General features: G+C 66.1%; 41 protein-coding genes and 1 tRNA gene (1 of these 42 only partly in view). 27 read left to right on the top strand and 15 right to left on the bottom strand.

The window, feature by feature from the left end:
• Positions 1 to 443 (bottom strand): MFS transporter (locus NCR37_RS03855; RefSeq protein ID WP_250471835.1); only part of this gene is annotated, 443 nt, incomplete at its 3' end.
• Positions 444 to 602: 159 nt separating this feature from the next.
• Here NCR37_RS03855 and NCR37_RS03850 point away from each other — a divergent pair.
• From NCR37_RS03850 to NCR37_RS03805, 10 genes are all read left to right on the top strand, one after another.
• Positions 603 to 1,163 (top strand): hypothetical protein, encoded by a 561-nt coding sequence (locus tag NCR37_RS03850; protein WP_250471834.1) that lies wholly within the window; start codon positions 603 to 605, stop codon positions 1,161 to 1,163.
• 152 nt (positions 1,164 to 1,315) lie between these two features.
• On the top strand, positions 1,316 to 2,599 hold the full coding sequence (hemL, locus tag NCR37_RS03845; protein ID WP_250471833.1) for a glutamate-1-semialdehyde 2,1-aminomutase: 1,284 nt from the start codon (positions 1,316 to 1,318) through the stop codon (positions 2,597 to 2,599).
• A gap of 27 nt (positions 2,600 to 2,626) precedes the next feature.
• Positions 2,627 to 3,748, top strand: coding sequence for a bifunctional diaminohydroxyphosphoribosylaminopyrimidine deaminase/5-amino-6-(5-phosphoribosylamino)uracil reductase RibD (gene ribD / locus NCR37_RS03840; RefSeq protein ID WP_250471832.1), 1,122 nt, complete (start codon positions 2,627 to 2,629; stop codon positions 3,746 to 3,748).
• A gap of 27 nt (positions 3,749 to 3,775) precedes the next feature.
• The gene (locus NCR37_RS03835; RefSeq protein ID WP_250471831.1) at positions 3,776 to 4,408 is read left to right on the top strand and encodes a riboflavin synthase; all 633 of its coding nucleotides are present in this window, start codon (positions 3,776 to 3,778) and stop codon (positions 4,406 to 4,408) included.
• A gap of 75 nt (positions 4,409 to 4,483) precedes the next feature.
• A complete protein-coding gene (locus NCR37_RS03830) occupies positions 4,484 to 4,729 on the top strand; it encodes a type II toxin-antitoxin system CcdA family antitoxin (RefSeq protein WP_250471830.1) in 246 nt (81 codons plus the stop codon).
• On the top strand, positions 4,729 to 4,965 hold the full coding sequence (locus NCR37_RS03825; protein WP_250471829.1) for a CcdB family protein: 237 nt from the start codon (positions 4,729 to 4,731) through the stop codon (positions 4,963 to 4,965). Before NCR37_RS03830 ends, NCR37_RS03825 begins: the two co-directional genes overlap by 1 nt.
• Before the next feature lie 362 nt (positions 4,966 to 5,327).
• The gene (gene ribBA / locus NCR37_RS03820) at positions 5,328 to 6,494 is read left to right on the top strand and encodes a bifunctional 3,4-dihydroxy-2-butanone-4-phosphate synthase/GTP cyclohydrolase II (protein ID WP_250471828.1); all 1,167 of its coding nucleotides are present in this window, start codon (positions 5,328 to 5,330) and stop codon (positions 6,492 to 6,494) included.
• Positions 6,495 to 6,530: 36 nt separating this feature from the next.
• Entirely contained in the window at positions 6,531 to 7,040 is a 510-nt protein-coding gene (ribH, locus tag NCR37_RS03815) for a 6,7-dimethyl-8-ribityllumazine synthase (protein WP_175939795.1), read from the top strand.
• Positions 7,037 to 7,471, top strand: coding sequence for a transcription antitermination factor NusB (nusB, locus tag NCR37_RS03810; protein WP_175939794.1), 435 nt, complete (start codon positions 7,037 to 7,039; stop codon positions 7,469 to 7,471). The genes ribH and nusB overlap by 4 nt, the downstream gene beginning before the upstream one ends.
• A gap of 13 nt (positions 7,472 to 7,484) precedes the next feature.
• The gene (locus tag NCR37_RS03805; RefSeq protein WP_250471827.1) at positions 7,485 to 8,678 is read left to right on the top strand and encodes a pyridoxal phosphate-dependent aminotransferase; all 1,194 of its coding nucleotides are present in this window, start codon (positions 7,485 to 7,487) and stop codon (positions 8,676 to 8,678) included.
• 76 nt (positions 8,679 to 8,754) lie between these two features.
• Here the strand turns inward: NCR37_RS03805 and NCR37_RS03800 are convergent, their stop codons facing one another.
• Positions 8,755 to 9,903 carry a lytic transglycosylase domain-containing protein gene (locus tag NCR37_RS03800; protein ID WP_250471826.1) on the bottom strand — a complete coding sequence of 383 codons (1,149 nt, stop codon included), beginning with the start codon at positions 9,901 to 9,903 and terminating at the stop codon, positions 8,755 to 8,757.
• A gap of 589 nt (positions 9,904 to 10,492) precedes the next feature.
• Between NCR37_RS03800 and NCR37_RS03795 the strand changes: the two genes are divergently transcribed.
• The 3 genes from NCR37_RS03795 to NCR37_RS03785 are packed head-to-tail and all read left to right on the top strand — an operon-like array spanning position 10,493 to position 13,763.
• A complete protein-coding gene (locus NCR37_RS03795; protein ID WP_250471825.1) occupies positions 10,493 to 12,103 on the top strand; it encodes a UbiD family decarboxylase in 1,611 nt (536 codons plus the stop codon).
• Positions 12,100 to 13,095 carry an asparaginase gene (locus NCR37_RS03790; protein ID WP_250471815.1) on the top strand — a complete coding sequence of 332 codons (996 nt, stop codon included), beginning with the start codon at positions 12,100 to 12,102 and terminating at the stop codon, positions 13,093 to 13,095. Before NCR37_RS03795 ends, NCR37_RS03790 begins: the two co-directional genes overlap by 4 nt.
• Complete coding sequence (locus NCR37_RS03785) at positions 13,092 to 13,763, top strand: LysE family translocator (RefSeq protein ID WP_250471813.1); 672 nt, start codon at positions 13,092 to 13,094, stop codon at positions 13,761 to 13,763. Before NCR37_RS03790 ends, NCR37_RS03785 begins: the two co-directional genes overlap by 4 nt.
• A 9-nt stretch (positions 13,764 to 13,772) precedes the next feature.
• Here NCR37_RS03785 and NCR37_RS03780 read toward each other — a convergent pair whose 3' ends face one another.
• A complete protein-coding gene (locus NCR37_RS03780) occupies positions 13,773 to 14,738 on the bottom strand; it encodes a threo-3-hydroxy-L-aspartate ammonia-lyase (RefSeq protein ID WP_250471812.1) in 966 nt (321 codons plus the stop codon).
• A gap of 131 nt (positions 14,739 to 14,869) precedes the next feature.
• A complete protein-coding gene (locus NCR37_RS03775) occupies positions 14,870 to 15,190 on the bottom strand; it encodes a hypothetical protein (RefSeq protein ID WP_175939787.1) in 321 nt (106 codons plus the stop codon).
• Between the two features lie 1,230 nt (positions 15,191 to 16,420).
• Between NCR37_RS03775 and NCR37_RS03770 the strand changes: the two genes are divergently transcribed.
• From NCR37_RS03770 to trmB, 3 genes are all read left to right on the top strand, one after another.
• Complete coding sequence (locus tag NCR37_RS03770; protein ID WP_250471809.1) at positions 16,421 to 16,981, top strand: YggT family protein; 561 nt, start codon at positions 16,421 to 16,423, stop codon at positions 16,979 to 16,981.
• Between the two features lie 62 nt (positions 16,982 to 17,043).
• Positions 17,044 to 17,118 (top strand) — tRNA-Gly (locus NCR37_RS03765).
• A gap of 105 nt (positions 17,119 to 17,223) precedes the next feature.
• The gene (gene trmB, locus NCR37_RS03760) at positions 17,224 to 17,973 is read left to right on the top strand and encodes a tRNA (guanosine(46)-N7)-methyltransferase TrmB (RefSeq protein ID WP_250471808.1); all 750 of its coding nucleotides are present in this window, start codon (positions 17,224 to 17,226) and stop codon (positions 17,971 to 17,973) included.
• A 66-nt stretch (positions 17,974 to 18,039) separates the two neighbouring features.
• Here trmB and NCR37_RS03755 read toward each other — a convergent pair whose 3' ends face one another.
• The 3 genes from NCR37_RS03755 to NCR37_RS03745 form a co-directional block, all read right to left on the bottom strand.
• Positions 18,040 to 18,873, bottom strand: coding sequence for an undecaprenyl-diphosphate phosphatase (locus NCR37_RS03755; RefSeq protein ID WP_250471800.1), 834 nt, complete (start codon positions 18,871 to 18,873; stop codon positions 18,040 to 18,042).
• A 61-nt stretch (positions 18,874 to 18,934) separates the two neighbouring features.
• On the bottom strand, positions 18,935 to 19,522 hold the full coding sequence (locus NCR37_RS03750; protein WP_250471798.1) for a DUF1439 domain-containing protein: 588 nt from the start codon (positions 19,520 to 19,522) through the stop codon (positions 18,935 to 18,937).
• A 50-nt stretch (positions 19,523 to 19,572) separates the two neighbouring features.
• Positions 19,573 to 19,854 carry a YkgJ family cysteine cluster protein gene (locus NCR37_RS03745; RefSeq protein ID WP_250471796.1) on the bottom strand — a complete coding sequence of 94 codons (282 nt, stop codon included), beginning with the start codon at positions 19,852 to 19,854 and terminating at the stop codon, positions 19,573 to 19,575.
• 139 nt (positions 19,855 to 19,993) lie between these two features.
• On the opposite strand from NCR37_RS03745, the gene hemN reads away from it, so the two are divergent.
• From hemN to NCR37_RS03695, 10 genes are all read left to right on the top strand, one after another.
• Positions 19,994 to 21,376, top strand: a complete 1,383-nt coding sequence (hemN, locus tag NCR37_RS03740; protein ID WP_250471794.1) for an oxygen-independent coproporphyrinogen III oxidase — start codon at positions 19,994 to 19,996, stop codon at positions 21,374 to 21,376.
• Between the two features lie 247 nt (positions 21,377 to 21,623).
• Complete coding sequence (locus tag NCR37_RS03735; protein WP_250471793.1) at positions 21,624 to 23,003, top strand: amidase; 1,380 nt, start codon at positions 21,624 to 21,626, stop codon at positions 23,001 to 23,003.
• A gap of 140 nt (positions 23,004 to 23,143) precedes the next feature.
• Positions 23,144 to 23,662, top strand: coding sequence for a disulfide bond formation protein B (locus NCR37_RS03730; protein ID WP_250471854.1), 519 nt, complete (start codon positions 23,144 to 23,146; stop codon positions 23,660 to 23,662).
• A gap of 243 nt (positions 23,663 to 23,905) precedes the next feature.
• Positions 23,906 to 25,432 carry a xanthine dehydrogenase small subunit gene (xdhA, locus tag NCR37_RS03725; protein WP_250471792.1) on the top strand — a complete coding sequence of 509 codons (1,527 nt, stop codon included), beginning with the start codon at positions 23,906 to 23,908 and terminating at the stop codon, positions 25,430 to 25,432.
• On the top strand, positions 25,429 to 27,801 hold the full coding sequence (gene xdhB / locus NCR37_RS03720; RefSeq protein ID WP_250471789.1) for a xanthine dehydrogenase molybdopterin binding subunit: 2,373 nt from the start codon (positions 25,429 to 25,431) through the stop codon (positions 27,799 to 27,801). The genes xdhA and xdhB overlap by 4 nt, the downstream gene beginning before the upstream one ends.
• 46 nt (positions 27,802 to 27,847) lie before the next feature.
• Entirely contained in the window at positions 27,848 to 28,864 is a 1,017-nt protein-coding gene (xdhC, locus tag NCR37_RS03715; RefSeq protein ID WP_250471788.1) for a xanthine dehydrogenase accessory protein XdhC, read from the top strand.
• Between the two features lie 44 nt (positions 28,865 to 28,908).
• Positions 28,909 to 29,931, top strand: coding sequence for an adenosine deaminase (locus NCR37_RS03710; RefSeq protein ID WP_250471786.1), 1,023 nt, complete (start codon positions 28,909 to 28,911; stop codon positions 29,929 to 29,931).
• 46 nt (positions 29,932 to 29,977) lie between these two features.
• On the top strand, positions 29,978 to 31,348 hold the full coding sequence (locus tag NCR37_RS03705) for an NCS2 family permease (protein ID WP_250471784.1): 1,371 nt from the start codon (positions 29,978 to 29,980) through the stop codon (positions 31,346 to 31,348).
• Between the two features lie 29 nt (positions 31,349 to 31,377).
• Entirely contained in the window at positions 31,378 to 32,706 is a 1,329-nt protein-coding gene (gene guaD / locus NCR37_RS03700) for a guanine deaminase (protein ID WP_250471783.1), read from the top strand.
• A gap of 128 nt (positions 32,707 to 32,834) precedes the next feature.
• Positions 32,835 to 33,275 carry a hypothetical protein gene (locus NCR37_RS03695; RefSeq protein ID WP_250471773.1) on the top strand — a complete coding sequence of 147 codons (441 nt, stop codon included), beginning with the start codon at positions 32,835 to 32,837 and terminating at the stop codon, positions 33,273 to 33,275.
• 3 nt (positions 33,276 to 33,278) lie between these two features.
• On the opposite strand, the gene NCR37_RS03690 is transcribed toward NCR37_RS03695, so the two are convergent.
• The 8 genes from NCR37_RS03690 to NCR37_RS03655 form a co-directional block, all read right to left on the bottom strand.
• Positions 33,279 to 34,343: a 2-aminoethylphosphonate aminotransferase gene (locus NCR37_RS03690; RefSeq protein WP_250471771.1), complete on the bottom strand. Its 1,065-nt coding sequence runs from the start codon at positions 34,341 to 34,343 to the stop codon at positions 33,279 to 33,281.
• Complete coding sequence (aepY, locus tag NCR37_RS03685) at positions 34,343 to 35,509, bottom strand: phosphonopyruvate decarboxylase (RefSeq protein WP_250471764.1); 1,167 nt, start codon at positions 35,507 to 35,509, stop codon at positions 34,343 to 34,345. Before aepY ends, NCR37_RS03690 begins: the two co-directional genes overlap by 1 nt.
• Complete coding sequence (aepX, locus tag NCR37_RS03680) at positions 35,502 to 37,199, bottom strand: phosphoenolpyruvate mutase (protein WP_250471756.1); 1,698 nt, start codon at positions 37,197 to 37,199, stop codon at positions 35,502 to 35,504. Before aepX ends, aepY begins: the two co-directional genes overlap by 8 nt.
• A complete protein-coding gene (locus NCR37_RS03675; protein ID WP_250471747.1) occupies positions 37,196 to 37,972 on the bottom strand; it encodes a phosphocholine cytidylyltransferase family protein in 777 nt (258 codons plus the stop codon). The genes aepX and NCR37_RS03675 overlap by 4 nt, the downstream gene beginning before the upstream one ends.
• A 25-nt stretch (positions 37,973 to 37,997) precedes the next feature.
• The gene (locus NCR37_RS03670; RefSeq protein WP_250471745.1) at positions 37,998 to 39,014 is read right to left on the bottom strand and encodes a flippase-like domain-containing protein; all 1,017 of its coding nucleotides are present in this window, start codon (positions 39,012 to 39,014) and stop codon (positions 37,998 to 38,000) included.
• Positions 39,011 to 39,823, bottom strand: coding sequence for a HalD/BesD family halogenase (locus NCR37_RS03665; RefSeq protein WP_250471743.1), 813 nt, complete (start codon positions 39,821 to 39,823; stop codon positions 39,011 to 39,013). Before NCR37_RS03665 ends, NCR37_RS03670 begins: the two co-directional genes overlap by 4 nt.
• A complete protein-coding gene (locus NCR37_RS03660) occupies positions 39,820 to 40,542 on the bottom strand; it encodes a CDP-alcohol phosphatidyltransferase family protein (protein ID WP_250471741.1) in 723 nt (240 codons plus the stop codon). Before NCR37_RS03660 ends, NCR37_RS03665 begins: the two co-directional genes overlap by 4 nt.
• Positions 40,543 to 40,648: 106 nt before the next feature.
• Positions 40,649 to 41,368, bottom strand: coding sequence for a DUF4136 domain-containing protein (locus NCR37_RS03655; protein WP_250471739.1), 720 nt, complete (start codon positions 41,366 to 41,368; stop codon positions 40,649 to 40,651).
• 189 nt (positions 41,369 to 41,557) lie between these two features.
• Between NCR37_RS03655 and pepN the strand changes: the two genes are divergently transcribed.
• On the top strand, positions 41,558 to 42,777 hold the 5' portion of the coding sequence (gene pepN, locus NCR37_RS03650; protein WP_250471737.1) for an aminopeptidase N. 1,507 nt of this gene lie beyond the right edge of the window; only the first 1,220 of its 2,727 coding nucleotides appear in the window; it begins with the start codon at positions 41,558 to 41,560; the stop codon falls past the right edge of the window.

Below are 42,777 nucleotides of genomic sequence, written 5' to 3'. Positions count from 1 at the left end.
CCGTGGCGGGTGCCGAGGCACCCCAGCGCCGGGGGGGGGGGGGGGGGGGGGGGGGGGGGGGGGGGGGGGGGGGGGGCCCCCCCCCCCCCCCCCCCCGCGCCCGCGCCGAGGGCCTGCAGGAAGCGCACGAACACGAGCGCGTCGATGGAGAACGCCGTCGCGCAGCCGATGCTCGCGAGCGCGTACAGCGCGATGCCTCCCAGAAGAATCGGCCGCCTGCCGTAGGCATCGGACAGCGGGCCGTACAGCAGCATGCCGAACGAGAAGCCGAACATGAAGCTCGTCAGCGTGCTTTGCGCGGCGGCCGGGCTTGTCGCGAACGCGGCGGCGAGCGACGGCAGGCTCGGCAAGTACATGTCGATGGACAGCGGACCGCATGCGGCGAGCGCGCCGAGCAACAGGATCAGCCGGCCATCGGGCCGGCGGCGGGTGGTGTCTGACATCGAGTGTGCAAGGAAGAGGACGGGCGCTGCGTGGCCCGTCGTGGTGGTTGCAGCTATCGGGGCGAAGCGTTCGAAGCGAGCGGCCATTGTACGCGAGGCCCCCATTTGGCCGGGTACGCTAAGCTCACCGCTCCTCCCCTTCCCCTCTTGCCTGACACGATGACCGCCTTTCTGCTGATCTGGAGCCCGAAGAAGTGGCCGTGGCCCGAGTTACCCGAGATCGCGCGCCGCGTGGCGACAGGCGAAGCCGTCGCCGATGTCTGGGGCTGCGGCACGGCGCGCGGCCTCATGCCGGGCGACCGCGTGTTCGTGCATCGCGTGGCGCAGGCGCCGAAGGGGGTGTTCGCCTCGGGCTACGTGACGCGCGCGCCGTACGAGGTGCCCGATCCTCGGTCGAAGCGCGGGTATCGGCTATGCATCGACTTCGTGTACGACTGGCTCGTCGATGCGCACGATGAAGTCGTCGTCACGCGCGACGAGTTGCGCGCGCATCCGTTCTCCGTGCAGACGTGGGATGCGCAAAGCTCCGGCACGCTCATCAAGCCGATGGCCGAGGGCGCGCTCGAAAAGCTCTGGACCGAGCGCACCGGCCGGCGCGGACGTCCGCCTGCGTTGAGCCATCCCACCGTTCCCGCGATGCCGAGCAAAGCGAGCGCGCGCCAAGCCCGTGCAGCCGACGACGCGCCGCCGCGCAAGCCCGCGCGAACGCGCCAGCCGTAACCGGCTTCCCGTCAACGAGTCCGGTACAATTTCAGGCAACACTTGTCGCACCGGACGCGCATCGGCGCCGTGCTTTCATCGCGCCGGGCGGCGTCTTTCGCCGCGTAAGCCGGTCGCGTGTCTTGCATCCACTTTCAGCGCAGGCCTTCTCCATGTCCAAGAACCAAGCCCTCTTCGAACGCGCTCAGCGAACCATTCCCGGCGGCGTGAATTCGCCGGTGCGCGCGTTTCGCTCGGTCGGCGGCACGCCCCGCTTCATCGAGCGCGCGCAAGGCGCGTACTTCTGGGATGCCGAAGGCAAACGCTATATCGACTACATCGGCTCGTGGGGACCGATGATCGTCGGCCACGTGCACCCGGAAGTGCTCGAAGCGGTGCAGCGCGTGCTCGCCGACGGCTTTTCGTTCGGCGCGCCGACCGAAGCGGAGATCGAGATCGCGGAGGAAATCTGCAAGCTCGTGCCGTCGATCGAACAGGTGCGCATGGTGTCCTCCGGCACCGAAGCGACCATGAGCGCGCTGCGTCTTGCGCGCGGCTTCACGAACCGCAGCCGCATCGTGAAGTTCGAGGGTTGCTATCACGGCCACGCGGACAGCCTGCTCGTGAAAGCGGGCTCGGGCCTGCTTACCTTCGGCAATCCGACGTCAGCGGGCGTGCCTGCGGATATCGCGAAGCACACGACGGTGCTCGAATACAACAATGTCGAGCAGCTTAACGAAGCCTTCGCGGCGTTCGGCGCGGAAATCGCGTCGGTGATCGTGGAGCCGGTCGCGGGCAACATGAACCTCGTGCGCGCGACGCCGGAATTTCTCAACGCACTGAGGGAACGCTGCGACGAATACGGCGCGGTGCTGATCTTCGACGAAGTGATGTGCGGGTTTCGCGTGGCGCTCGGCGGCGCGCAGCAGGTGTACGGCATCAAGCCGGACCTCACGTGCCTCGGCAAGGTGATCGGCGGCGGCATGCCGGCGGCGGCGTTCGGCGGACGACGCGACATCATGGCGCATCTCGCGCCGCTCGGCGGCGTCTATCAGGCGGGCACGCTTTCGGGAAATCCGATTGCGGTCGCGGCGGGCCTGAAGACGTTGCAGATCATCCAGCGCGATGGCTTCTACGACGACCTCGCGAAGAAGACGCGCAAGCTCGTCGACGGACTTACCGCCGCCGCCCGCGAGGCGAAAGTGCCGTTCTGCGCCGATTCGATCGGCGGCATGTTCGGCCTGTACTTCATGGATCAGGTGCCGGGCAGCTTCGCGCAGATCGCGAAGGGCGACACGAAACGCTTCAACGCGTTCTTCCACGCGATGCTCGATGCCGGCGTCTACTTCGCGCCGTCCGCGTTCGAAGCGGGCTTCGTCTCCAGCGCCCACGACGACGCCGTGATCGACGCGACGCTCGACGCCGCGCGCGGCGCGTTCGCGTCGCTCGCGGTTTAAGGCCGCGTCGCGCAACGGGCCGCCGCGATGTTCTCGCAAACCGATTTCACCTACATGGAGCGCGCGCTCGCGCTCGCCTCGCGCGGCATGTACACGACGACGCCGAATCCGCGCGTCGGCTGCGTGCTCGTCAAGAACGGCGAAGTGATCGGCATGGGCTTCACGCAGCCGGCCGGCCAGGACCATGCCGAAGTGCGCGCGCTGAAAGACGCCCGCTCGCGCGGCAAGGACCCGCGCGGCGCGACCGCGTACGTGACGCTCGAACCGTGCAGCCACTTCGGGCGCACGCCGCCCTGCGCGCACGCGCTGATCGACGCGCGCGTCGAGAAAGTCATCGCCGCGATGGAAGACCCGAACCCGACTGTTTCCGGCCGTGGACTCGCGATGCTGCGCGACGCGGGCATCGACGTGCGCTGCGGACTGCTCGCGAACGAGGCGCACGAAATGAATATCGGCTTCGTCTCGCGGATGACGCGCCGTCGCCCGTGGGTGCGCATGAAAGTGGCGGCGACGCTCGACGGACGCACGGGCCTGCCATCGGGCGAAAGCCAGTGGATCACCGGCGAAGACGCGCGCGCCGACGGCCACGCGTGGCGCGCCCGCGCCTGCGCGATCCTGACCGGCATCGGCACCGTGCGCGAGGACGATCCGCAACTCACCGTGCGCGCGGTCGACACGCCGCGCCAGCCGCAGCGCGTTCTGGTCGACAGCCGGCTCGACGTGCCGCTGGACGCGCGCATTCTCGACGGCGCGCCGCCTTGGATCTTCCATTCCGCGCATGCCGACGCCCAACGCGCCGAGTTGCTGCGCGACAAAGGCGCGCAATTGATCGAATTGTCGAACGAACTCGGCAAGGTGGATCTTCCCGCTATGCTCACGGCGCTCGCGGATCGCGGCATCAACGAGTTGCATGTCGAGGCGGGCCACAAGCTGAACGGCTCGCTGCTGCGCGAAGGCTGCGTCGATGAACTGCTGGTGTATCTCGCGCCGAGCCTTCTCGGCAGCGCGCCCGGCATGTTCGACTTCGCGCCGCCCGCCACGCTCGATGCGCGGCCGCATCTCAAGTTTCATCGCATCGACCGGCTCGGCGACGATCTGCGCATTCTGGCGCGCTTCGCCGATGCGCACGTCGCCGGTCCCTTGGTCTAAACACGCTTCGATAAAGGAACGCGCTTCATGTTTACAGGAATCGTCGCGGCGGTAGGCCGCATCGAAAAAGTCACGCCGCTCGGCGCAGAGCCGCAAGCCGGCGTGCGTCTGCGGGTGGCGGCGGGCGGCCTCGATCTCGCGGACGTCGAACTGGGCGACAGCATTGCGATTCAGGGCGCGTGCATGACGGTGATCGAGAAGTCGCCGGATGCGTTCGATGTCGACGTCTCGCGCGAAAGCCTGAACAAGACGGTCGGCCTGGGCGATGCGGGCGCGGCGGTCAATCTGGAGAAGGCGCTGCGCGCGCACGACCGGCTGGGCGGGCATCTGGTGTCCGGCCACGTCGACGGGCTCGGCACGGTGTCGCGCTTCGAGCGCGTGGGCGAATCGCATGAATTGCGGATCGTCGCGCCGAAGGACATCGGCAAGTATCTGGCTTACAAGGGCTCGGTGACCGTGAACGGCGTGAGCTTGACGGTGAACGCCGTGGCGGATCGCGCAGACGGCTGCGAGTTTTCCATCAACCTGATTCCGCACACGGTGGAAGTGACGACGCTGAAGGCGCTTCACGCGGGCGCGAAGGTGAATCTGGAGATCGACCTGATCGCGCGGTATGTGGAGAGGATGATGTCGGCGGCGTCGCCCGCGAACGGCGCATAGTGCGAGGGCCGCGCCGCGACGCAATAGCCTCATGTGGATTGGAGTGCGCATGAATCCCACATTAAGAGAGCCATCGTGCAGCACACGACGGCCGACACCGTTCCGCGCCGGGCAACCAACATTAGCCTGCCCCAGGACGTCTACAAGGACGCGAAGGAGCTCGGCATCAACTTCTCGCAGACGTGCGAGCGCGCGATACGACAGGCAGTACAGTTGGAGAAATATCGCCAGTGGGCGATCAAACATGCGGATTGCATTCAGGCGTACAACGACATGATCGAGCGCGATGGCTTGCCGCTCGGACAGTATCGGACCTTTTGATGGCCCGGTTCGACATTTTCGCCGGTCCAAGCGGACACGCCAGCACGCCTTACGTTGTTGAGGTCCAGGGACATCATCTATCGGGGCTGGCAACGCGCGTGGTCATTCCACTGCGCCGATTGGACCGGCTCGCGCCCGTACCGCTTCTGCCTGACCTGATTCCCGTGTTCGTCATCGAGGGAATCGAGTGCATGCTCGATACCCCGACGCTTGCCGCCGTCCGCGCAGCGCACTGACCAAGCCAGTCAGCTCGCTCGTACATCGACAGGACCAAATCTGTCGGCGCTAGACCGATTGTTTGGCGGTTGGTGAGCGTCTCGGCACTCGCATCTGTCTGCGTAGCGCTTGGGAAGGCGCGCCACCACGGTCTTTCCGACGGCATACGCAAACGCCGCTGTAGCGCGCGCGTTGCCGGACATCGCGCATTCGTGCGGGCCGGCGCCTCCCGTGGCCCCACCTCTACCATAGCCGACGCAGCGCTCGATAGCGTTGCAAGCAGCACGACACGCCGCCCCGCCCCCGCGTTTTCCCGACAACTGTCCATCGGCCGTGGCGTAAAATACAGGCCTTTCCCAAACAGACCTGCCGGGACGCCACCATGTCGATCGCTTCCACTCCAGAAATCATCGCCGAGCTTAAGGCCGGCCGCATGGTGATCCTCGTCGACGAAGAAGATCGCGAGAACGAAGGCGATCTGATTGTCGCCGCCGACTTCATCACGCCCGAAGCGATCAACTTCATGGCGCGCTACGGCCGCGGCCTGATCTGCCTCACGCTCACGCAGGAACGCTGCAAGCTGCTCAACCTGCCGCTCATGACCCAGCGCAACGGCACGCAGTACGGCACCGCGTTCACCGTCAGCATCGAAGCCGCCGAGGGCGTGACGACCGGCATTTCCGCCGCCGACCGCTCGCGCACCATCGCCGCGGCGGTCGCGGCCACTGCGCGCGCCGAGGACATCGTCCAGCCCGGCCACGTGTTCCCGATCATGGCGCAGCCGGGCGGCGTGCTCGTGCGCGCGGGCCATACGGAGGCCGGCTGCGACTTGACCGCCCTCGCGGGCCTCACGCCTGCCGCCGTGATCTGCGAAGTGATCCGCGACGACGGCGAGATGGCGCGTCTGCCCGACCTCATCGAGTTCGGCGAGCAGCACGGCATCAAGATCGGCACCATCGCGGACCTGATCCACTATCGCAGCCGCACGGAATCCATCATCGAGAAGGTCAGCGAGCGCACCATGCAGACCGCGCACGGCACGTTCCGCGCGGTGCTGTATCGCGACGAACCGACCGGCTCGCCGCATATCGCGCTGGTGCGCGGCACGCCGTCGCCGGATCGCGAAACGCCGGTGCGCGTGCACGAACCGCTGTCGGTGCTGGATCTGCTCGAAATCGACGCGTCCACGCACTCGTGGACCATCGACGCCGCCATGAAGGAAATCGCCGCGCGCGATCTCGGCGCCATCGTCATGCTCAATTGCGGCGACAGCCGCGAGCATCTGGTCGAAACCTTCCGCGCGCTCGACGAAAGCGACAAAGCGGCCAAGCCCCAGCGCCGCCCGATCGACTTCAAGACCTACGGCATCGGCGCGCAGATTCTGCGCGATCTCGGCGTCGGCAAAATGCAGGTACTCGCCAATCCGCGGCGCCTCGGCAGCATGTCGGGTTACGGGCTCGAAGTGACCGGCTTCATTCCGATGCCCGGCTGCCCCGCGACGGCGGCGAGCGCCACGGACGGCACGGTCGCGCATCTGCGTTCGGCCTGAGCGCATCCAATTTATTCCAAACCAACGGATCTCTACATGGAAATCGGACAATACCAGCCGAACCTCGACGGTGACGGCCTGCGCATCGGCATCGTGCAGTCGCGCTTCAACGAACCGGTGTGCAACGGCCTCGCGGATGCATGCATCGAGGAGCTGGAGCGCCTCGGCGTGATCGGCGAGGACGTGCTGCTCGTGACCGTGCCGGGCGCGCTCGAGATTCCGCTCGCGCTGCAAAAGCTCGCCGAATCCGGCCAGTTCGACGCCCTGATCGCGCTCGGCGCGGTCGTGCGCGGCGAGACGTACCACTTCGAGCTCGTGTCGAACGAGAGCGGCTCGGGCATTTCGCGCATCGCGCTCGATTTCGGGATTCCGGTGGCGAACGCGGTACTCACGACCGAAAACGACGAACAAGCCGTCGCGCGCATGACCGAAAAAGGCCGCGACGCTGCGCGCGTGGCGGTCGAAATGGCGAACCTGTCGGTCGCGCTGGAACAACTCGGCGGCGACGAAGAAGATGACGAAGACGAAGACGAGGACCGCGCATGAAGAGCGCACGACGCCGCTCGCGTGAACTCGCGACGCAAGGGCTTTATCAATGGCTGCTGTCGGGCGCGCCCGGCGGCGAGATCGACGCCCAACTGCGCAACGCGCAGGGCTTCGACAAGGCCGACCACGAACATCTGGACGCGATCCTGCACGGCGTCATCAAGGAAGCCGATGCGCTTTCCGCCGAACTGCAACCGTGTCTCGACCGCCCGATCGACCAGTTGTCGCCGGTCGAGCGCGCGGTGCTGCTCGTGGCCGCGTTCGAGTTCAAGCATCACATCGACATTCCGTATCGCGTGGTCATCAACGAGGCTGTCGAGCTGACGAAAACCTTCGGCGGCTCGGACGGCTACAAGTACGTGAACGGCGTGCTGGACAAGCTCGCTGTCGCCATGCGCCCTGCCGAAGCGCAAGCGCGCGGGCGCGGCTAACGGGATCGACGGCATGAATACCGCCTCCGAGCCGCTCATGCGACTCGCCTCCCGCGTCGACGCCATCGAGCCGTTCTACGTGATGGAGTTGATGAAAGACGCCCAGGCGCTGGAGCGCGCGGGGCGCGACATCATTCACATGGGCATCGGCGAGCCAGACTTCACGGCGCCCGCGCCCGTCACGCGCGCCGCCGCCGACGCGCTGACCCGCGGCGTCACGCAGTACACGAACGCGCTGGGCGTCACGGCGCTGCGCGAGGCGATCGCCGCGCACTACCGCGACGCGTTCGGCCTGACCGTCGACCCGGCGCGCATCGTGGTCACGGCGGGCGCGTCGGCGGCGCTTTTGCTCGCGTGCATGGCGCTCGTCGACAACGGCGACGAAGTGTTGATGCCCGACCCGTGCTATCCGTGCAACCGGCACTTCGTGTCGGCGGCGGACGGCAAGCCGGTGCTGATCGCAAGCGGCCCGGCCGAACGCTTCCAGCTCACCGCCGATCAGGTCGAAGCGCACTGGACGCCCGCGACGCGCGGCGTGCTGCTCGCGTCGCCGTCGAATCCGACGGGAACCTCCATCGAGCCGGACGAATTGCGGCGCATCGTCGGGAAGGTGCGGGAACGCGGCGGCTTCACCATCGTCGACGAGATTTATCAGGGCTTGAGCTACGACGCGAAGCCCGTGTCGGCGCTCTCGTTCGGCGACGACGTGGTGACGGTCAACAGCTTCTCGAAGTACTTCAACATGACCGGCTGGCGGCTCGGCTGGCTCGTGGTGCCGCACGCGATGGTCGGCGCGGTCGAGAAGCTCTCGCAGAATCTGTTCATTTGCGCTTCGGCGCTGGCGCAGCACGCGGCGCTCGCGTGCTTCGAGCCGGAGACGCTCGCGATCTACGAAGCGCGCCGGCTGGAGTTCAAGCGGCGGCGCGACTACATCGTGCCGGCGCTGCGTTCGCTCGGTTTCAGCGTGCCGGTGGTGCCGGACGGCGCGTTTTACGTCTACGCCGATACGACGAGCGTGCCGCATCCGGCGGCCGGCGACAGCGAAAGGCTCACGCGTTCCATGCTGCACGACGCGGGCGTCGTGCTTGTGCCGGGCGCGGATTTCGGCTTTCACGCGCCGGACCGTTATATCCGGCTCTCGTATGCGACGGCTTATTCGAAGCTCGAAGAAGCCGTGGCGCGGCTCGGAGACTTGTTTCGTCGTTGAGCGCCATCTGGCCGACCAACAAAAAGGGCACCCGCATGAGGTGCCCTTTTCTTTTGTCCGACTGTTCGACCGACGATCAGGCGCCCAGTTCGGCCGAAGCGCCATGCTTCGAATCGCCGGAATCGCTCTCGTCCTGCGCGTCGGCCTTCTTCGCGCCGTCGATCGTCACGTGCACGCGCTTGGCCGTATCCGCCGACGCGGACGCCAGCACCTGCTTCGGCGCGGCCTGAACCGGCGCCTGCGGCGCATTGATCGGCACATTGCGGCCACGCGCGACATCGCGCAGACGCGCACGCTCGGCGAGCACTTTCGCGCCATAGCCGCCGTCGTCCTGCGAGGTCGAGCCGACGTAGTAGCGCAGGCCGCCCGCCACCGAGCCGCCCCGCGCGATGCAGTCCTTCAGCACCAACGCGCCGACCTTGATGTTCGCGAGGGGATCGAGCGCCGCGTGGCTGCCGCCGAAGTACTCGAACTTGTCCGAATGGACCTTCGACATGACCTGCATCAGCCCTTTCGCGCCGACGCCGCTTTCGGCATACGGATTGAAGCCCGATTCAATGGCCATCACCGACAGCAGCAGCAACGGATCGAGACCGACTTCGCGGCCGGTGTCGAACGCGGCGCGCACGAGGTCGCTCACCGGCTCCTCCGCCACGCGATACCGCCGCGCGATGAAGTTCGCGACGAGCTTCTGCTCGCGCGTGGAGACGAGCACGCGGTCGTCGCGCGCGTCGGCTACGATGCGCTGCGCCGGAATCGCGCTCGCCAGCAAGCCGACCGAAGGCATGGTGCGCGGATCGAGCCCGTTGGGCGACACCGCGAGACTGATGCCGCCGGTCAGTTGACGGGTGCTCTCGTCGTCGGTGGCTGCGGCGCCGAGCGACGGCACTTGCGCCGCCGGCGCGGCGGTCCGGTCGGGGTTCGCGGCGAGGCTGATCGGCGCGGCGTCTGCCGGCTGGCGATGCACGGCCGAGAACGGCGGAAGCGGCTGGCCGGCCAGAAGCCGCGCAGGGCCCGCCTGGACCGCGGCGGACACGAACGGCATGATCCGTGCGGCGAAGGTGGTGCGCCAGGACGGCAGGAGCCACAGCGCGAGCGCCGTGACGATGGCCGCGCAACCGACCAGGCTGAAGAGATAGTGACTCATACGGCTTCCACGACGCAGCGCGGTGCGCAGACTTTGCGCGACGCGAGTGTCGGGACGCCACGATAACCAAGCGTTCATCGATGCTCCCAATGTTGCATGATTTAGGCTGATGAATACCGATAAACCGGTGTTCGAAAGCGCAAATCAGACACCGCTCGCTCTTGGCAAGGCGTAAGCGGCATCGGGGAAACGGCATGCGCCGTCTGGAAAGCCGAACCGGCAAAAGCGGCCGGAGTGCGCGGCACGAACAGCATGCCCTTGATGCGCAGATGGCTTCCCACGCGAAAAACCGGCGTTCGATAACGCCGGCCGTGACAACCAACAGCCATGAGTCGCCGGGCAGGTGCGGCGCAGGCGACGCATAGCGTCTGAGAAAAGACCTGAGGCTAAGGTAAAAAGTTTCAAAGCCTGCAATGGATGCGAAGGAATTCTAGCAGGGTTTAATGATCCGTCAATGCTAAACCTTTCCGTTTCAATTACTTACAGTAATAATGAACACCGTTTAGGAGCGCCAGCGCACGTCGCCAAGGCGGTTTCCAGCGGAATTTCCTAAATGTCTCCCAGCGCACGGACTGACACGCAGGTAAAATCGACAATCGCCTAGCGCGCAGCCGTCCCACCCATCCCGCTCCCATGTAGCGGGCCTCGAGTCCTCGTCCGACCATCGATGAAATATAAAGATCTGCGCGACTTCACCGCCCGCCTCGAAGCGCTCGGTGAACTGCGCCGCATCCGGCAGCCTGTCTCCCCCGTCCTGGAAATCACCGAACTGTCTGACCGCGTATTGCGCGCAGGCGGCCCGGCGCTGCTTTTCGAAGCGCCGACCGGTCACACCATGCCAGTGCTGGCTAACCTCTTCGGCACGACGCGGCGCGTGGCGCTCGGCATGGGCATCGAAACCGAGGCGCAGACAGGCGCCGATGCGAGCCTCGGCAGCGACACCGCCGCGCTGAGTTCGCTGCGCGACATCGGCCGGCTGCTGTCCGCGCTCAAGGAGCCGGAGCCGCCGCGCGGCCTGAAGGACGCCGGCAAGCTGCTCTCTCTCGCCAAGGCCGTGTGGGACATGGCGCCCAAGTCGGTGAGCGCGCCGCCTTGCCAGGAGATCGTGTGGGAAGGCAACGACGTGGACCTCGCGCGCCTGCCGATCCAAACCTGCTGGCCGGGCGACGCCGGACCGCTGCTCACGTGGGGTCTCACCGTCACGCGCGGTCCGAACAAGACGCGGCAGAACCTCGGCATCTATCGGCAGCAACTCATCGGGCGCAACAAGCTCATCATGCGCTGGCTCGCGCATCGCGGCGGCGCGCTCGACTTCCGCGAGTTCGCGCTCGCCAATCCGGGCAAGCCGTATCCGGTGGCGGTCGTGCTGGGCGCGGACCCGGCCACCATTCTCGGCGCGGTCACGCCGGTTCCCGACACGCTCTCGGAATATCAGTTCGCGGGCCTCCTGCGCGGTTCGCGCACCGAGCTGGCGAAGTGCCTGACGCCGGGCGTCGATACGTTGCAGGTCCCGGCGCGTGCCGAAATCGTGCTCGAAGGCTTCATCTATCCGCAGGAAGGCGCGGCGCCGCCCGCACCGGAAGGCGCGCCGCCGCGTCCGTCGACAGGCGCCGCCGCGCGTTACGAACACGCGCTCGAAGGCCCGTACGGCGATCACACCGGCTACTACAACGAGCAGGAGTGGTTTCCGGTCTTCACCGTCGAGAAAATCACGCTGCGTCGCGACGCCCTCTTCCACTCGACCTACACCGGCAAGCCGCCTGACGAACCCGCGGTGCTCGGCGTGGCGCTCAATGAAGTCTTCGTGCCGCTCTTGCAGAAGCAGTTTCCCGAAATCACGGACTTTTATCTGCCGCCCGAAGGGTGCAGCTACCGCATGGCCATCGTGCAGATGAAGAAGAGCTACGCCGGTCACGCCAAGCGCGTAATGCTCGGCGTCTGGAGCTTTCTGCGGCAGTTCATGTATACGAAGTTCATCGTCGTGGTGGATGAAGACGTCAACGTGCGCGACTGGAAGGAAGTGATCTGGGCGATCACGACGCGCGTCGATCCCACGCGCGACACCGTCATGATCGACAACACGCCGATCGACTATCTCGACTTCGCGTCGCCGGTCGCGGGCCTCGGCTCGAAAATGGGACTCGACGCGACCAACAAGTGGCCGGGCGAGACCAACCGCGAATGGGGCCGCCCGATCACGATGGATGCAGCCGTCAAGCGGCGCGTCGATGCGCTGTGGACCGAAATCGGACTGGACAACGCGGGGAAAAACGCATGATCGCAGCGACCTTGTATCGCGGGAACGCAATCGAGAACACGCACGTGGCGCATGTCGCGGTGGTCGATGCCAACGGCCGTCTGCGCTATTCGTTCGGCGATCCGCGCCGCGTGACGCTGCCGCGCTCGGCCGCGAAGCCGGCGCAAGCGCTTGCCGTCATCGAAACGGGCGCGCTGGAACAGTTCGGCTTCGACGAAGCCGATCTCGCGCTGATGTGCGGCTCGCACAGCAGCGAGCCGCGCCACATCGAACGCGCCCGCGCGATGCTGGCGAAGTCCGGCGCGAGCGAGAGCGATCTGCGATGCGGCGGCCATCCGCCGATATCGGATGCCGTCTACAAAAACTGGATTCGCCGCGATTTCACGCCGACGCCCGTGTGCAGCAACTGTTCCGGCAAGCACGCCGGCATGTTGGCCGGCGCGCGGGCCATGAACGCGGCGCTCGACGGCTATCACCTGCCGGAGCATCCGTTGCAGGCGCGGGTTAAGCAGGCGACGGCGCAGGCGGTCGATCTGCCGTTCGGCGACGTGCTCTGGGCCATCGACGGATGCAATCTGCCGACGCCCGCCTTCCCGCTCGACCGCCTCGCGCGGCTTTACATGAAGATCGCCGGCGCGCCGGACGGCTCGCCGCTCGGGCGCATTTATCGCGCGATGACGTCGCATCCCGAACTCGTCGCGGGCGAAGGACGCTTCTGCACGCGATTGATGCGGGCGTACGGCGGCGCGCTCGTCGGCAAGACCGGCGCGGACGCGAGCTATGCGATCGGCGTGAAGCGTCCGGAAGGCGCGCTCGGCATTGCGGTGAAGGTCGAGGACGGCAACACGAACGTGCTCCACGCGATCGTCGCGCACGTGCTGGAGTTGCTCGACATCGGCACGCGCGAGCGACGCGCCGCGCTCGACGATTTCCGTCACCCGCCGATGGTGAACACGATGGGCGTGCCGACCGGCCATCTCGACGTGACGCTCGCGCTCGCGGAGCACGCATGACGCATTCGTGGTCGTTGATGTCGGACGGCTTCTTTTTGTCGCTGTCGCTGTGTCTGGATATCGGGATCGCCAACGTCGCGATCATTTCGCTCGCGCTGTCGCACGGGTTCAAGCCGGGGCTCGTGCTCGGCCTCGGGACGTGTTTCGGCGACCTGTTCTACGCCGCGCTCGCGCTGGCCGGCATGTCCGCGCTGCTGCAATTCTCCGCCGTGCGCTGGGTCGTGTGGATCGGCGGGGCCATCGTGCTGCTGTTTCTCACGTGGAAGATGGCGCGCGAGGCGCTGAATCCCGCGTCCGCGCCACCCGTCGAGGGCGAGGCGGATACACGCGCGCCGCGCCAAAGCCATCTCAAGAGCTTCGTGCGCGGATGCCTGCTCGCGGTTTCATCGCCGAGCGCGATTCTGTGGTTCGCGGCGGTCGGCGGCGCGCTGATCGCGAAAGCCGGCGCGACGAGCCCGATGAGCGCGTCGGTGTTTCTGCTCGGCTTCTTTTGCGGCGGCCTCGGCTGGACGCTCTTCGTCTGCACGCTCGCCGCCCACGGCCGCAAACGCGCCGGCACGCGCCTTCTGCGCGCGTGCCATGTGATGTCCGCCGTGCTGTTCGCCTATTTCGCGTACAGCGTGATCGTCAACGGCTACCGCGATCTGATCGTTCACACGGCGTCTTGACGGCCCGCTTCACGCGATGAACTGCGCGAAGCGCGCCAAGTCGACGTTGCCGCCGCTCACGATCACGCCCACGCGCTTGCCCTCCACCGGCACGACCTTCTGAAGCACAGCCGCTGCCGCCAGGCAGCCGGTCGGCTCGACGACCATCTTCATGCGCTCGGCGAAGAAGCGCAGGGTATCGACGAGCTGTGCGTCGCTCACCGTGACGATGCGGTCCACATGCTTGCGGATGATCGGAAAGTTGTATTCGCCGACGTGCGTGGACGCCGCGCCGTCCGCGATGGTGCGCGGCACCTCGATATGCACGATCTCGCCGCGCGCGAGGGACTGCTGCGCGTCGTTCCCCGCTTCCGGCTCGACGCCGATGACCTTGCACGAAGGCGAGAGCGCCGCCGCCGCAAGCGCGCAGCCCGCGATCAGCCCGCCGCCGCCGAGACACACGAAGAGATAATCGAGCGGCCCGGTTTCCTCGATCAATTCCTTCGCCGCCGTGCCCTGCCCCGCGATCACATGCGGATGGTCATACGGCGGAATCAGCGTCATGCCGCGCTCTTCGGCCAGCACGCGGCCGATCTCTTCGCGATTCTGCGTGTAGCGGTCATAGGTGATGACTTCGCCGCCGTAGCCGCGCGTCGCCGCGATTTTCGCCGCCGGCGCGTCCTCCGGCATGATGATCGTCGCGCGAATGCCGGCGAGCTGGGCGGAAAGCGCGATCGCCTGCGCGTGATTGCCGGACGAATACGTGATGACGCCGGCCGCGCGCTGAGCGTCGTCGAAATGCGAAAGCGCGTTGAACGCGCCGCGGAACTTGAAAGCGCCCATGCGCTGGAAGTTCTCGCACTTGAAAAAGAGCGACGCGCCGGCGATTGCGTCCGCCGTGCGTGACGTGAGAACCGGCGTGCGATGCGCGACGCCGTCTATTCGGCGGGCGGCATCGGCGACGTCATCGAAAGTCGGGGCAGGAAGTGGAAGCATCGGATATGAAGTCGCGTCGGAAAACGCCATTCTCGCCAGTTCCGAAGCGAATCGGAATAGCCAGCTTCATCGGTGCTCGAAAAAAAAAGCCCCTTGCGGGGCTCGTGCGGTCGATCGCGGAAAAGCGATTATCAGTGCCAGTGGCCGCGACCGTAGCCGTAACCGTGACCATAGGGGTGGCCATAATATCCGTGCCGCCAATAAGGACGGCCGTAATATCCGTATCCATAGCCGCCCACGACGACTGCCGGCGGCGGCCCATAGACGACAGGCGGAGGCGGCGCGACATAAACCGGCTGCGGCGGAGCGACATAAACCGGCGCGGGCGGCGCCTGATACACCGGATACGCCGGCACGCTGATACCGACCCCGACCGACACATGCGCTTGCGCCAGACTCGCGACACCCAGGCCGAGGGCGCCGGCGACCAATAAACTACCGAGCTTTTTCACTTTGGTTCTCCTCGCCGCTTAAGCCGACCGGTCCATCCGATCGCGCGGCTGCGTACTCTGAATTTAGCGAAAAACGCGCTCGGGCGCTCGGGCCATTTGTTGCAAATTGCAAGGTCTGCGACTGCCATTCGGGCGGGTCAGCGGTGTCCCGGGTTAGGAGCAGGCCGAACGGCAAGGTGTACGGCGCGGTGAGGTTTTGTTTGCGTCGAGACAGCGTGCCGCTGGCGTAACGCATCTTTACAATCAAAGCAAAAGCCCCGCCGGACGGACCGTCCGGCGGGGCTGTGTATTGAGTCTCGGCTCCTTTTGAGGCGATCAGCCTACTTTCACATAAGCGAATTCGCGCGTGACATTAGGCGGGACATACGCGCCACCGATTACGACACGCGGCGTCAATCGCTTCTTCTGATCCCACCAGCGACGCCTTTGCGCCTGGCTCAAGAAACGCAGATGCTTTCGATAAGAGAAAATGCTCATGCGACCTCCGAACGTAGCGTTTTGAAAACGTCGAGAAAAGCACCGCTTAAAAGCGGACGATGCGTTTCCGTTAATCACTCTTGTCTTTAGTATTCGCGCCCGGTTCGTTCATCAATGTTCGCAAAAGAACCAAACCACGCAAGCCGCGTGCGGTGAACCACATAACCAGCAGAAAACATGCCATGGATTAAACGGCGCAATGCTGCTAGATCCGTAACGGCGTCTGATTCAATCGTTTTCTGTCATCCTATGCTGCCATCTTTGCGTGAAACGCGCTCGCGCAAAGCGTCGTGCGGCGGCAACATCAGGGTTTGCGGCAGTGCGCGCGCCCATGCGCTATGCTTGCGATCCGCTTTCAACCGACTGTGAGAGGAAACGCTCGTCGTTGTTCGACAACGCGCCCAAGCCGCCCCGCAGCCATGTTATGGTGACGTCCGGCGCCCCACCGGCATTGACGGTGGGCGGGGAATGCAAGGCGCCTTTCGCTCGCAAGAGAAAGAAATCGCGGCGCTCGCGGGCATCGGCCCGGGCGCGACGACTTCACATGACATCCAGTCCAGAGAACGAACAATGATCAAGGTCACTCACTACGACTCGCGCGACGCAGCGTGCGCGTTCGCCGCGCCAAGCCAGCGTCTATCCTGGCGTCAGTCCCGGCGGCCGTCCTAGCGGCTGCCAAGCGTCATCCGTTCCTTCGCTTTTCCCGACCCAGGCGCGGCCTTCTTGCCGCGCACGTTTTCCAGAGGACCCGAGATGTTCGGCGATATCGCCCGTTTTCTGCTCAATACCGTTTTCACTCTGTTCGGCGCGGCGCTGCTCCTGCGCGCGTGGATGCAGGTCGTGCGCATGCCGCCGTACAACCCGGTGTCGAATGCCGTCATGCAGGCGACCAACTGGATCGTGCTGCCGCTGCGCAAGATTCTGCCGGGCGGCAAGATCGATTGGGCCAGCATTGTCGCCGCCTATATCGCGGCGCTGGTCTATGTGACGTTGATGGTCTATCTCGCCGGCGTCGATCCGACGGTCATGCTGCCGATGCTCCTGCTCGTCGCGGCGCTGACGGTCGTGAAGTGGGCGCTCAACCTCATCATCTGGATGACGATTCTGATGGCGCTGCTTTCGTGGCTCAATCCGCAGTCGCCGGCCATGCCGCTGCTCTATCAGATCACCGCGCCGTTTCTCGATCCGCTGCGCCGCATCGTGCCGCGCTTAGGCGGCATCGATTTGTCGCCGATCCTGCTCTTCGTGATCGTGCAGGTGCTGCTGATGGTGGTGACGCGCGTCGCAGTCTCGATGACGCTCTTCGGCATCTGAACCGGGCCGCGCCGCCCGCGATTGCGCGGCGGCGCGCCTTGCGCTTACAATAGTCGGCTCACGCGGGCGTCGTATAATGGCTATTACCGTAGCTTCCCAAGCTACTGACGTGGGTTCGATTCCCATCGCCCGCTCCAGATTCACGAGCAACAGATAAGCAGCAAATAAGCGAAAGCCGCCTTCCATACAGCGAGGCGGCTTTTTAGTTTCCGCGCGACGCTTCTTCGCATTCCGATCCCGCCATGAACGACCAATCCCACGATTCCCACGACGACGACGCGCAAGCCGCCGGTGAGCGTATCGAAACTGCGGCATCGCAGCCGCTGCATCATCGGCGTATTCGCAGTTTCGTGACGCGCGCGGGCCGCGTTTCGCCGGGACAGCAACGCGCGATGGACGAACTGGGTCCGCGTTTCGTCGTGCCGTACGCGCCGGAACTCGCGGACTGGGACGCCCTCTTCGGCCGGCAGGCGCCGCGCGTGCTGGAAATCGGTTTCGGCATGGGCGCGACGACGGCGGAAATCGCGGCCGCGCGCCCCGGCGACAACTTCATCGGCGTGGAAGTGCACGAGCCGGGCGTCGGCGCGCTGTTGAAGCTGATCGGCGAGCAGCAGCTCGGCAACATCCGCATCCTTCAGCACGACGCGGTCGAGGTGCTCGAACACATGATCGCGCCCGCGAGTCTCGACGGCGTGCACATCTACTTTCCCGATCCGTGGCACAAGGCGCGGCACCACAAGCGCCGGCTCATCCAGCCGAAGTTCGTCGCGCTCCTGAGCTCGCGCGTGAAGCCGGGCGGCTATCTGCATCTCGCGACCGACTGGCAGAACTACGCGGAGCAGATGCTCGACGTGCTTTCGGCGGAACCGACGCTCGAAAACACGGCGGACGGCTACGCGCCGCGTCCGGATTACCGGCCGGTGACCAAGTTCGAGCGGCGCGGCTTGCGGCTCGGACACGGCGTCTGGGATCTGCTCTTTCGCCGCAAGTAAGTCGCGCTGAAAACGACAACGCCACGGCTAGCCGTGGCGTTGTCGTTTGTGCGGCACGCAAGCCGATCAGTCTGCCCAGCTCAACCCGCCGCTATAGCCGACGATCAGGATCAGCAGCCCGAAGCCGATGCGATACCACGCGAATGCCGTGAAATCGTGCGAGGCGACGTAACGGAGCAGCCAGCGCACGCAGACGAAGGCGCTCACGAACGCGGAGACGAGCCCGATGGCAAAGAGCCCGAGGTCGTTCACGGTGAGCGCGCGCCAGTACTTGGCCATTTCGTAGAGCGTCGCGCCGAAGATGATCGGGATGGCGAGGAAGAACGAAAATTCGGTGGCCGCGCGGCGCTCCAGCCCGAACAGCATGCCGCCGATGATCGTCGCGCCCGAACGCGAGGTGCCGGGAATCAGCGCGAGGCATTGCGCGAGGCCGACTTTCAGCGCATCGGCGTACGAGAGGTCATCGACCGAATGCACGCGCGGCGGCGCTCCGCGATCGCGCTGGCGCGCCTCGGCCCACAGAATCACGATCCCGCCGACGATCAGCGCGACCGAGACCGGCACCGGCGAGAACAGCACCGACTTGATCTTCTTTTCGAGCAACAGGCCCAGCACGATTGCCGGAATGGTCGCGATGATGACGTTGATCGCAAACCGCCGCGCGTCCGGACGGCTGCCGAGGCCGCCCACCACCGAGCCGATCTTGCCGCGATATTCCCAGCAGATTGCGAGAATCGCGCCGAACTGAATGACGACATCGAACGTCTTGGCTTGCGCGTCGGTGAAATTGAGCAGACTGCCCGCGACGATCAGATGCCCCGTGCTCGACACCGGCAGAAACTCCGTCAAGCCTTCCACGACGCCCAGCACGAGCGCCTTCACCATCAGAATCCAGTCCATCCGTCAGCCCTTGTTCGCTTTTTTGCTGCAGGTGTAGAGCACTGCGCGCCAGGATTTCGATTCACTTCTCGACAATCTGAACGCGTATGCCGTTTGTAAGGACTGTGATTGTACCGGGTTCGTAAGACACGCCCGCAAATTGCAGCTCTTCCGGCTTGAACGTGTAGATGGGATAGCGGTCGAGCAATTGCGCTGCGAGCAGCGCGCCGGCCGCCGCGATTTGTTGGTTGTACTGGGCAGCGTCGCCGGTCAGCTGCGAGTCGTCAACCGTTGGCGAGACGAGCACGACCGAGCGGCTCGGGGCGTCGTACGCCAGTTGCGTCGACAACGTGAACGCGCCGTTCACCGGGCTCGGCATGAAGGGCGTGGAAAGCCGCGCATCCACGCGCACCGTGACGCGATTGCGGTCCGCCGCCATGCCGACCACAGGATTGCTCAGCACGACATCGAAAATCTGCCGCGCGGTGCGTTCCAGCGGGAACTTGCGCGCGACCGCTTCCTGCACCTGCTTTTGCGAAAATGTGTAGTGGTCCGGAATAAACGGAAAGATGGATGCGGCATCCGCCGTCGATACGAGCGCGAGTGCCGGCCACGCGGCGAGCGCGCCCAGCAGCAACCGGCGCCTGAGCGGCGCGACGGGTCGTGGCATGCGGGAATCTCCTGTACTGGATGTCGTGACGGTGCTTGGACAAACGAAGTTCATTGCGGTTGCGTGTCGATTTCGAGCCGCGTGAGCCACTGAACAGCATGCTCGCGCGTCTCGCCGCACATCTCGGCTGACGGCTGCAGGCCGCCGCAACACGCGGGCCGGCGCGGATCGCCGAAGATCTTGCAGCGCAGGTCATCGTCGAGCTGGACGCACGGCTCGCCCGCGCGCTTGCCGTTGGGCATGCCGGGAATGGCGCTCGTGATGGACGGCGCGATGCAGCACGCGCCGCATCCTTCGCGGCAGGCATGAGGGGACGAAGACGAAGTAGACATGGCGAAAGCAGACGAGACAGCGGCTAGGGCGCCATTGTCCCATGCCAGCCAGGAGCACCCCGGAAAGCGGCTGCGACGTTATCACGCAAGGCGCGCGCGCACGCGCCCGCGTAAGATCGGCGCAACTCGAAGGCTGCCCATGACTCTCGCCGACACCCTCTTTCGCCCGGACCTGCTCGCGCGCTACGACGCGAACGGCCCGCGCTACACGTCCTACCCCACGGCCGTCCAGTTCACGGAATCGTTCGATCCCGCGCACTACTTCGAAGCCGCAAGCCGAGGCGGCGCGTCGGCGGAACTGTCGCTGTACTTCCACATTCCGTTCTGCGACACCGTCTGCTTCTATTGCGGCTGCAACAAGGTCGCGACGAAAAATCGCGCGCACGCCCGCCCGTATCTGGATCGCATGAAACGCGAACTCGCGATGCAGGCCGCGTGCTTCGATACGCGCCGCCCCGTCACGCAGCTTCACTGGGGCGGCGGCACGCCGACATTCCTCTCCCACGATGAGATGGCCGAACTCATGGCCGCCACCGCCGCGCACTTCAACCTCGTGCGCGATGCGCGCGCCGAATATTCGATCGAAGTGGACCCGCGCGAAGCGTCCGCGGAAACCATCGCGGTGCTGCGCGAACTCGGCTTCAACCGGCTGAGCCTCGGCGTGCAGGACTTCGACGAGCGCGTGCAGCAGGCGGTCAACCGCATCCAGCCGCGCGCGATGACCGAGGACGTGATGCGCGCGGCGCGCGAGCACGGCTTCGAGTCGGTGAGCGTCGATCTGATCTACGGCTTGCCGCATCAGAGCGTCGAGAGCTTCACGCGCACGCTCGATGCGATCGTGGCGCTCGCGCCGGACCGCGTCTCCGTCTTCGGCTATGCGCACATGCCTGCGCTCTTCAAAATGCAGCGTCAGATTGACGAGGCGGCGCTGCCTTCGGCCGCCGTGCGGCTCGCCATTCTTGAGCGCGTGATCGAGCGGATGAGCGATGCCGGTTATGTCTACATCGGCATGGATCATTTTGCGCTGCCCGGCGACGAACTCGCCCGCGCTTATGAAGCCGGCACGCTCCAGCGCAATTTCCAGGGCTACAGCACGCATGCGGACTGCGATCTGATCGGCATCGGCGCGTCGTCCATCGGCAAGGTCGGCGACGTCTACGCGCAGAACGCGCGCGCGATCGCCGACTACGCAGCCGCCATCGACGCGGGGCGCTTCGCGATCCGGCGCGGCGTGCGCCTTACCGCCGACGATCTCCTGCGCCGCGACGTCATCATGCGGCTCATGTGCGGCGGCGCGCTGCGCTTTTCGGACGTCGAGCGCGAACACGGCATCGTCTTCGCCGACACCTTCGCGGCCGAACTCGCGCGCCTCGCGCCGATGGCCGACGACGGCCTCATCGACATCGCGCCGGACGCCATTCGCGTGCTGCCGGCCGGACGCATGCTCGTGCGCAACGTCGCGTCGGTGTTCGACCGCTATCTGGGACAGGCCAGCCTCCGGCGCTTCTCGCGGACGATCTGAACGCACGACTCATCGCATCGGTAACGGCGTGGTCGCGTCGGGGTCGCCTCGGGGTCGCGTATTTTTTACTGCGCTGGCTTAGAATGACAGCCACCCTGGGCGTCCGGCTTCAGTTCGCCGCGACCGCCCGCCCTTTCACCGCCGATGCGTCGCGCCGCCGCCCGCATCGGACCGCCGCCGGCGCGATCAACGAAGCCCGCCGCACGCTTCGCCAGCGCCGCCGCCGGCAACGCCACTGCTCGATGCCATGCCGACCACTGCGCCGCAGTTCCCCCCGCTAGCCCTCCTCGCCGCAGAATTGAAGTGCGGCCGCACGACGAGCCGCGCGCTTGTCGAGACCGCGCTGGAACGGATCGCCGATCCCAACGGCCAGGGCTCGACCGTGTTCCTTCAAGTCGATGCCGAACACGCCCGCGCCGCCGCCGACGCCCACGACGCGCTGCGCCGCGCAGGCACGGTGCTCTCGCCGCTCGCGGGCATTCCGGTGTCCGTGAAAGATCTCTTCGATGTCGAAGGTCAGGTGACGCGCGCCGGATCGCGCGTGCTCGCGAACGCGCAGCCCGCCCGCGCCGATGCCGTCACGGTCGCGCGCCTGCGCCGCGCGGGCGCGGTGATCGTCGGACGCACGAACATGAGCGAGTTCGCGTTTTCGGGGCTCGGGCTCAATCCGCACTATGGGACGCCGCGCTCCCCGTACCGAGCGAATGTGCCGGACGACGCGCGCATCGCGGGCGGATCGTCGTCGGGCGCGGCGGCATCCGTCGCGGACGGCATGGCCGCCGTCGCGCTCGGCACCGATACGGGCGGTTCGCTGCGCATTCCCGCCGCGTTCTGCGGCCTGACCGGCTTCAAGCCGACCGCGAGCCGCATTCCGAAGCAAGGCGGCGTGCCGCTTTCCAAGACGCTCGATTCGTTCGGGCCGATCGGCGCGACGGTCGCGTGCTGCGCGCTCGTCGACCGCATCCTCGCGGGGCGCGAGCCGGACGTGCCCGCCACGCGCCCGCTCGACGGCGTGCGCCTCGGCGTGCTCACGAATTACGTGACGGACGGCGTGGAAGCGCCTGTCGCGCAGGCCGTGCAGGCGGCAGTCGATCATCTCGCCGCCGCGGGCGCGCTGGTGGAAGACGTGCGCTTCGCGCCGCTCGACCGTCTGCCCGAGATCAACCGCTTCGGGCTCGTGGCGATCGAGGCGTACGCATGGCATCGCAAGCTGATTGCCGCGCACGCAAGCGAATACGATTCGCGCGTGCTGGCGCGTCTCATGCGCGCGGAAACCGCGAGCGCCGCGGACTACATCGAACTGTGCGAGGCGCGCGCCGCCATGATCGAGGCCGCGCCCACGACGCTCTGGCAACGCTTCGACGCCATTGTCTGCCCGACGGTGCCCGTGCTGCCGCCGCGCATCGCGGAGCTTGCGACGGACGACGACAGCTTCGCGCGCACCAATGCGCTCGTGCTGCGCAACCCGACGACCTTCAATTTTCTCGATGCCTGCGCGCTGTCGCTGCCGTGTCATCGGCGCGGCGAGGCGCCGGTCGGCCTCATGCTCGCGGGCGCGCCGAACGCCGACGACACGCTGCTGTCCATCGGCCGCGCGGTCGAGGCCGTGCTGGAGACGACGCGCTGACACGCCGCATCGTTCGCGAAAACGCGGCTGTGTTTCGCACCGGGCGATCGCGCTAAAATTCCTGCGCGATGCCCGCCCGGTCAGGTGCTTCCTTCTCGAAACGTTGCGAAATAATGAACAACCATCTACATCAATTCACGATGCACGAGGACGACCGCGCGCTGCGCCGCGAGCGGCGGCTCTTGACGCTGCTGGGCTTCGTCTGTCTCGCGCTCGTCGCCGGGGCGCTGTATCTGCAATTCTTCCATGGCGAAGACCCGTGTCCGCTGTGCATCATCCAGCGCTACTTTTTCGTGCTGATCGCCGTGTTCGCGTTTCTCGGCGCGGGCTTCAACGGCTGGCGCGGCGTCGCGCTGCTGGAGGCGCTCGTCGCGCTTTCGGCGCTCGGCGGGCTCGCCACGGCCGCGCGGCACGTCTACATTCAGGCGAATCCCGGCTTCAGCTGCGGCTTCGATGCGTTGCAACCCGTCGTCGACAGCCTGCCGCCCGCGCGCTGGCTGCCGCAAGTGTTCAAGGTGGCGGGGCTTTGCGAGACCGCTTATCCGCCGATTCTCGGGCTCTCGCTGCCGCAGTGGTCGCTGGTCGCGTTCGCCATTATCTTCGCGCTGGTCGCGTTGAGCCTCCGGTCGAGGCGCAAAACGCGGGCGGCGGCGCTTTGACTGCCTTCGGCGCGGGCATTCACGGCCCGCGCGTCTTGCCTTTCTCTCGCATTTCACTTCCCCGCATCACCGCTTCCGCATAATCTGAATACGATCCCAAAAATATTTTCGGGATATTGCGGTGCTATGGTCGAGTCTGGATGGCGATCTACGTGCGCGCAGTCCGCGTGACATGCCGGAATTTCGGGATGCAGGCGGAAACCGCGTAACGCGCGCCTGGTCCGCAATGTCCCTGCCCGGCTCATGACAACGCACACCATCCGCTTCCTGCACCGCGGCGCCGTCCGCGACATCGCCGACGCGCCCGCCACGCGCACCGTGCTTCAGCATCTGCGCGCGAACGACTGCACCGGCACCAAAGAAGGCTGCGCCGAAGGCGATTGCGGCGCCTGCACCGTGGTCGTCGGCGAACTCGATTCGGCGGGCGAACTCGCGCTCAAGGCCGTCAACGCGTGCATCCAGCTTCTGCCGACGCTCGATTCGCGCGCGCTTTTCACCGTCGAAGACCTGCGCGGCGCGGACGGCGCGCTGCACCCGGTGCAACAGGCGCTCGTCGATTGTCACGGCTCGCAATGCGGCTTCTGCACGCCGGGCTTCGTGATGTCGCTGTGGGCGCTGTATCACGCCCATCCGCGCGATGCCGGCCCGCCCTCGCGCGACGAAATCGCCGCCGCCATTTCCGGGAACCTGTGCCGCTGCACCGGCTACCGGCCGATCATCGATGCCGCCGAGCGCATGTTCGACTACCCGCCGCCGGCTTTCGACCGCGATGCGATCCGCGCAACGCTCGCCGGCCTGCGCCGAACGCAGACGTTCGAGTACCGGGCGCCGGACGCGCGCGGTGAAACCTTCGGCGCCCCGGCGTTTCATGCGCCCGTCACGCGCGACGAATTCGCCCGCCTTCGGGCAGCGAACCCGGACGCGCGGCTGCTCGCGGGCAGCACCGATATCGGCCTGTGGATCACCAAGCAGTTTCGCGATGTGGGCGACATTCTCTTCATCGGCAATGTCGAGGAACTGAAGCGCATCGAGCGCGACGCGCAGACGCTGACGATCGGCGCGGCGGCATCGCTCGAAGACGCGTATGCCGCGCTTACCGCCGATTACCCCGAACTCGCCGAGCTCTGGACGCGCTTCGCGTCGCGCCCGATCCGCAACGCCGGCACGCTTGGCGGCAACGTCGCGAACGGGTCGCCGATCGGCGATTCGATGCCCGCGCTCATCGCGCTCAACGCCGAACTCGAGCTCCAACACGGCGACAAGACCCGCACGATGCCGCTCGACGCGTTCTATCTCGCGTATCAGAAGACCGCGCTTCAGCCGGGCGAATTCGTCGCGGCGATTCGCGTGCCGCGCCCGGGCGCGGACTTGCGGTTCCGGACGTACAAGGTGGCGAAGCGCTACGATCAGGACATCTCCGCCGTATGCGCCGCTTTCGCGATCCGGCTGGACGACAGCCAGCGCGTGACGAGCGCGCGGATTGCGTTCGGCGGCATGGCGGCGACGCCCAAACGCGCAGCTCAGGCCGAAGCGGCGCTCGTCGGCGCGCAATGGAGCGACGACACCGTGCGCGCCGCCATGAACGCGCTCGACGCCGACTTCCAGCCGCTCACCGACATGCGCGCATCGAGCGCGTATCGGGCGAAGGTGGCGCGCAATCTGCTGCGGCGCTTTCATCTGGAGACGCGTGCCGCCGCGCCGCTCGCGCTGGCCCAAGTGAACGCGTTCGCGTACGCCGCGCATGCGTCGATCTCCGAGGAGCAGCCATGAACAAGGCCAGCGAGCCTGTTGCACTCGATACCGCGGCCGACGCCGCGGGCGCCGCGCTGCCGCACGAATCGGCGACGCTGCACGTGAGCGGCGAGGCGATCTACACCGACGACATCCGCGAATTGCGTGGCACGCTGCACGCGGCGCTCGGGCTGTCGCGCCATGCGCACGCGCGCATCGTCTCGATGAATCTCGATGCCGTGCGTGCCGCGCCCGGCGTCGTCGCGGTTCTGACCGCCGCCGACATTCGCGGCGAAAACAACTGCGGCCCGGTGCTGCACGACGACCCGATCCTCGCCGCCGACGAAGTGCAGTACCTCGGGCAGCCGGTGTTCGCGGTGATCGCGGAGACGCACGATCTGGCGCGCCGCGCCGCCGCGCTCGCGAAAAGCGACGATGTGGTGCGCTACGAGCCGCTCGAAGCCGTGCTCACGCCGCGCGAAGCCAAGGCGCGCAAGCAGTTCGTGCTGCCGCCGCTGCATCTGAAACGCGGCGATCCGGATGCGCGCATCGCGGGCGCGAAGCATCGCGTTGCCGGGGAATTCGAGGTCGGCGGGCAGGAGCAGTTCTATCTCGAAGGACAGGTGGCGTACGCGGTGCCGAAGGAATCGGACGGCATGCTTGTCTACAGCTCGACGCAGCATCCGAGCGAAATGCAGCAGGTCGTCGCGCACATGCTCGACTGGCCGACGCACGCGGTCGTGTGCGAATGCCGGCGCATGGGCGGCGGCTTCGGCGGCAAGGAATCGCAATCGGCGCTATTCGCATGCGTCGCGGCGCTGGCGGCGCATGTGCTCAGGCGCCCGGTGAAGCTGCGCGCCGATCGCGACGACGACTTCATGATCACCGGCAAGCGCCACGACGCGGTCTACGAATACGAAGCGGGTTTCGATGACTACGGGCGCATCGTCGGCGCGCGCGTCGAGATCGCGCTGCGGGCCGGCTATTCGGCGGACTTGTCGGGCGCGGTCGCGACCCGCGCCGTCTGCCACTTCGACAACGCGTACTACCTGAGCGATGTCGATATCCGCGCGTTCTGCTGCAAGACCAACACGCAGTCGAACACGGCGTTTCGCGGCTTCGGCGGCCCGCAAGGCGCGCTCGTGATGGAAGTGATGCTCGATGAAATCGCGCATCGGCTGAAGCGCGATCCGCTCGACGTGCGGCGCGCGAACTACTACGGCATCGACGCGCGCAACGTGACGCCGTACGGCCAGACGGTCGCGGACAACGTGCTCGCGCCGCTCACCGACGACTTGATTGCATCCAGCGGCTACCACGCGCGCCGCGAAGCAATCGCGGCGTTCAACGCGACCAACGACGTGCTCAAGCGCGGCATCGCGTTCACGCCGGTCAAGTTCGGCATCTCGTTCAACGTGCCGTTTCTGAATCAGGCCGGCGCGCTCGTGCATGTCTACAAGGACGGCTCGGTGCTCGTCAATCATGGCGGCACGGAAATGGGTCAGGGGCTCAACACGAAGGTCGCGCAAGTGGTGGCGAGCGTGCTCGGCATCGGCCTCGCGCGCGTGCGCGTGACGGCCACCGATACGTCGAAGGTCGCCAATACGTCGGCGACGGCGGCATCCACCGGAAGCGATCTCAACGGCAAGGCGGCGGAGGCGGCGGCGCTGACCATCCGGGAGCGCCTCGCGGAACTGGCCGCGAAGCAGCTTGGCGGCGCAGCCGCGGACGTGCGCTTTCACGGCGGCGTGGTCGAGGCGAACGGCGGGCAGATGCCGTTCGACCAACTGGTCGCGGCGGCGTATCTTGCGCGCGTGCAGTTGTGGTCCGACGGCTTTTACGCCACGCCCAAAGTCCATTGGGACGCGAAGACGCTGACCGGCCATCCGTTCTACTACTTCGCGTACGGCGCGGCGGTGTCGGAAGTCGTCGTCGATACGCTCACCGGCGAATGGAAACTGCTGCGCGCCGACCTGCTGCACGACGCAGGGCGCTCGATCAATCCGGCCATCGACTTAGGACAAGTGGAAGGCGGCTTCATACAGGGCATGGGCTGGCTCACGACCGAGGAGCTGTGGTGGAACCGCGACGGGCGACTGATGACGCACGCGCCTTCCACCTACAAGATTCCCGCCGTCAACGACACACCCGCCGCGTTCAACGTCGCGCTCTTTCGCGGCGCGGGCAACGACAACGCGGAGCCGACCATCTTCCGCTCGAAAGCCGTCGGCGAGCCGCCGCTCCTGCTCGCGTTTTCGGTGCTGCTCGCCATCCGCGCGGCCATCGCGGGCGCTTCGCCCGACGCGGCGGACGCACCGAAGCTGCGCGCGCCCGCCACGCCCGAAGCGATTCTCGACGCGCTGTCGTCGCTTTCCGTCGAGGCGGAGTCGGCCGCCCCGGTAAACTAGCGCCTGCGACGACGCGATAACCCGATCCTCTCCCGGAGCCTCATCCATGCAAGTTTGGCTGAACGACCTGCAACACCTGCTCGCGCACGGCGACGCCGTCGTGCTCGTGACGGTCGCGCGTGTCGAAGGCTCCGCGCCGCGGGAGCCGGGCACGAAGATGATCGTGACGCGCGAGGACGCCCGCTACACCATCGGCGGCGGCCATCTCGAATGGAAGGCGATCGAAACCGCCCGGCAAGTGCTGAAGGACGGCATGCGCAGCCCGCGCATGCGCAGGCTCGAGCGTTTCGCGCTCGGTCCGAGTCTCGGCCAGTGCTGCGGCGGCGCGGTCGTGCTCGCGTTCGAGCGGCTCGACGTATCGGACCTGAACTGGGTGACGTCGCTCGCCAAACGCACGGCAGCCGGGCTTTCGACGGTGCGCAGCGTCTCCTTCGCGCCGATGCCCGACGCCGTGATGCTGTCCGATCCCGAGCCGGGCGCCGACACCGCCGACTGCCTGTTGTGGGACGGCGCGGGCTTCGACGAGAGCGGCGCGCTGCTCACCGAGACCATCGCGCCGCGCGACTTCCAGGTGGTGCTGTTCGGCGCGGGTCACGTGGGCGCGGCGCTCGTGCGCGTGCTCGCCACGCTGCCCTGTCACGTGCGATGGGTCGACGAGCGCGACGCCGCGTTCCCGGCCGCGCAGTTCGTGCCGGACAACGTGACGATCGAGCCGAACGACGCGCCCGACGAAGCCGTCGACAACGCGCCGCCGGGCACGTACTTCATCGTCATGACGCACAACCATGCGGTGGATCTCGTGCTCGCCGAACGCATTCTCGCGCGCGGCGACTTCGCGTTCTTCGGCATGATCGGCTCGCACACGAAGCGCCGGCAGTTCGAACACCGGCTCGCGGCGCGCGGCATCGACCCCGCGCGCATCGCGAGGATGGTGTGTCCGATCGGCATCGACGGCATCGTCGATAAAGCGCCCGAAGTGATCGCCGTCGCAGCAGCCGCCCAGCTGCTGCAGGCGGTGGAAGCGCGTGCCGAACTCTCCGCGTCGTCGCAACAGACCGCTTGACCCCGAGCGGAAGCCCCCAGCATCGACATAAGAACCTCAAGCCCATGAATCCCACACTCGCCGACAAGATCGCGCGCGCGCCGAAGGCGGAACTGCACATTCACATCGAAGGATCGCTCGAGCCGGAACTCATCTTCGCGCTTGCGGAGCGCAACGGCGTGAAGCTCGCGTACGACTCCATCGACGCGCTGCGCGCCGCGTACGCGTTCACCGACCTGCAATCGTTCCTCGACATCTACTACGCGGGCGCGAGCGTCCTGCTGCATGAAGCCGATTTCTACGACATGACGATGGCCTACGTCGAGCGCGCGCTCGCCGATCACGTCACGCACGCGGAAATCTTCTTCGATCCGCAAACGCATACGGAGCGCGGCGTCGCCATCGAGACGGTCGTCGCGGGCATCGAGCGCGCGCTCGCCGAAGGCGAAAAACGCGGCCTCACGTCGAAGCTGATCCTATGCTTCCTGCGCCACCTCTCCGAGGAAGACGCGCTCGCCACGTATGAAAGCGCGCTGCCGCTTTTCGACCAGTACGCGCACCGGCTCATCGGCGTCGGGCTGGATTCGTCGGAACGCGGGCATCCGCCGTCGAAATTCGAGCGCGTCTTCGCGAAGGCGCGCGCACGCGGGCTGAAGCTCGTCGCGCATGCAGGCGAGGAAGGACCGCCCGCGTATGTCTACGAGGCGCTGGATGTGCTCAAGGTGGATCGCGTCGATCACGGCGTGCGCAGCATCGAGGACGCCGCGCTCGTCGCGCGTCTCGCGGATGCGCGCATCGCGCTGACCGTGTGCCCGCTCTCGAACATCAAGCTCCGCGTATTCGACGACATGACCAGGCACACGCTGAAAGACCTGCTGGATCAGGGCGTCGCGGTGATGATCAATTCGGACGATCCCGCGTACTTCGGCGGCTACGTCAACGCGAACTACTTCGCCATCGTCGATGCGCTGAAGCTGTCGGACAAGGAGGTCTACACGCTGTTGAAGAACAGCCTGGAAGCCTCGTTCGTCACCGACGACGAACGCGCCGAGATGGTCGCGCGCCTCGATGCGTACTGGAAGCAATGACACCAAGCAACAGCACCAAGCACTAACCGCACTGAACGCAATAAAGATGGATACCACAGCAACAACACACCGCGACACCACCGCCCTCGAACGGTTCTTCGGCATTCGCGCGGCGGGCTCGCGCACGAAGACGGAGATCGTCGCGGGCATCACGACCTTTCTCACGGCGATGTACATCATCGTCGTCAATCCGGGCATTCTCTCGCAGGCCGGCGTGCCGTTTCCGGCTGCGCTCACGGCAACGGTCATCGTCAGCTTTCTCGGCAGCTGCGCGATGGGCCTCTACGCGCGCAATCCCGTGCTCGTCGCGCCCGGCATGGGCATGAACGCGCTCTTCGCCTTCGTCATGGTCCACGGCGGCAAGATGCCGTGGCAAACGGCGCTCGGCTGCGTGTTCTGGGCCGGCGTCATCTTCGCGGTGCTCGCGGTGTTCAACGCGCGCAAGCTCGTCGTGGATGCGATTCCCGCGAACCTGCGGCACGCGGTGTCGTGCGGCATCGGCTTGTTCATCAGCCTGATCGGGCTCGTGAACGCGAAGTTCGTCGTCGGCGATCCGGTGACCATCGTGCATTCGGCCTCGCTCAACCCGGTGGTCATCACGTTCCTGATCGGCCTTGCCGTCACGACGATTCTCGTCGCGCGCAAAGTGACCGGCGCGCTGATGCTCGGCATCGTGTTCACGACCATCATCGCCATTCCGATCGGCCGCGTCTGGGGCGACGGCACCGCGTACTGGCCCGCCGCCATCGCCACGAAAACGCTCGTGAACTGGAACGGCCTCTTCGCCGCGCCGGACTTTTCGGGTATCTGGCAACTCGACCTCACGGGCGCGTTGAAGGTGGTCTACTGGCCGTTCATCTTCGTGATGCTCTTCACGTCGTTCTTCGACGCGCTCTCCACGTTCATGGCGATCTCGGAGGCCGGCAAGCTGTCCGACGCGAACGGCAACCCGCGCAACATCCGCCAGTCGATGATGGTAGACGCCTTCTCCGCGCTCGTTTCCGCGCCGCTCGGCACGAGTCCCGCGAACGCGTATATCGAGTCGGCGGCGGGCATTTCGGCGGGCGGGCGCACCGGGCTCGTCGCTGTGGTGGCGGGCCTGTGCTTCCTGCCGTTCCTGTTTCTCTCGCCGCTCCTGTCGCTCGTTCCGGCGATCGCGACCGCGCCCGCGCTCGTGCTCGTCGGCGTGTTCATGATGGAAGCGATCACGCAGATCGAATGGCATCGCTTCGACGAAGCCATTCCCGCGTTCCTCGCCATGATCCTGATCCCGCTGACCTACTCGATCACCGACGGCGTCGCGTACGGCTTTCTCGCGTTCGTCGTGCTCAAGTCCGCGACCGGACGCTTCAACGAGATCAAGCCGGCGATGTGGATCATCGCGGCCTTCTCGCTCGTATTGCTTTCGCAGTTGTAGACATCACTAGAAATCGGAGACGTTGCACCATGACTCAGACCGCCTACCGCGCCCAGTTGCTCACCTTCCGCGAAGACCCCGCGCTTGCCGCCGACGGCGCGGTGTACGAGGCCGATGGCCTTTTGATCGTCGAAGACGGCAAAGTGGTCGCGGCGGGCGCGTATGCGTCGCTGCGCGACACGCTCGGCGCGGACGCGACCGTCCACACCATGCGCGACAAGCTGATCGTGCCGGGTTTCATCGACTCGCACATTCACTTTCCGCAGACGGACATGATCGCGTCGCCCGCGCCGGGTCTTCTTCCGTGGCTCAACACGTACACGTTTCCGACCGAGCGCGGCTTCGAGAACCCGGCCGTGGCGCGGGAGACGGCGAGCTTCTTCCTCGATGAACTGCTCGCGTGCGGCACGACGACCGCGCTCGTCTACTGCACGGTGCACAAGCAATCCGCCGATGCGTTCTTCGCCGAAAGCGAGGCGCGCAATGTGCGCATGGTGGCGGGCAAGGTGCTGATGGATCGCAATTGCCCCGAGTTTCTGCGCGACACGGCGCAGTCCGGCTACGACGACAGCGCCGAGCTCATCGCGCGCTGGCACGGCCGCGGGCGTCAGCATTACGCGCTGACGCCGCGCTTTGCGCCGACATCGACCGAAGCGCAACTGGAAGCGTGCGGCACGCTCGCGCAGCAACATCAAGATGTGTTCATTCAGACGCACGTCGCGGAGAACACCGACGAGATCAAGTGGGTCGAGAGCCTGTTTCCGGGCCACCGCAGTTATCTGGACGTGTACGACCACTACGGCCTCTTGCGGCGGCGCGCGGTGTACGGCCACTGCATCCATCTCGACGATACTGACCGCCAGCGCATGGCCGAAACGGGCGCGGTGGCGTCGCATTGCCCGACATCGAACCTGTTTCTCGGCAGCGGTTTGTTCGACTTCGAGAAAGCCGGCGCGTCAAAGATGCCGGTCGCGCTCGCGACGGACGTGGGCGGCGGCACGTCGTTCTCCATGCTCCAGACGATGAACGAAGCGCACAAGGTCGCGCGTCTGACCGGGCATCACCTGAGCGCGACGCGCATGTTCTGGCTCGCGACGACGGGCGCGGCGCACGTGCTCGAACTCGACGACAAGATCGGCACGCTCGCGCCCGGCAGCGAGGCGGATTTCGTCGTGCTCGATCCGGCCGCGACGCCGCTGCTCGCCCGGCGCACGGCTCGCGTGGAATCGCTCGAAGAACTGCTGTTCGCGTTCGCGCTGCTCGGCGATGACCGCGCCGTGTTCGAAACCTACGCGGCAGGCAGGCGCGTGCATGAGCGCGAGCGGCGCAGGACGACGGCGCTGGAACTGGCGGCCTGAGTGTTCAAGAAGCGCCCTTCTGACGAAGGGCGTTTTTCTTGCGGCGTGGACCGGACGCACTGATCCGAGCACAATTTTTGCGCGCTCGCTAAAGTGCAAGCTTTCGTCCGTCACCGTGAAGATTCGTTATGAAGGCCGCCGCGCTTTTCTTTCGCCTAGCCGCATCCATTGCGCTCGCCCTGTCGGCCGCGCCGTCGCATGCACGCGCAATCGAAGCGCAGCTCGACTGTCACTCCACCGCGCACGACTTCATCGCGCCGCTCCAACAAGAAGGATTGATCGAGAAGAAGCCGATGCGCGTCGAGCCGAACTCGGTCAACGCGTTCAAGGCGGTCAAAGGCGCGGTGCTAACGGCATACGGTTTCAAAGTGTATGCGGTCGTCGGCTACCAGAAGGACGATCCGATCTTCAGACAGGGCAACAGCGAGCCCATTGCGGATTCGGCTTACGGCGTGGTCGTCTGGGCGAGCGACGACGCGGTGCAAGAGAAGGTCGACGCGGCGGGCAGCGACGCGGACGTGCACCACGTCGCGCCCTTCATCACGGCGATCTTCTGCAAAGGCCCCTGACGCCTAGCCTAGCAGTTGCGCAACGGATGCGATCAGGCGATCCATATCGCTGGCATCGAGCGCGCCCATCGTCGAGATGCGGAACAAGGTCTTCGACAAGCCGCCCTGCCCCGCGTAGATCACGAAGCCCTTGGCCTTCAGCGTATCGTGCAGCGTTTCGTAGCTGATGCCCGCCGGCAGCCGGTACGCGCGCAGCACGACCGACGACTCGTCCGCCGGCAACGCGCTCTCGATCCCAAGCGCGGCAAAGCCCGCGCGCACTTGCTCGGCCAATGTCGCATAGCGCGCGTGGCGCTTGCGCCAGCCGCCTTCGTCCTCGAACTCGCGCAACGCCTCGACGAGCGCGTAATACGCATGCACCGACGGCGTGAACGGCGTGTTGCGCGCGTCCTGCAACTTGGCGAGCCGCGCGATACCGAGGTAATACGTGCGGCTCGCGGCCTTCGCCAGCGCGTCGCGCCGCGCGATCACGAACGCCGCGCCCGGCACACCGTGCAGGCACTTGTTCGCGGTCGCCGCCACCGCGACAATGCCGCCGCCGTCGAAGTCGATCGCTTCCGCGCCGAAGCTGCTCACGCCATCCATCAGCAAGCCGACGCCGCGCTCGGCGCACGCCCGCGAGAGCGCATCGAGCGGATTCAGGCGGCCGGTCGTCGTCTCGTGATGAATGATTGCCACGTGCGAGAACGCCTTCTCGTCGATCATTTTGACGATCGCGTCGGTGTCCGGCGCCTGCATCCATTCGTACTTCAGCACTTCATGTTCGATGCCGTACTGCGTCGCGATCTGCGCGATGCGGTCGCCATACACGCCGTTTTCCACGACGAGCAGCCGCCCGCCTTCCGGCACGAGGCCCGCGATCATGCTTTCGACGGCAGCCGTGCCCGAACCGGTCATCAGCACCGCCGTCCACTTCGCGGGATCGAGCTCGTATGCCGCGACGAGCCGCGCCCTCGCTTCGTCCTGCAAGTCGAAGAACTCCGGCTCGCGATGGCACAGGTCCGTCTGCAACAGGCTATTGCGCACGCGTTCGGTCAGCGTGACGGGGCCGGGATTGAGCAGCAGCATCAGCGTTCTCCGATGTGTCGTTGCAGACGCGCGCGCACGTCTTCCGGCGTGATCTTCGGGCGCGGCAGGTCGGCAGGCGTGCCTGTGGTAATCGACAGCCGCGCGAAGCGCGCGCCTTCGGCCGCTTGCGCGTCGAAGAGGCGGTCGATCACGCCGATGTCGTCGCCGTCGAGCGCTAGCGAGTAGCCGCACGCCGACGCGATCGACGCGAAATCGACGCCGCGTGAGACGGTCGCCTGTCCGCCAGTCGATTCGTGCGCGCCGTTGTCGAGCAACAGGTGGATCAGGTTGGACGGGCCGTAGGCGCCGAGCGTCGAAAACGCGCCCATGCGCATGAGCGCCGCGCCGTCGCCGTCGAGCGCGACGACGGTGAGATCCGGACGCGACAACGCGAGGCCGAGCGCCATCGGCGTCACGCAGCCCATGGAGCCGACGAGATACAGCTGATTCTCGCGGTCGTCGATGGCGTACAGCTCGCGGCCGCAGAAGCCGGTCGAAGCCAGGACGACCGTCGAATCCTTCGGCGTGCGTGCGATCACGCGCTCGAGCGCGGCATGACGCGTCACGCGCTCGCCTTCGAACCGGTCGACCGGCGCGGCGGCTTGACCGGAGCGCACGCCCGACAGGCCGGTCTTCTTCAGCTCATACGGCGCGACACTGCCCTTCTGCATGACGAGCGCATAAGGGCGGCCGGTGCGGTCCATGTATTCGGTCGCGCGGTCGAGCGCCGGACCGATGGCGTCCGCTTCCGTCGGGAAAAGCTCCCACGGAATCTCCATCGTGTCGAGCATCTGCGGCGTGATCGGGCCCATCAGCGCGTGCTGCGGTTCATCGGCGACGCCCGGCTGGCCGCGCCATGTCACGATCAGAAGCTGCGGCAGCCGGAACGTCCACGTGAGCGAGGTCAGCGGGCTCACCGCGTTGCCGAGGCCGGAGTTCTGCATCATCGCGATGCCGCGACGTTTCGGACTACCGCTTCCTGCGCCAAGCGCCACGCCTGCGATCAGCGCGACCGCATCGCCTTCGTTCGCCGCCGACACGTAATGCAGCGATTCGTCCTGCAGCACGTAGTTGATGAACGGCGTGAGAAACGAGCACGGCACGCCCGCATACCAGTCGAAGCCGCGCGCGCGCGCCGCTTCGACGAACTGGGCGGCCTCAATCACGCGCGTTCTCCAGGCCTTCCGAGCCGATCGGCGTTTGTCCGTGCGCGAAGTCGCCCGCGCGGCGGAAGTCGTCGAGGTCGTTCACGCCGCGCCAGTGGCCGTGCACGTACTGCACTTCGATCTTCTCGCCCGCCGCGACGAGCGCATTCAGCAGCGCGGCCATGTCGAGCGTATCGAAGTCGGGACGCGCCTGAAGCTGCGCGAGCACCGCGAGCAGGCGATCGCGCGCGCCGCCGCGCACATTGATGAGACCCATCCAGCGGCCCTGCGGCGCGCGGCCTTCGGTCAGACCATGTCCCGCGCCGACCACGCTTTCCAGCCACACTTTCTGGCCGAAGAGCGCGCGGTCATCCGGTTGCGAGCAGTAAGCGAAGTCGGTCGCGGACGCGCCCGATTGCGGCGTCTGCGACGAATCGACGACGACGCAGAAGTCGCTCGGCGATTCGACGAGATCGCGCAGGATATAGCTGCGGAACAGCAAATCGCCGTAGGACAGCACCGTATCGCCGGTGATGTGCTTCGCGGCGCACGCGAGCGATGCCAGTTCGCCCGTCGACGCGTGCTTGTCGTTGACGACAAGGCGCACGCCCGACGTATCGATCGCATCGGCACGGTAGCCGCCGACCACGGTGATGTCGTTGATGCCTTCCTTCTTGAACGCCTCGACGAGATGGCGCAAAAGCGGCTTGCCCGCGACCGGCAGCATCACTTTCGGACGATCCGCCGTCACGGCTTCGAGGCCCGCGCCGCGGCTTGCCGCCAGCACGACTGCGCTGCGCTTCTCGTTGGCCGCCGTCAGATAGATGTTCTCCGCCGCGGAGTATTCGTCGGCGTCTTGCAGGCGGAAAATCTCGTTGACCGTCGCGATGCGGTCTTCCACATTGACGAGCGTTTCGCTATCGTGAATCTCCTTCGCGATGGCCTGCATCGCCGACACCGCGCCGCGAATCAGATGGTTCGCCCAGATCACGCAGCTGATGCCCGCCTGACGGAACGCGTCGGTCGGCGTGCTGTAGTACTTCGTCGGCACGATCACGAGCGGACCGCGCCCGGCCCATTCGCGCGCGAAGGTCAGGATTTCGTCGGGCTTCGAGAGCTTGCTGTGAATCAGGATCGCGTCCGCGCCCGCCTGGCGATACGCCTCGGCGCGCTTGAGCGCCTCCTCCATGCCCCAGCCCGCGATCAGCGCCTCGACGCGCGCCACAATCGAAAAGTTAGGATCACTTTGCGAATCCTTGCCGGCCTTGATCTTGCCGCAGAATTCGTCGATGTCGGCGAGCGGCTGCGCTTCGCCGTTGATGAAGCTGTTGGTCTTCGGGAACTGCTTGTCCTCGATGCACACGCCCGCGATGCCGCGCTGCTCCAGCTTCTTCACGAGCCGCCGCACGTTGTTGAAGTTGCCGTAGCCGGTGTCGCCGTCGAGCAGGATCGGCAAGTCGCTGGCGTCGGCCATGAATTCCAGGTTATCGACAACCTGCGTCCAGCTCGCTTCGTTGTTGTCGCGCACGCCGAACTGCGCGGAGATCGAGAGGCCCGAGCCCCAGATCGCCTTGAAACCGGCTTCCTTCGCGATGCGCGCGGAAATGCCGTTGTGCGCTTCCATGAGAAATTCGAGGCGGCTGCTTTGCAGCATCTCGCGCAGACGCATGGTGCGCGAGTAGCCGACGGGAATGGTTCGGGGTGCGTTCATTGTTGGGAGGCTCCTGCAAACTGACGTAGCGGTTGCAACTGCGGCAGCACTTCGTCGGCTGCGCGCTTCACGTCGTTCTGAAAGTCGATTTCGATCCACGGCGCGCCGGTCACATCGGCGATATCGAACACGTGGGCTTTTTCCAGCAGCAGGTCGCGCACCGCTTCTTCGTGCGGCATCTTCGCGCGGCCCGTTTCGACATAATCCGCGACGATATCGGCAAGACGCGCGGCCGTCTTTTCGTCGAAGCGGAAGAATCCGACCGATTCGCCGATGGTGTCGTACGTGAGGCCCGCCGCGACCTGCTTGCGCAGTTCCACCGGCACGCCGTTCTCGACGCACAGCTTCACCGGCTCGTCGCCGGCTTCGAAGTCGCGGTCGATCAAAAGGCGGTTCACGGCGCCGCCCGCGACCAGCGGTTCGATGATGCGCTCGTCGTAGAGCACGTCGGCGTCCATCAGCAGCACGTCGCCGCCGCGCGTCATCGCCTCGCGCGCGGTGTGCACCGACAGCACGCTGCCGAGCGTGAATTCCTCGTTCACGACGATTTCCGACTTCGGCTTCCAGTCGATCGACGCGAGTTCCGCCTCGATCTGTTCGTGCTTGAAGCCGGTGACGAAGACGATTTCATCGACGCCCGCGCCCTTCAGATAATGAAGATGGCGTTCGAGGAGCGAGGCGTCGCCAAAGCGCAGCAGGCATTTCGGCTTTTGCTGGCCTTCGGGCTGAACAAGACGCAGTCCCATCCCGGCCGCAAGAATAATTGCGCGCATGGTTGTTGTTCCCTTCGAGGGTGAATCAGTCGATATCCGGCACGCGCGCAAGACGACGGCGCTGCCAGCCTTTTTCAACGAAATGCAGATAGACGATGCCCGGCACGCCCAGCAAGAGCTCGCGGGCGCGCTTGGCGAGCGAGAGCGCGAGCGCCGTTTCGGGCGGCAGGCCGACGAGGCGCGCGAGCAGCAGATACCCGCCCTCCTGCACGCCGAGCGAGCCGGGAATGGCGAACGCCGCGCCGCGAATTGCCTGACCGAGGCTTTCGAGCAGCAGCGCTTCCGTCCAGCCGACCGGATGCCCGAGCAGATCGAGCACGATCCAGACTTCGCCCGTGCCGACGATCCAGCCGAGAAGGCTCAGGCCGAAGCTCGCCGCCACCTTGCCGCGCTCGCGATACAGCGCGTGAACGGCGGTATCGACGGCCTCGGCGCGCGTGACGAGCGATGACCAGTCGCGCTTCTTCGAGAAGCGCGCGGCGACGCCGGACGCAAAGCGCATCGCGCGGCCGAAGAGACCGCGCCGCTGCGCGAGATAGAAACCGAAGATCATCGCGCCGATGACGCCGACGACCGCGAGCACCGCAATCGAGACGACCGTCGAGGAGCCGCCCGCCGCGTAGCTCGTCAACAGCACGACGCCGACGAGCGCGAAAAGGAGTTGCGCGACGGTCTGCATCGTCGTGCTCACGGTGATGACGGCGGCGGCGTCGCGCGCGCGCATGCCGCGCTGCGAGAGATGGCGGACCATCAGCATGGGCCCGCCGATTTGCCCGGCGGGCATCAGGCTATTGACCGATTCGCCCGCCCAGCGCGCGAGCAGCGCGTCGCGCAAGGTGACGTCGCGTTCGTTGCGGGAGAAGAGCACGCTGATCGCGCCCGCGTCGAGCACGAGCGGCGCGAAGTGAAATGCGGCCACCACGAAGAGACCCCAACCCGCGGCGGCGAGCGTCGACGCGACCGAGCCGAAACCTTGCCAGCCGAGCAGCGCGATGAACAACACCACGCCGATCGACAGCAGAACCGTGCCCGCGCGGCTCATGCCTGTCCGTTCTTGCCGCCTTTGCGGCGAAAGACCTGCCTGAAGCCGAAGTACGCGATCGAGTCCTTCATGTTCGAGATGAACCGCTGGAACGGCCGCATTTCCGGGTTCGTGACGTACTCGAACGTGAGCGACACGCGCATCTCGTTCTCGCCGAGCGGCGTGACGCGATGCCGGAGCTTGTCGCCGTCGAAGAAGACCATCGCGCCCGGCGGATACTGCACCGAGCCGGGTTCCGGCGTCATGTTCGGCGTGCGCGTGTGCAGTTCGTAGTCGAGCCGGCAGGACGAATCGTCGACGACGCCCAGCAGCAGGGTGTAGCGGCGGCCGTTGTAGTACGACGTGTCGTAATGCCAGCCGATGTGATCGCCGGGGCGCGTATAGAAATAGAGCGCGTAGGCGTGAGGATCGTCCTCGGGCGAGAGTTGCAGCTTGTCGCCGCTCACCGCCTCCAGCCACTTGATGAGCGCTTCCGAGCGATACAGGTCCGCGATGAACGGCGCGAGCTTGTCGAGCGTATGACGGCTCACGCTGCCGCCCGCCTTGTGGCCCGGCAGGTAGTTGCGGTTCACGGCCGGCATCACGTCGTGCACGGCGGCGATCAGGCGTTCGGTGTAGTCGCGCGGCAGGAAGTCGTCGAGATAGAGGAAGGAGCCTTGTTTCTCGTAGTCCGCGTGCAGCCGGGGCGTGGGCAGGGAGGCGAGGCGCGCGTTGAGGGTCGCGTCGATATCGCGTGGCGACGGGCGGCTCGCGTGGTCCGCCTGTGCGTGTCGAGGTTGCTGGCTGACCGGAGTTGCCGTATCGCTCATCTCACCGCCTGAAAATCGTTGCCGTCCTTGCGCGCGGCGTGCGCCGTCTGCGCCTTTGCGCGGACGGTGGCTTCGGCGCGCACGCGGCGCGTCACTCGCCGGTAGTCCACCGCGACGAACACCGCGAACAACGGCGCGCCGATAGCCGCGGCGATCAGAAACGGCGTCATGCCGTTGAGCACCGTCACGAGCGGCAACAGATACAGCACGTCTTCGGTTTCGAAGCCGCCCATCGAAGCCTGCTTGGTGCCGGACTTGCCGACCATCGACTCGATGCGCATGCGCAGGAAGAAAATGAGCGCGACCGCGACGCCCGCCACGCCGCCGAGCCACTGCGCGGCCGTTGCGAACGAGGGATGATGCACCGCGACGTAGAAACCGATGCCCGCGAAGAGCAGCACGGTCACGAGCGCGTCGCACGCAAGGTCATAAAAGTGTCCGATCTTACTCGACTGACCGCTGATGCGCGCAAGCTCGCCATCGGTGTGATCGACGAAATTTGACAGCGCGATCAGGAGCGCGCCGAGCGAGCACAGCCAGAAGTCGCCGAGCGAAAGGTAGTACGCGCCGCCCAGGCCGATGGCGAGGCGAACGGTCGTCAGATGATTCGGCGTGACGGGCGTGCCGACGAGCGGCGTGACGAGGCGGCGGGCGAGCCGGGCGTCCCATGTGGCGGGCTCGGGAACGGCTTTCGGGCGGGGCGGACACGGTTTTGTCATGACCGCGAATATATCGCTTATTGACCGCCGCTGCATATATTGCGGCGCGCCCGAATGCCCTCTGCTGGCGCGTTCCGGCGTGCCGCAAGGCCGTTTGCGCGCCGTGTCATTCCACCGTTTTGGGCGCGGCCGCGGGTGCCGGCGCGGCGCCGCTCGCGGTCGAATCGAGCGATGCCGCCGTCTCGTTGCCGATGCCGCCGTTCCTGTCCACCGGCAGCGTCACCGTGCGCACCGTGCCGTTGCCGAGCGGGAAGTCGGCGAGCGCGCTGCGGGCGAGATACGGCATCGCGCGATACAGCGAGGCGTCGTCGGTCGAATTGACCGCCGTCACCTTGTATACCTCGCGTCCGGTCGCCCGCTCGGTCATGCGGATTTGCAGCGCGTGAATATAGACGGGGTAACTTTGGTCGACATAGCCCGTCGGACCCCACGGGCCGTATGGACCGAAGCCGCCCCACGGCCCCCAGAAAGGACGGCCGTAGTAGCCGTACCACGGCCACGGGTCGTAATAGACGGGCTGCCGCACCGTCACGAGGTCGCCGCGGACGGAATACGCGAGCGCCACCTGATAATGCGCGCTCGCTTGCGGCGCCTCCTTGAATGCGACCTTCGCCAGTTCGCTCGCGACGAGCGTTTCGTACGTCTTCTGCTCGATGCTGTTCTGCTGCTCGTCACCGCGGGCGAACGCGTACGTGCGCGTGACGTCGCTGCCGGTCCAGTCCGAGAACGCGGTCACCTGCGTCTGCACGTAGGTCGTGCAGCCCGCGAGCCACAACGCGCCGGGCACGCAGGCCGCGCGCATCAGCCGATGGGTCGAGAGATTCATGGCCTTCCTCATTTCGTTGACTACCTCGGCGAGCGTCGAACGGCGGGGTTCGACTCACGACAGCCAACCGTTTTGTACAATGGTTCGACCTGCCGAGCCCGCGTTCGTGCCGTACATGTGCCGCACATGAGCCGCACGTGAGCCGCACGCGAGCGTTCAGGCCGCCACTCTCACCGAGATCATCTTGCCATGTCCAACACGCCCGCACCGACCGCGTCCGCTGTGATTCGCCGCGAGGACTATACGCCGCCCGCTTTCCTGATCGATTCGGTCGCGCTGGAATTCGACCTCGTGCCGTCGCGCACGGTCGTGAAGAACACCATGCGCCTGCGCCGCAACCCGGATGCGCCCGGCCATGCGCCGCGCCTCGAACTGATCGGCGAGCAACTGGAGTTCGTGCGCGCGGCGATCAACGGCGCGGCGCACGCGGACGTGCAGATCAACGACAACGGCCTGTCGATCGGCGATCTTCCGGGCGACGCGTTCGAACTCAGCATCGAGAGCCTCTGCAATCCGGAGCAGAACACGACGCTCTCGGGTCTTTACGTGTCGAGCGGCAATTTCTTCACGCAATGCGAGGCGGAAGGCTTCCGGCGCATCACGTACTTCCTCGACCGTCCGGACGTCATGGCGACTTACACCGTCACGCTGCGCGCCGACAAGGCGGCGTATCCGGTGCTCTTGTCCAACGGCAATCTGATCGAAGAAGGCGAGCTGCCCGACGGCCGCCACTTCGCCAAGTGGGAAGACCCGTTCAAGAAGCCGAGTTATCTGTTCGCGCTCGTCGCGGGCAAGCTCGTCGCGCTTGAAGAACGCATCAAGACCGGCTCGGGCAAGGAAAAGCTGTTGCAGGTGTGGGTCGAAGAACACGATCTCGACAAGACGCGCCACGCGATGGATTCGCTCATTCACTCGATTCGCTGGGACGAAAAGCGCTTCGGGCTGGAACTGGATCTCGACCGCTTCATGATCGTCGCGGTGAGCGACTTCAACATGGGCGCGATGGAGAACAAGGGCCTCAACATCTTCAACACGAAGTACGTGCTCGCCAATCCGGAAACGGCGACGGACACGGACTTCTCGAACATCGAAGCGGTGGTCGGCCACGAGTACTTCCATAACTGGACCGGCAACCGCGTGACCTGCCGCGACTGGTTTCAATTGAGCCTGAAGGAAGGGCTGACGGTGTTTCGCGATCAGGAATTCTCCGCCGACATGGCCGCCGGCGACGCCGATGGCGCGGCGAGCGCCGCAGCCCGCGCGACGAAGCGCATCGAAGACGTGCGCGTGCTGCGGCAGATGCAGTTCGCCGAGGACGCCGGCCCGATGGCGCATCCGGTGCGCCCGGAGAGCTACGTCGAGATCAACAATTTCTACACGATGACCGTCTACGAGAAAGGCTCGGAAGT

Origin of the sequence: Caballeronia sp. GAFFF1, assembly GCF_023630705.1 — a bacterium.
Taxonomy (GTDB): Bacteria; Pseudomonadota; Gammaproteobacteria; order Burkholderiales; family Burkholderiaceae; genus Caballeronia.
The sequence above is the reverse complement of the archived record's forward strand: the minus strand, read 5'-3'. Positions and strand labels throughout refer to the sequence as shown.

What these genes read in the sequence shown, in the direction of transcription:
- ribD (WP_250471832.1), top strand. Translation starts at nt 2,627, where the DNA reads ATGTTCTCGCAAACCGATTTCACCTACATGGAGCGCGCGCTCGCGCTC.
- NCR37_RS03770 (WP_250471809.1), top strand. Translation starts at nt 16,421, where the DNA reads ATGTTCGGCGATATCGCCCGTTTTCTGCTCAATACCGTTTTCACTCTG.
- nusB (WP_175939794.1), top strand. Translation starts at nt 7,037, where the DNA reads ATGAAGAGCGCACGACGCCGCTCGCGTGAACTCGCGACGCAAGGGCTT.
- NCR37_RS03795 (WP_250471825.1), top strand. Translation starts at nt 10,493, where the DNA reads ATGAAATATAAAGATCTGCGCGACTTCACCGCCCGCCTCGAAGCGCTC.
- NCR37_RS03745 (WP_250471796.1), bottom strand. Translation starts at nt 19,854, where the DNA reads ATGTCTACTTCGTCTTCGTCCCCTCATGCCTGCCGCGAAGGATGCGGC.
- NCR37_RS03675 (WP_250471747.1), bottom strand. Translation starts at nt 37,972, where the DNA reads ATGCGCGCAATTATTCTTGCGGCCGGGATGGGACTGCGTCTTGTTCAG.
- NCR37_RS03735 (WP_250471793.1), top strand. Translation starts at nt 21,624, where the DNA reads ATGCCGACCACTGCGCCGCAGTTCCCCCCGCTAGCCCTCCTCGCCGCA.
- NCR37_RS03805 (WP_250471827.1), top strand. Translation starts at nt 7,485, where the DNA reads ATGAATACCGCCTCCGAGCCGCTCATGCGACTCGCCTCCCGCGTCGAC.
- NCR37_RS03825 (WP_250471829.1), top strand. Translation starts at nt 4,729, where the DNA reads ATGGCCCGGTTCGACATTTTCGCCGGTCCAAGCGGACACGCCAGCACG.
- NCR37_RS03665 (WP_250471743.1), bottom strand. Translation starts at nt 39,823, where the DNA reads ATGAGCGATACGGCAACTCCGGTCAGCCAGCAACCTCGACACGCACAG.
- hemN (WP_250471794.1), top strand. Translation starts at nt 19,994, where the DNA reads ATGACTCTCGCCGACACCCTCTTTCGCCCGGACCTGCTCGCGCGCTAC.
- NCR37_RS03695 (WP_250471773.1), top strand. Translation starts at nt 32,835, where the DNA reads ATGAAGGCCGCCGCGCTTTTCTTTCGCCTAGCCGCATCCATTGCGCTC.
- aepX (WP_250471756.1), bottom strand. Translation starts at nt 37,199, where the DNA reads ATGAACGCACCCCGAACCATTCCCGTCGGCTACTCGCGCACCATGCGT.
- NCR37_RS03730 (WP_250471854.1), top strand. Translation starts at nt 23,144, where the DNA reads ATGCACGAGGACGACCGCGCGCTGCGCCGCGAGCGGCGGCTCTTGACG.
- NCR37_RS03850 (WP_250471834.1), top strand. Translation starts at nt 603, where the DNA reads ATGACCGCCTTTCTGCTGATCTGGAGCCCGAAGAAGTGGCCGTGGCCC.
- NCR37_RS03785 (WP_250471813.1), top strand. Translation starts at nt 13,092, where the DNA reads ATGACGCATTCGTGGTCGTTGATGTCGGACGGCTTCTTTTTGTCGCTG.
- NCR37_RS03710 (WP_250471786.1), top strand. Translation starts at nt 28,909, where the DNA reads ATGAATCCCACACTCGCCGACAAGATCGCGCGCGCGCCGAAGGCGGAA.
- NCR37_RS03835 (WP_250471831.1), top strand. Translation starts at nt 3,776, where the DNA reads ATGTTTACAGGAATCGTCGCGGCGGTAGGCCGCATCGAAAAAGTCACG.
- NCR37_RS03755 (WP_250471800.1), bottom strand. Translation starts at nt 18,873, where the DNA reads ATGGACTGGATTCTGATGGTGAAGGCGCTCGTGCTGGGCGTCGTGGAA.
- hemL (WP_250471833.1), top strand. Translation starts at nt 1,316, where the DNA reads ATGTCCAAGAACCAAGCCCTCTTCGAACGCGCTCAGCGAACCATTCCC.
- xdhB (WP_250471789.1), top strand. Translation starts at nt 25,429, where the DNA reads ATGAACAAGGCCAGCGAGCCTGTTGCACTCGATACCGCGGCCGACGCC.
- NCR37_RS03790 (WP_250471815.1), top strand. Translation starts at nt 12,100, where the DNA reads ATGATCGCAGCGACCTTGTATCGCGGGAACGCAATCGAGAACACGCAC.
- ribH (WP_175939795.1), top strand. Translation starts at nt 6,531, where the DNA reads ATGGAAATCGGACAATACCAGCCGAACCTCGACGGTGACGGCCTGCGC.
- xdhA (WP_250471792.1), top strand. Translation starts at nt 23,906, where the DNA reads ATGACAACGCACACCATCCGCTTCCTGCACCGCGGCGCCGTCCGCGAC.
- NCR37_RS03690 (WP_250471771.1), bottom strand. Translation starts at nt 34,343, where the DNA reads ATGCTGCTGCTCAATCCCGGCCCCGTCACGCTGACCGAACGCGTGCGC.
- NCR37_RS03655 (WP_250471739.1), bottom strand. Translation starts at nt 41,368, where the DNA reads ATGAATCTCTCGACCCATCGGCTGATGCGCGCGGCCTGCGTGCCCGGC.
- trmB (WP_250471808.1), top strand. Translation starts at nt 17,224, where the DNA reads ATGAACGACCAATCCCACGATTCCCACGACGACGACGCGCAAGCCGCC.
- NCR37_RS03670 (WP_250471745.1), bottom strand. Translation starts at nt 39,014, where the DNA reads ATGAGCCGCGCGGGCACGGTTCTGCTGTCGATCGGCGTGGTGTTGTTC.
- NCR37_RS03750 (WP_250471798.1), bottom strand. Translation starts at nt 19,522, where the DNA reads ATGCCACGACCCGTCGCGCCGCTCAGGCGCCGGTTGCTGCTGGGCGCG.
- NCR37_RS03780 (WP_250471812.1), bottom strand. Translation starts at nt 14,738, where the DNA reads ATGCTTCCACTTCCTGCCCCGACTTTCGATGACGTCGCCGATGCCGCC.
- ribBA (WP_250471828.1), top strand. Translation starts at nt 5,328, where the DNA reads ATGTCGATCGCTTCCACTCCAGAAATCATCGCCGAGCTTAAGGCCGGC.
- NCR37_RS03800 (WP_250471826.1), bottom strand. Translation starts at nt 9,903, where the DNA reads ATGAACGCTTGGTTATCGTGGCGTCCCGACACTCGCGTCGCGCAAAGT.
- NCR37_RS03660 (WP_250471741.1), bottom strand. Translation starts at nt 40,542, where the DNA reads ATGACAAAACCGTGTCCGCCCCGCCCGAAAGCCGTTCCCGAGCCCGCC.
- xdhC (WP_250471788.1), top strand. Translation starts at nt 27,848, where the DNA reads ATGCAAGTTTGGCTGAACGACCTGCAACACCTGCTCGCGCACGGCGAC.
- guaD (WP_250471783.1), top strand. Translation starts at nt 31,378, where the DNA reads ATGACTCAGACCGCCTACCGCGCCCAGTTGCTCACCTTCCGCGAAGAC.
- NCR37_RS03705 (WP_250471784.1), top strand. Translation starts at nt 29,978, where the DNA reads ATGGATACCACAGCAACAACACACCGCGACACCACCGCCCTCGAACGG.